Annotated in this window: 42 protein-coding genes (1 of these 42 only partly in view); 23 read left to right on the forward strand and 19 right to left on the reverse strand. The window is 66.9% G+C overall.

Annotated features, from left to right (window positions below):
- Positions 1-234, forward strand: partial view of a glycine-rich protein gene (locus tag GS4_RS25090; protein ID WP_245555567.1) — the end only. 654 nt of this gene lie to the left of the window's left edge; 234 of the gene's 888 nt are visible here — the last part of the coding sequence; its start codon lies beyond the left edge, outside the window; the stop codon is at positions 232-234.
- Between the two features lie 451 nt (positions 235-685).
- Here GS4_RS25090 and GS4_RS04540 read toward each other — a convergent pair whose 3' ends face one another.
- Together GS4_RS04540 and GS4_RS04545 are read right to left on the reverse strand one after the other, a co-directional pair.
- The gene (locus tag GS4_RS04540; RefSeq protein WP_007617954.1) at positions 686-1837 is read right to left on the reverse strand and encodes a zinc-dependent alcohol dehydrogenase; all 1152 of its coding nucleotides are present in this window, start codon (positions 1835-1837) and stop codon (positions 686-688) included.
- Complete coding sequence (locus GS4_RS04545) at positions 1837-2262, reverse strand: tautomerase family protein (RefSeq protein WP_245555560.1); 426 nt, start codon at positions 2260-2262, stop codon at positions 1837-1839. Before GS4_RS04545 ends, GS4_RS04540 begins: the two co-directional genes overlap by 1 nt.
- A 102-nt stretch (positions 2263-2364) precedes the next feature.
- Between GS4_RS04545 and GS4_RS04550 the strand changes: the two genes are divergently transcribed.
- Entirely contained in the window at positions 2365-2937 is a 573-nt protein-coding gene (locus GS4_RS04550) for a TetR/AcrR family transcriptional regulator (RefSeq protein WP_007617962.1), read from the forward strand.
- Between the two features lie 1048 nt (positions 2938-3985).
- Here GS4_RS04550 and GS4_RS04555 read toward each other — a convergent pair.
- Positions 3986-4396 (reverse strand): ester cyclase, encoded by a 411-nt coding sequence (locus GS4_RS04555; protein ID WP_007617966.1) that lies wholly within the window; start codon positions 4394-4396, stop codon positions 3986-3988.
- 236 nt (positions 4397-4632) lie between these two features.
- Here GS4_RS04555 and GS4_RS04560 point away from each other — a divergent pair, with 236 nt between their 5' ends.
- The 3 genes from GS4_RS04560 (at position 4633) to GS4_RS04570 (ending at position 7513) form a co-directional block, all read left to right on the forward strand.
- A complete protein-coding gene (locus GS4_RS04560; RefSeq protein WP_007617967.1) occupies positions 4633-5280 on the forward strand; it encodes a response regulator transcription factor in 648 nt (215 codons plus the stop codon).
- A 92-nt stretch (positions 5281-5372) separates the two neighbouring features.
- On the forward strand, positions 5373-6452 hold the full coding sequence (locus tag GS4_RS04565) for an ATP-binding protein (RefSeq protein ID WP_157226487.1): 1080 nt from the start codon (positions 5373-5375) through the stop codon (positions 6450-6452).
- Positions 6449-7513 (forward strand): DUF8320 family protein, encoded by a 1065-nt coding sequence (locus tag GS4_RS04570; protein ID WP_157226488.1) that lies wholly within the window; start codon positions 6449-6451, stop codon positions 7511-7513. Before GS4_RS04565 ends, GS4_RS04570 begins: the two co-directional genes overlap by 4 nt.
- A gap of 784 nt (positions 7514-8297) precedes the next feature.
- Here GS4_RS04570 and GS4_RS04575 read toward each other — a convergent pair.
- The 4 genes from GS4_RS04575 to GS4_RS04590 form a co-directional block, all read right to left on the reverse strand.
- Positions 8298-8819 (reverse strand): Rv2253 family sensor-like surface protein, encoded by a 522-nt coding sequence (locus GS4_RS04575; RefSeq protein WP_007617973.1) that lies wholly within the window; start codon positions 8817-8819, stop codon positions 8298-8300.
- A gap of 526 nt (positions 8820-9345) precedes the next feature.
- Positions 9346-11196 carry a 2-isopropylmalate synthase gene (gene leuA, locus GS4_RS04580; protein ID WP_007617974.1) on the reverse strand — a complete coding sequence of 617 codons (1851 nt, stop codon included), beginning with the start codon at positions 11194-11196 and terminating at the stop codon, positions 9346-9348.
- A gap of 247 nt (positions 11197-11443) precedes the next feature.
- A complete protein-coding gene (locus GS4_RS04585; protein WP_007617979.1) occupies positions 11444-12004 on the reverse strand; it encodes a nitroreductase family protein in 561 nt (186 codons plus the stop codon).
- A 57-nt stretch (positions 12005-12061) separates the two neighbouring features.
- Positions 12062-13621, reverse strand: coding sequence for an MFS transporter (locus GS4_RS04590; RefSeq protein WP_007617980.1), 1560 nt, complete (start codon positions 13619-13621; stop codon positions 12062-12064).
- A gap of 146 nt (positions 13622-13767) precedes the next feature.
- Between GS4_RS04590 and GS4_RS04595 the strand changes: the two genes are divergently transcribed.
- Positions 13768-14463 (forward strand): TetR/AcrR family transcriptional regulator, encoded by a 696-nt coding sequence (locus GS4_RS04595; protein WP_007617981.1) that lies wholly within the window; start codon positions 13768-13770, stop codon positions 14461-14463.
- A 27-nt stretch (positions 14464-14490) separates the two neighbouring features.
- Here the strand turns inward: GS4_RS04595 and GS4_RS04600 are convergent, their stop codons facing one another.
- Together GS4_RS04600 and GS4_RS04605 are read right to left on the reverse strand one after the other, a co-directional pair.
- Positions 14491-15183 (reverse strand): O-methyltransferase, encoded by a 693-nt coding sequence (locus GS4_RS04600; protein ID WP_007617982.1) that lies wholly within the window; start codon positions 15181-15183, stop codon positions 14491-14493.
- A 110-nt stretch (positions 15184-15293) separates the two neighbouring features.
- Positions 15294-16586: a mannosyltransferase family protein gene (locus GS4_RS04605; RefSeq protein WP_040509574.1), complete on the reverse strand. Its 1293-nt coding sequence runs from the start codon at positions 16584-16586 to the stop codon at positions 15294-15296.
- Between the two features lie 115 nt (positions 16587-16701).
- On the opposite strand from GS4_RS04605, the gene GS4_RS04610 reads away from it, so the two are divergent.
- The 3 genes from GS4_RS04610 (at position 16702) to GS4_RS04620 (ending at position 20410) form a co-directional block, all read left to right on the forward strand.
- On the forward strand, positions 16702-17967 hold the full coding sequence (locus GS4_RS04610; RefSeq protein WP_007617985.1) for an aspartate kinase: 1266 nt from the start codon (positions 16702-16704) through the stop codon (positions 17965-17967).
- A 35-nt stretch (positions 17968-18002) separates the two neighbouring features.
- On the forward strand, positions 18003-19028 hold the full coding sequence (locus tag GS4_RS04615) for an aspartate-semialdehyde dehydrogenase (RefSeq protein ID WP_007617987.1): 1026 nt from the start codon (positions 18003-18005) through the stop codon (positions 19026-19028).
- A gap of 101 nt (positions 19029-19129) precedes the next feature.
- Positions 19130-20410 carry a lipase family protein gene (locus tag GS4_RS04620; protein WP_040509464.1) on the forward strand — a complete coding sequence of 427 codons (1281 nt, stop codon included), beginning with the start codon at positions 19130-19132 and terminating at the stop codon, positions 20408-20410.
- Between the two features lie 141 nt (positions 20411-20551).
- Here GS4_RS04620 and GS4_RS04625 read toward each other — a convergent pair whose 3' ends face one another.
- A complete protein-coding gene (locus tag GS4_RS04625; RefSeq protein ID WP_157226490.1) occupies positions 20552-22084 on the reverse strand; it encodes an ArnT family glycosyltransferase in 1533 nt (510 codons plus the stop codon).
- A gap of 75 nt (positions 22085-22159) precedes the next feature.
- On the reverse strand, positions 22160-22870 hold the full coding sequence (locus GS4_RS04630) for a TetR/AcrR family transcriptional regulator (RefSeq protein WP_157226491.1): 711 nt from the start codon (positions 22868-22870) through the stop codon (positions 22160-22162).
- A 542-nt stretch (positions 22871-23412) separates the two neighbouring features.
- On the opposite strand from GS4_RS04630, the gene GS4_RS04640 reads away from it, so the two are divergent.
- Genes GS4_RS04640 through GS4_RS04650 form a run of 3 tightly spaced genes read left to right on the forward strand, consistent with a single transcriptional unit; the run spans position 23413 to position 25782 of the window.
- Positions 23413-24831, forward strand: a complete 1419-nt coding sequence (locus GS4_RS04640; protein ID WP_245555569.1) for a hypothetical protein — start codon at positions 23413-23415, stop codon at positions 24829-24831.
- Positions 24828-25511, forward strand: a complete 684-nt coding sequence (locus tag GS4_RS04645) for a hypothetical protein (RefSeq protein ID WP_007617995.1) — start codon at positions 24828-24830, stop codon at positions 25509-25511. Before GS4_RS04640 ends, GS4_RS04645 begins: the two co-directional genes overlap by 4 nt.
- The gene (locus GS4_RS04650; RefSeq protein WP_007617997.1) at positions 25504-25782 is read left to right on the forward strand and encodes a hypothetical protein; all 279 of its coding nucleotides are present in this window, start codon (positions 25504-25506) and stop codon (positions 25780-25782) included. The genes GS4_RS04645 and GS4_RS04650 overlap by 8 nt, the downstream gene beginning before the upstream one ends.
- Before the next feature lie 15 nt (positions 25783-25797).
- Here the strand turns inward: GS4_RS04650 and GS4_RS04655 are convergent, their stop codons facing one another.
- Genes GS4_RS04655 through GS4_RS04670 form a run of 4 tightly spaced genes read right to left on the reverse strand, consistent with a single transcriptional unit; the run spans position 25798 to position 31023 of the window.
- Positions 25798-27480 (reverse strand): dipeptide ABC transporter ATP-binding protein, encoded by a 1683-nt coding sequence (locus tag GS4_RS04655; RefSeq protein WP_007618000.1) that lies wholly within the window; start codon positions 27478-27480, stop codon positions 25798-25800.
- Positions 27477-28343 carry an ABC transporter permease gene (locus tag GS4_RS25940; RefSeq protein WP_007618002.1) on the reverse strand — a complete coding sequence of 289 codons (867 nt, stop codon included), beginning with the start codon at positions 28341-28343 and terminating at the stop codon, positions 27477-27479. The genes GS4_RS04655 and GS4_RS25940 overlap by 4 nt, the downstream gene beginning before the upstream one ends.
- A complete protein-coding gene (locus tag GS4_RS04665; protein ID WP_007618011.1) occupies positions 28340-29356 on the reverse strand; it encodes an ABC transporter permease in 1017 nt (338 codons plus the stop codon). Before GS4_RS04665 ends, GS4_RS25940 begins: the two co-directional genes overlap by 4 nt.
- A complete protein-coding gene (locus tag GS4_RS04670; protein ID WP_007618013.1) occupies positions 29353-31023 on the reverse strand; it encodes an ABC transporter substrate-binding protein in 1671 nt (556 codons plus the stop codon). Before GS4_RS04670 ends, GS4_RS04665 begins: the two co-directional genes overlap by 4 nt.
- 232 nt (positions 31024-31255) lie before the next feature.
- Between GS4_RS04670 and GS4_RS04675 the strand changes: the two genes are divergently transcribed.
- The 10 genes from GS4_RS04675 (at position 31256) to GS4_RS04720 (ending at position 38868) form a co-directional block, all read left to right on the forward strand.
- Complete coding sequence (locus tag GS4_RS04675; protein WP_007618015.1) at positions 31256-32623, forward strand: LLM class flavin-dependent oxidoreductase; 1368 nt, start codon at positions 31256-31258, stop codon at positions 32621-32623.
- Positions 32620-33816, forward strand: a complete 1197-nt coding sequence (locus tag GS4_RS04680) for an acyl-CoA dehydrogenase family protein (protein ID WP_007618017.1) — start codon at positions 32620-32622, stop codon at positions 33814-33816. Before GS4_RS04675 ends, GS4_RS04680 begins: the two co-directional genes overlap by 4 nt.
- A 233-nt stretch (positions 33817-34049) precedes the next feature.
- A complete protein-coding gene (locus GS4_RS04685) occupies positions 34050-34487 on the forward strand; it encodes a Fur family transcriptional regulator (protein ID WP_007618019.1) in 438 nt (145 codons plus the stop codon).
- Between the two features lie 55 nt (positions 34488-34542).
- Complete coding sequence (locus tag GS4_RS04690) at positions 34543-36003, forward strand: catalase (protein WP_007618020.1); 1461 nt, start codon at positions 34543-34545, stop codon at positions 36001-36003.
- A gap of 174 nt (positions 36004-36177) precedes the next feature.
- Complete coding sequence (locus GS4_RS04695) at positions 36178-36609, forward strand: organic hydroperoxide resistance protein (RefSeq protein WP_007618022.1); 432 nt, start codon at positions 36178-36180, stop codon at positions 36607-36609.
- A gap of 82 nt (positions 36610-36691) precedes the next feature.
- Positions 36692-37171 (forward strand): Dps family protein, encoded by a 480-nt coding sequence (locus GS4_RS04700; RefSeq protein WP_007618024.1) that lies wholly within the window; start codon positions 36692-36694, stop codon positions 37169-37171.
- A gap of 84 nt (positions 37172-37255) precedes the next feature.
- The gene (locus GS4_RS04705) at positions 37256-37714 is read left to right on the forward strand and encodes a fluoride efflux transporter FluC (protein WP_007618026.1); all 459 of its coding nucleotides are present in this window, start codon (positions 37256-37258) and stop codon (positions 37712-37714) included.
- Positions 37711-38076 carry a fluoride efflux transporter FluC gene (locus GS4_RS04710; protein WP_040509577.1) on the forward strand — a complete coding sequence of 122 codons (366 nt, stop codon included), beginning with the start codon at positions 37711-37713 and terminating at the stop codon, positions 38074-38076. The genes GS4_RS04705 and GS4_RS04710 overlap by 4 nt, the downstream gene beginning before the upstream one ends.
- A gap of 53 nt (positions 38077-38129) precedes the next feature.
- Positions 38130-38594, forward strand: coding sequence for a hypothetical protein (locus GS4_RS04715; protein ID WP_007618029.1), 465 nt, complete (start codon positions 38130-38132; stop codon positions 38592-38594).
- Positions 38584-38868 (forward strand): hypothetical protein, encoded by a 285-nt coding sequence (locus GS4_RS04720; protein ID WP_007618031.1) that lies wholly within the window; start codon positions 38584-38586, stop codon positions 38866-38868. The genes GS4_RS04715 and GS4_RS04720 overlap by 11 nt, the downstream gene beginning before the upstream one ends.
- A 54-nt stretch (positions 38869-38922) precedes the next feature.
- Here GS4_RS04720 and GS4_RS04725 read toward each other — a convergent pair whose 3' ends face one another.
- The 3 genes from GS4_RS04725 to GS4_RS04735 all read right to left on the reverse strand — a co-directional run bounded on the left by GS4_RS04725 (position 38923) and on the right by GS4_RS04735 (position 42674).
- Entirely contained in the window at positions 38923-40650 is a 1728-nt protein-coding gene (locus tag GS4_RS04725) for a DUF3556 domain-containing protein (protein WP_007618034.1), read from the reverse strand.
- A gap of 93 nt (positions 40651-40743) precedes the next feature.
- Positions 40744-42120, reverse strand: coding sequence for an NAD-dependent succinate-semialdehyde dehydrogenase (locus GS4_RS04730; protein ID WP_040509476.1), 1377 nt, complete (start codon positions 42118-42120; stop codon positions 40744-40746).
- A gap of 164 nt (positions 42121-42284) precedes the next feature.
- Positions 42285-42674, reverse strand: a complete 390-nt coding sequence (locus tag GS4_RS04735; protein WP_007618037.1) for a DUF1304 domain-containing protein — start codon at positions 42672-42674, stop codon at positions 42285-42287.
- A 323-nt stretch (positions 42675-42997) separates the two neighbouring features.
- On the opposite strand from GS4_RS04735, the gene GS4_RS04740 reads away from it, so the two are divergent.
- Positions 42998-43450, forward strand: a complete 453-nt coding sequence (locus GS4_RS04740; RefSeq protein ID WP_007618040.1) for a lipoprotein LpqH — start codon at positions 42998-43000, stop codon at positions 43448-43450.
- Positions 43451-43604: 154 nt separating this feature from the next.
- Here the strand turns inward: GS4_RS04740 and GS4_RS04745 are convergent, their stop codons facing one another.
- Positions 43605-44828 carry an oxygenase MpaB family protein gene (locus GS4_RS04745; RefSeq protein WP_040509478.1) on the reverse strand — a complete coding sequence of 408 codons (1224 nt, stop codon included), beginning with the start codon at positions 44826-44828 and terminating at the stop codon, positions 43605-43607.
- Positions 44829-45077: the final 249 nt, after the last annotated feature.

The raw sequence follows: 45077 nt of genomic DNA on the forward strand, positions 1-45077 counted from the left end.
AGTGTCCGATTCGTTGTCGGAGGTGGCGGAGGCGGTGCAGGCGTGTACGGCGGGGGCGGCGGCGCACCTCAGGGTGGGGGCGCTGGTGGCTCGTCTATGGTCCCGGCGGGCGGAACCCTCGCCCTCAGTGACAAGAACCCATCGATCACCATCACCTACCGACCACCCACGCCATCGAACCCGCCGTGCCCCTGGCAGTTGTGCATCGACCCGGGAAAGTTCGGCAGCAGCTGACGCAGGATCGTGGTGGGCCCGGAAGGGGCCGTGGCAGAGGAGAAGCGTCGTTCGACGACGGTCAGCTGTAGGTTGCCGACACGGCGTGGAAGGTGGCTGCGGTGTCGACTCTGGCCGCCACATCTGTGGCAGCGCCGCCGCGCGTCGGTTCGCCACCCGAACACGGGCCTCGGTCAGCCCATCACCGGCAAGTCCTCGGCCTCCGAGAGAAGTACTTCACTGACTGTCTGCTGGCGTTCTGCATCACCACGAGTCCGCCACGATCGTTTCCGGCAGCGGCGGCGAATACGGCAGCGTCAGAAGGATCTCGTCGTATGCGGAGTGCGCTGTCGGGACGTGAATCTGGGACTGTGAGCTCGTAGGGCCTATGAGATTCTGTTCGTAGATCTCCGCGTCGCTTGTCACTCGAATCGAATTCACGACCGACCATGCGGTGAAACGTCGCATCTGGTCATGGGTGTTCGTTGGGTCCGTTTCGCGTCAGCGGTGCTCGGTGTAGGACGAGTTTGGTGGTGTGTGCTTGGTAGGCGACGGGAGCGTCGTCCCAGTCGGCGAGGGTGGTCGTGACCAGTTCGGCGGGGAAGTCGGTGGTGGCCACGAAGTCGAGGAGTGCAGGCAGGATCGGCCGGACGTGAGAGATGCCGATGTGCAGGGTGGCGTCGTTGGCGTACATGTGCATCAGCGGCACCTTGGTTCCCGGGGGCAGGTAATACCCGACTGGAGTACACATTCCGCCGGGGGTCAGGGAGCGAAGCGCTGCGTCCACTCCCGCTGCGGTGGAGGTGCATTCGACCACGAGGTCGTATCGACGATCCGGGAGATCGGCACGGCGTAGCTTGCGCTTGCGGACCGGATGCACGGTGGCGCCGAACCGTTCGGCGATGGCCAGTCGTTCGGGGCGGTGATCGACATAGTCCACGTGCTCGGCCCTGTGGGCGACGGCGAGGCCGGCTGCATAGAGGCCGATGCTCTGTCCCGCACCGCCGAGGACCAGCACCGAGCCGCCGGGTCGTTGTTCGAGCGCTGGGACCACGCACCGCCAGGCGTCGGAGAGGTTGTCGCTGGCCGCGGCCACCCGCAGCGGATTCAGTCCGTCGGGGACCTTGACGAGCATGTGGTCGGCGTAGGGGATTCGCAGCAGGTCGGCGACCATCCCACCCCAGGGCCCACTGGCCGGTCCGAACCCGAACGCCGACAACGTGGATCCTGAGGCGGTCGTCCAGCACTTCGCCGTCAGACCGCGCCGACACTCGACGCAGTCACCGCACGACACCGCCCATGGCACCACCACGATGTCGCCGACGTTGAGGTCGGTGACGGCCGCGCCCAGTTCTACGATCTCGGCGACGCATTCGTGCCCGATACCGATCGGGCCTCGAAAGGGCACCGTGCCGCAGATGCTGCCCACGATGGGATCGACGAGGCCGACCCGCATTCCGACCTGCATGGCACGCGAAACATGCCGGTGTATGGGCAGGGTGTCGCCGTCGCAGCGTGAGGCGATGAACGGACGCACGATCGCATCACGAATGTCCTGCAGGTGCGGGGAGGGGCGCTCACGCCATTGCAGATCGTGCGCGCCGATCAGTTGCAGTTCCCGCATCAGCTCGACGCCGTGGCGCCGGCGGCGAGGGCCTTGAGGTCGGCGAATCGGACGATCGCGCCTCCCGCACCCCAGGTGCCCTCGGGCTGCTCGTGGACGAGCACCCACACCCGCAACCCGTCGCTGTCCGTCAGGCCGGCCGCCGTCGACACGTCGCGGGTGACCTGCTCGACGAGTCCGGCTTTGCGGCGATCGGACAGAGCGCCCTGCGGGACGGTCACATCGATACGGAACCGCGGCAGTTCGTCGCCCAGGCTGCCGAACGACTCCCGGGGGATCTCGTCGATGCGCGACCACGTCAACGATCGGAAGAACGCGGTATCGGGTGCGCCCTCCCACTGCAGCAGCGTCGCGGCCAGAGTCGATTGCAGCTGTGTGCGGCTCTCGGCGCTCAGGACGTCGACGGGCAGGGTCAGTTGGATCATCGGCACGGCGGATGCACCCCTCTAGGATTATGACGCTCGTAATATTTGTCGTGGACGGTACGCTAAGACGGTCGTCATAGGCAAGAGGAGCGGGAGGACGTGATGGCTCGATCTCGAGCGCGTGAGCAGATGGTCGCCGGGACGGCCGACCTGCTAGGGCGGCGTGGACTCCGCGCGACGAGCGTGCGGGAGCTGGCGAAACACTCGGGAGCTCCGTTGGGGTCGACTTATCACCATTTCCCGGGCGGGAAGACGCAGATGGCAGTCGAAGCCGTGCAGTTCGCGGACGCGATGATCACCCGCACACTGACCGCAGAGTTGGCGGCCTCGGATCCGGTCGCGGGACTGCGATCATTCATCGATCTGTGGCGAAAGATCGTCGTGGACAGTGAGTTCCGGGCCGGCTGCCCGGTGCTGGCGGTCTCGGTTGAGGAGCCCGACGACGACGACTCACCCCTGCGGGCCGCGGCGAGTGCGTTTACGCAGTGGATCGAGCTGCTCGCCGACGCGATGCGAGCTCACGGAGCCAACGCCATCGAGGCCGAACGCCTCGCCACGTTGATCGTGGCCTCGGTCGAAGGCACTGTGGCGATCTGTCGCGCACAGCGCAGCACTATCGCTCTGGACCTGACCGCCGACGCCCTGGAAGGTGCCGTCCGTAGTGCGATCAGATGACACCTCCATCCCAGTCGTACAGGTTCTGGTCAGGCGGCACTGAGCAATACGCCAACTGAGCGAGTATTCAGGAGGGCGCCATGGTCGACGAGCCGAAAGATCCTGAGATCGTGCGATGGCTGCACCACGACGTACCAGGCCGATGGCGCCACCTGCTGGTCTGAGGGCAGGATCGTCCAACAGGCCGATCGCCTCGTACGAGTATCTGATGACGCGACGGATGAACCACGATGGCGCTGCTGCGTGACGGCGCATGGGTGACTGGGGAGCTCGTGTGGTCGTCTGTTCAAAACCGCGACCTGGGCCGCGCGCGGCCAGTCCGTCGGCGAACGATTCGCCAGTGTGAAGTGGATTCAGTCTATACTGGATGTGGTGGGAGATGGAGGATCACGACCAGTTCGGCGGCCTGGACCGTTGGTGGCGGATCAACTTGCCGCGGCGCGGCGCGGCGCTCGAATCGCTCGGGTCGCGGCGGTTGTGGCCACCGTCGGTCTGACCGTCACGATCATCTTTGTTGTCACCGAACCTGCCGCCGCAGCAACCGCTTTCAGTGCTCTCGTCACGGTGTGCGCGCTGGTCGTCGAGATTGTCTACATACACCGAGGTGCGATTGGCGCTGATCTGCGATAGACGTGGCTCGCGGTGGAGAGTTGGCGGAACTACGTTCATGGCGACCGGCATATCGCCGCAGTGCATGAAAGTCTGTCATCCGCGGATCGTCTGCACCGACCCGCAACTTCGCGTATTCCGAGTACCTCGTATCGCGCTGCCGTGGATGCGGATTCGATCCCGGCCCGCTTGTCTACCACGTCCAGGAATTGTTCCGCCGGCTGCGCCGCTGATCTGCCTCGTCGTCACCGACGACCCCGGTACCACCCACCACGCCCCATGCGCATCGCCTACATCGCCACCCGCACCGACGGGCACTCACCGGACCTCAGCGCGTGCTCAAGCGCCCGCAGACAGTCTCTGAGTTCACCTTCCGAGACGAAGCGTGATCTGGGCTGAAAGGGCCTTTTGCTCAACTCTTTGGGTCGGTTCGCAGTACCTATTCGCCGGCCAGCCCGAGTTGTGTCAGGAAGTCGAGCTGGTCGAAATAGAGGTGCTCGGAGAGCAGAGTGTTGCCGTCGATGTGGTAAGTCGCGCTCCATCGGAACGACACCGACTTGCCGGTTGCCTCGACGGTCCCGGATGGGCTCCGCAGAGGGCCATCGTGAACTCCGTCGAACAATCCCTCGACTGATGCGTCGTCGCCGCTTTCCACCGACGAGATGATGCTCAGAGTTCCGGCCGAGAAGGCGGTCTGGAACACCGACAGAAATTCCAGTACTTGCTCGCGTCCGGTGAACACGCCACCTGGTGAGACCAGTTGAGCATCTTCAGACCATGGTTCATCCGAGGGGGTGCGGCTGTTGAATGCCGTGATGTGATTGTCGATGACATCTCGCGCGTTACTCAAGGCTGGACCTCCGATGGCAGAGTCTGTGGGCGTTCCGTGCTGGACCCCGGTGAGGCGAACTCAGGGGGAGTGTCAGGGTCAGCCCACTCGGGTGCTCACATTAATGAGCTCGGCAATCGCAGGGATAGTCCCATAAATCGGACGTTGCGAATCGAGCTCGTCAAGCCGGTGTCGCGGAATCGCTGGCCGCTTTATCGTCGGCGTGTGACGGAATGCATCACGGGTGAGAGGTCGGCATGGAGTTGAGCGTGGGAATCGTCGACGATCATCAATCGGCGGTGTGGGGTATAGAACGCGTTCTTCAGGACGAGCCGAGTATGCGTCTGGCCGCGGCGGCGAAAACCGTCGATGAGTTGATTTCTCTCGCAGCCCGTCTGGACGTGGTCATACTCGACCTGCGACTGGCCGACGGGACTGTTCCCCAGTCGAACGTGGAACGCCTCAGGGCTGCGGGGTTCGGTGTCCTGGTCTATACCTCAGGAGAGTATCCGGACCTGCTTCGTTCGGCGGCGCGAGCAGGGGTGCTGGGTATGGTCAGCAAGAGTGCGGACCGGGCCGACGTGGTAGCGGCCATTGCAGCAGCCGCTCGAGGCAATCCGGTGCTGGGGATGGAATGGGCCGCGGCGATCGACTCGGATCCCGAGCTGGACGCGGTGCGTTTGAGTCCACAACTACAACGGGTGCTGACGCTGTACGCCAACGGCCACACCGCACGCAGGATCAGCGAGATCATGTATGTGCAGGTCGACACGGTGAACATGTATCTCAAACGAATCCGGCAGAAGTATGCGGAGGCGGGACGCCCGGCACCGACCAAGCTGGACCTGTTCAAGCGTGCAGTCGAGGACGGACTTCTTCCCCCGCATCGACGAGACCAGCAGTGAAGCACGGTCTCGACGGAGAGCGGATTCAACGATTGTTGTCGCGATTCGTCGGCGCCGGCTTCGTGGCCTTTCTCTTCGTGTCGATTCCGGAGATGAGGCGAGCTGACGCGCTCGTGTCCGGTTGGTGGACGCCCGCGGCGATCGGTTTGGCCGTGGTTCCCGGATGCGCGCTGTTGACGGCGACGTTCGCCGAGGATCTCCGTTGGGTGCGGGTGTTTGCGCGTCTCGCGGCTGTCGGATTCATAGTGGCGATAAGTCTGTGGCTGGTCGCCTGGAACGGCGGCGAACTCGAGGAACTGCGCGGTAACTGGCTGGTGATCTTCTCCGGACTCGTCGGGCTGAGTGCCGCGCTGGCCATGCGAGCGATCTGGGCTCTGGTGGTGCAGGTGAGTGCCACCACTTTGTCGGCGTTGACGAACCAACTCGGACTTGTGAGCGACCAGTCGCTGATTCCGCGCGTCGCCTACGAAGCACTGTGGGCCTCGACGTACAGCTGTGTGTTCGTGTTGGCGGTGGTGACTGCGTTGAGAACCGCCCGGTTGCTTGATGTCACCGGTGCGGTGGTCCGCCGTGACGCGCGTGTATCGGCAGCGCGTGCTGCCCGTGATGCTGAACGAGCGCGTTTCGACGCGCTGATTCACGACCATGTGCTCGCAACGCTCCTGGAAGCCCACCGGGAGCCTCATGATGACGGAACGCGCCGACACGCGCGCGCAGCTCTCGCAGAACTGGACGACCTGACGGGCCGCCCGGACGCAATCGGTCAGGTCGGGGCAGCCGCGATCGTCACTCGTCTGGAGGGGGTTCTGGGCAGTATCGACGACACCACGAACTTCGAGGTCATCATCGACGACGACGACCGGACGGATCATCTCTACCCAGTTGACGTGGTCGCCGAGATCATCGCAGCCGCAGCCGAAGCGCTCCGTAACAGTGTCAGACACGCAGGTGGCGATGTCCATCGACGGGGTGAGGTGACATTCGAACGCGATCACATTCGGGTGGTGGTCGCTGATTCCGGTTCCGGATTCGACGTCGACGCACTCGGAACGGGTCGGCTCGGGATCAACCTGAGTATCACCAGCCGGATGAGCCGAATTGCCGGGGGGCGCTCTTCTGTTCGGAGTCAGCCTGGTGCAGGGACTGTGGTGGAACTCGAGTGGCGGCGTTGACACAGACCCGGTATTCGAAGGACCGTAACGACGTCGCCGGGGTCATCGGCCTCTATACGCGTGGGGCCGCGATGGTGGCTGCGGCGGTGGTGCTTGCCGGTACCACCGTGACGGTCGGAACGATCGGTGTGCAGGCGCGCCTGCCTGTCGCCATAGTTGCGTTGATGAGCTTGATCGCCGGCGCGATCGTCTTGCTGCGGGTGCCTGGCGATCCGTTGCCCTGGCGCGCAGCTGTATTCGTCTCCGCTATCCCAGCAACCCAGGTCGGCGTGCTGTGCCCGTCGCTGCCGGTTCCTCTCGACCCACTGCAGTTGGCTCCGGCCGTCGGAGGGGGAGCAGTGTTGTGCGCCTTTCTCTGCACGCGAGGCCGGGTGCTGTGCGCCTGGGGAGGACAGATCGCCGCTCTCGTCGTGCTTGTGTCGTGGTCTTTGGTCGTGTCGCAACCTGTCTCCATCACCCTGGGACTGTTCGTGTCCAACGCAGGGGTGATGTTGATGGCGACCTACTTTGCCTGGCTGTTGCGGCCGGCGATCACCACACTGTTCCGCCTGCGCGCAGATCAGACCCGGCTGGAGTCACAGCGCGCGGCCGCGGAGGCCGCGCAGATCGAACGCGCAGCGCAGCAGACCCGACTGGATCGACTCGCGAGACCCATGCTGGGCCTCATCGCCCACGATTCGATGTCCGATGGGGACGTCGAACGTGCTCGCCTACTCGAAGCGTTGCTGCGTGACAGCATCAGAGCGCGAGCACTCGATGTGCCCGAGATCAATCGCGCCGCCTGGCAAGCCCGGGCGCGGGGGGTGTCGGTGCAACTCCTGGACGACGGCGCGCTGGACACTGTTGAGGTGGCCGCTTCGGCACGATCTCAGTTGTACCGCCTGATCGCCTCGTGCCTCGCCGAGGCCGGCTCCGGAACTGTCACGGTCCGGGTCCAGCCCCCCGGCAGGCATGCTGTGGTCACTGTTGTCACCACGATCGATGGGAGCGTGAGCAGTCGAGAGTTGACAGCGAGCGCCTTGGAGCAACTCGACGAGAGCAGCGGGTGGCAGGTGACATGACGATGTGAGCACCGACCTCACCGTGTGACCGGTCTTTCTCGGCCCGCAGTGGTGCTTCTCATTGTTCCTGCGAGTGTCGAGACGTCGTCGCCGTGCGGTCCGCGCGTGGACTTCAGCCGTCTTCGCGACAACAGTTCGCGCCAGCATCGATCTGAACATGTCTGTCGCTTGTACCCGGCCGGCGGGAGCGGACACCACGAGCTGCCGCAGATTGCGCAGCTACAGACGCGCACCCTTCGGGCTCGCTTGCCGTTTGCGGCAGCGGTTCGGCTCTGCGCCACAGCGGATGCCCCGGCTCGCTGGAACGAGCGCGAAGTGCGTGCGCGGCGAGAGGCCTCAGGGTCACGGGATTGGAGCAGCTTCTCCCATCCCCGCGACCCGATCTGGTCCCGGGCTTTGGCGGATTTGACCTCACGGGTCGCGGCCGGCAGAAGGCCTCGTCCGGTATTGAGGCCATGGCTGAGTTTGTACTCACGGGCGGTTATCCCGTGGCGCTGATAGACGTGGACGCCCAGCCCCCGGATCCGGAGGCCACATTCGTGGCACAGAAGGCCGTCTGCGGTTTCGTCGACGAGGCCGTAGCGGCCGAAGCCGTCGGGTTCTCCTACCCGCGGCCGGGGAGATCTGTCGGGGTCCGTTCCTCGGCGCAGCTGTTTGTAGTGCATTTGGCAGTAATTGCGTGCATAGACCCGCCGATCGCAGCTTCGTGCCATACACAGCGTGCCCGTCATCGAGCCCCACGCGGCCACGTCCGATCACCGTCCGGACATGGAGAACTCCGGCGTCATGAGAGAGTCCACCTGTTGCGATCGACAGGATATGCAGCAACCGCCATGATCACGGTTCCTGCGCACGGACCGTGGTCTATCTCGGTGCGCCAGACGCCGTCCAAGGTGCCGTCAGCGCGAGGTGTGTAGACCGCCAACGAATGAGCCGGCGCCCAGATCTTCGGTTTGCCCGGCCCCTGGTAGCAGTCCCACTCCCAGTCGTAACGGTGTACCCACGACCCGTCCTCCCAGGTGTAACGCGGAGGGCGCGGCAGCGTGTGGTTCTCGGGCGTGGGACCTGCCACGACCGTGGCCACGCAGCGTCCGTCTGTGCATGTGGTGACGAAGGTGTACGTATCGGCGAAGTCTGGTTCGGGTTGGCGAGCAGCCAGACTGGTCCCGGTCTTGGTGGCTGCGAATCGTTTGAGCGAGTACTGCCCGTCCCAGGCGGATGGGGCTGCAGCCGAGGCGATACCGCTCGTCGCCGATGCCAAGGCCGCCGCAGCAACGATTACCAATGCCCACACGCGAAACCGCACTGTCAGCCCGGGAATCTGATGGGCGGGACGTCGGATCTCGTTGCCGGGCAACTGGACTCTTAATCGTGAGAGTGACATCGATTCGACTGCACCCGCTCTCGTCCGGTAGCGCCCGTTCCGAAGCTGCTGCGACGAACGGTGAACTACAGCCTGGGGGCACTGCGTTGATGGCATCGACTCGACACTATTCACGCCCACGGTGCCGGCCTAGTCCCAGAAATCGGACGTCGCCCATGATGTACCTGCCTGGGCAGGCTCGAACCGTGAGTTTGCCCGATCTCGGCGCACCGTCGTTGCCGAGGGGGTCAGGGGCCGTCAGCCGACTCGACCAGACCAGGATGGACCGGGGTCCGCAGCGAGGATCGCCCGCTGGTGATCGGACCCCGGCCCATGCCCGTTGACGGTGCAACCGGGGATCACCCGGTGACCGTGGTTCTTCGGGGCGCGCCGAGGCGCGGTTCGGTGCGGCAGGAGAGTACCGGGACCGGACTTGTCGAGATGAGCTGTCGGGACTGGTGGTTCGAGCTCAGGGAGCCCAGGTGCGCGGCGCGGCGTCCGTCTCGACCTCGACGGGCGCAGTCACGCGGTGGGCGCGGTTGACCGCCGACACCACCGCACGCAGGGACGCGGTGGTGATCGACGAAGCGATGCCGACGCCCCACACGGTCTCGCCGTTGACCTCGGTCTCCACATACGACGCGGCGCTGGCGTCGCCGCCCGCGGTGAGTGCGTGCTCGGTGTAGTCGAGGATGCGGACCTCGTATCCGACCGTCGACAGGGCGTCGACGAATGCGGCGAGCGGACCGTTGCCGCTGCCGACGATCTCGCGCTCGGTGCCCTCCACCTTCACCACCGCGGTGATGTGGTCGTCTCCGCCGTCGACCTCGGCGGCGTCGACGCGCTGACGGATGCGCTCCAGCGGCCAGATCGGGTGCAGGTACTCCTCGGCGAAGACATCCCACATCGCCTTCGGGTTGACCTCGCCGCCCTCACCGTCGGTGATCTTCTGGATCTCGCGGCTGAACTCGATCTGCAGACGCCGCGGCATGTTCATGCCGTGGTCGGCCTTCATGATGTAGGCCACGCCACCCTTGCCGGACTGGCTGTTGACCCGGATGACGGCCTCGTAGTTGCGGCCGACGTCCTTCGGGTCGATCGGCAGGTAGGGGACCTGCCAGAGGATGTCGTCGACGTCGGAGTCGGCGGCGTCGGCATCCACCTTCATCTGGTCCAGGCCCTTGTTGATGGCGTCCTGGTGGCTGCCCGAGAAGGCCGTGTAGACCAGGTCGCCGCCGTAGGGGTGCCGCTCGGCGACGTTGAGCTGGTTGCAGTACTCGACGGTCCGGCGGATCTCGTCGATGTCGGAGAAGCTGATCTGCGGGTCGACGCCGCGGCTGAAGAGGTTCATGCCCAGCGTCACCAGGCACACGTTTCCGGTGCGCTCACCGTTGCCGAACAGGCAGCCCTCGATGCGATCCGCACCGGCCTGGTAGCCGAGTTCGGCTGCGGCCACGGCGGTTCCGCGGTCGTTGTGCGGATGCAGGCTCAGGATGATCGAGTCGCGACGAGCCAGGTTGCGGTGCATCCACTCGATCGAGTCGGCGTACACGTTCGGTGTCGCCATCTCGACGGTTGCCGGCAGGTTGATGATCATCGGCTTCTCGGGTGTCGGCGCGATGATCTCGGTGACGGCGTCGCACACCTCCTTGGCGTAGCTCAGCTCGGTGCCCGTGTAGGACTCCGGTGAGTACTGATAGCGCCAGTTGGTGTCCGGGTACTTCTGCTGCTCCTCGAGAACCTTGTGCGCGGCATCGGTGGCGATCTTGGTGATGGCCGGCTTGTCGGCGCGGAACACCACGCGTCGCTGCAGCACCGACGTCGAGTTGTAGAAGTGCACGATGACGTTCGCGGCACCGCGGCAGGCGTCGAAGGTGCGGGTGATCAGCTCGTCCCGGCACTGCGTCAGCACCTGGATGGTGACGTCGTCGGGGATCGCGCCGTCCTCGATGATCTCGCGGACGAAGTCGTAGTCGGTCTGGCTCGCCGACGGGAAACCGACCTCGATCTCCTTGTAGCCCATCCGGACCAGGAGATCGAACATCCGCCGCTTGCGGGCCGGACTCATCGGGTCGATCAGTGCCTGGTTGCCGTCACGCAGGTCGACTGCACACCAGAGCGGTGACCGCTCGATGGTCCGATCGGGCCAGGTGCGATCGGGCACTGCGACCCGCTCGACCTCGTCGGCGAACTGCCGGTACCGGTGTACCGGCATCGCGGAACTGCGCTGGGTGTTCCAGGACGGCTGACCGTCGGGGATGGGGCCGGACGGTTCGACGATGCGACTCGCGCCGGAGGTGAAAGTGTCTGCTGCTGCCATGATGGTCGATCTCTCCGAATCGGATGGGGAAGATGACCGGCACGTCGAAAGGCCCCGCGACGGAGGGCCGGTCGTGTCAGACCCCGCCGCGGCAACCGAGGAGGAGTGCGCGCTGCATGCTCGTGACTGTACTCCTCACCGTCGGTGAGGCCAAAGGCTCCCGATTTCCCGGCAGGCGCGCACACGCTCGATCGGCTCGCCCACCCGGGCCCGGACCGGGTTGGCGGGTGGGCGCCGAGTGCGGCGATCAGTGCAACGGATGCCCCCAGGAGCCGGCAAAGGCGATCTCCGACAACGGCAGTCGCTCCCGGGGTGCCTCGTCGCGTTCGCGGATCTCGGCGGCGACGGTGGCCGGGTCGGCGAGTTTGCCGATGCCCAGCAGGACCAGCGGTCGGCGGTCGGCGGGGATGGCGAAGCGTTCGATGGTGGCCGCGGCGTCGAAGCCCGCCATCGGATGTCCGTTGTAGCCGAGGGACTCGGCCTGCAGGATCATCTGCCCCACGGCCAGCCCGGCGTCGACCGCCGCGTAGGTGTGAGCCTTCTCGTCGTCGGGGTCGTCGGCGGTGCAGACCAGGACGAGCGCCGACGACGCGGGCGCCCAGCCGGCATTTCCGCGGGTGAGGGCTTCCACGAGGCCGTCGAACGTCTCGTCGCCCCGCACCCCGACGACGAACCGGACCGGCTGCACTCGGCCCCACGTCGGGGCCCAGCGCCCTGCTTCGAGGATGCTGTCCAGGTCTTCGGTGGTGATGTCCGCGGTGGCGTCGTAGCCACGCGCGCTCCAGCGTTCGGCGATCAGTCGGTGCACTCGGCCCAGACTAGAGATCCGCGCAGGGGATGGCCGTCTCGCGGGTGGGGCCGCCGGTCAGCGCGCCGGGCAGTCGGCGGTCTCGTGGGCTGGCTCCTCCGCCACCGCGGGGGCGGGTCGTCCGCGCATCACGACGGCGAGCACCACGCCGAGCACGGCCAGCGCGATCACGACGGCCAGTGAGGCCGCTTGCATTCCGTCGACGAAACCCTGTCGGGCGGCGTCGGCGAGTTGATCGCCCGCGGGACCCATACCCAGGGCCCGATGCAGGGTGTCGCCGAGTGTGTCGCCGAACATCGCGCCGTCCGAGTGTGCCCGGAACACCAGCGTCGCCAACGATCCGAGCAGGGCCAGCCCCAGGGCGGTACCGAGTTCGAAGCTCGTCTCCGAGATGCCCGACGCCGCGCCCGACCGTTCGACGGGCACCGACCCCACCACGACGTCGGAGACCAGGCTGAACTGGATGCCGTAGCCGACGCCGGCGATCGAGGTGAAGACGAGGTAGATCCAGATCGGGCTGGACGTGGTCAGCAACAGCAGGCCGAGGTTGCCGGTGGCGGCCATGACGACCGAACCGACGAAGGCGGTGCGGGTCCCCACCAAGGTGGCGATCCGGGTCGCGCCGATGGAGAAGGTCGCGACGGCCACCGCCATCGGCAGGCCGGCCAACGCGGCGGCCAGGACGTCGTGGCCCATCACCGACTGCAGGTAGACGCCCGTGAGGTACGACATCCCACCCAGCGCCATCATGCCGACCAGAGCGGTCACCACGGCGGCACTGAACTGGACGTTGCGGAACAGGGCCAGATCGAGCAGCGGGGTCGCCGCCCGACGCTGATGAGCGATGAACAGTGCGAACATCGCGACGCCGAACACGCCGATCAGCACGACTCCGACTCCCGCACCGTCAGCGGCGAGCGTCTTGATCGCGTAGACGATCGGCAGGATGCCGGCCAGTGACAGCACCACGCCGGTGATGTCGAAGGGGCCGGTCGACTCGGCACGGTACTCGGGCACGAGCTTGGGTGCGAGCACGAAGAGCACGGCCAACACCGGTACGTTGATCAGGAACACGACGCCCCACCAGAAGTGGTGCAGCAGAACACCGCCGACGACCGGACCGATCGCGCTACCGCCGGCGAAGGCCGCGGTCCAGACGCCGATGGCCTTGCCGCGGTCGCGGGCGTTCGGGAACATGTTGGCGATCAGCGACAGGCTCGACGGCATCAGGGTCGCGCCACCGATGCCCATCACCGCGCGGGCGATGATCAGCACCGCGGCGGTCGGGGCGAACGCGGCAACCACCGATGCGACACCGAATAGCGCGGCGCCGAGGAGGAGTACGCGCCGCCGACCGACCCGATCGCCGACATTGCCCATCGTGATCAGCAGGCCGGCGATGAGGAAGCCGTAGATGTCGAGGATCCACAGCTGCTGGGTCGCCGACGGCTCGATGGCGTCGGTGATCGCGGGGATCGCCAGATAAAGGACCGAGAAGTCCATCGACACCAGCAACACCGGAAGCGTCAGGACGGCCAGTCCCCACCAGGCGCGTCGATCGGTCGCCGGGGTGGTACCGGTGGTCTGATCTGCAGCTCCGGGCTGGATGGTCGACATACTGGGTGCTCCTGAGATGTGCACCCTGGCGGGTGCGGTGCGGTCGGCGCGTACGCCGTACGCGTTGACGGTATGACCATGAGTACGCTGTACGCAACTCGAATATTCCCGGGTCGACCCGGCAGGTCCCCCGATCGGACGAGAGAATGGACGACGTGCCGACCGCCGACAACCCGAAGCTCACGCTCGAGGCCATCGTCGACGTGGCCATCTCGCTGGCCGATCGCGACGGGCTGTCTGCGTTGTCGATGCGCCGGATCGCCGACGAACTCGGCGTCGGCGCGATGTCGCTCTACCGGCACGTCGCCGACAAGGACGCCCTGATCCAGGCCATGTCCGAGGAGACCGGTCGGCAGTTCTCGTACCCCTGGGATCAGGACGGCGAGTGGACCTGGCGTGAACGCGTGCAGATCGCGGTCGACATCGACTGGGACCTGTACCGCGCGCACCCCTGGGTGGTGCTGGCCTATGCCTCGCCGAGGCACAGCTTCGGCGACGAGGCGTTGCGCTGTCTCGATTGGTTCGCCGCCGGATTCCTCGATCTCGGTGTCTCGATCGAGCAGGCCACCGACATGGCGCTCACCGTCTGGGGTTTCGTCCAGGGGGTGGCGCTGGCGGCGGTCGGTGACGAGTTGCTCCGAGCGGAGTCGTCGCCCGATGACCACCCCGGCGGTCTGGTCGACCTGATCGAGGGCCGTTCGAGTGCGCCGCCGCCGCACCTCGGTCGTCTCGCCGGCAGCGAGGAGGCGCGCACGCTGGTCGACCTCCGGGCGCGACTCGACCAGGGCATCGCCTACCTCTGCGCGGGATTCGAGGCGGCTGCGGGTCGGGTCGCCGACTGACCGTCGGCGCCCCGCATCATCGGCCGGTCATGCCCGACCGCTGAGTTCGACGGTGTCGCCGACCTTTCCGGGCAGGTTGACGCTGGTGTAGCCGTTCGCCGGGTCGCGGACGTGCTCGAGATAGTCGGCGAGGTCGGGGCTCTCGGCGTTGTCGGCGAGGATCAAGGTGCCCGATGCGAGCCGGGGCTCGAGCAGCCGGATGACGGGTAGGTACAGGTCCTTCCACCCGTCGAGGACGACGAAGTCGATCGGCGCCGGGATGTCGGCGAGTGTCTCGAGGGCGTCACCTGCGTGCACGGTGATGAGGTCGGCGAGGCCGACGTCGGTGAAGGTGGCGGATGCCGCGGCGACCTTCGACGCGCTGAGCTCTGTGGTGTGGATGTGCCCACCGCCGTTGTCGCGCAGGGCTGCCGCCAGATGGATCGTCGACAAGCCGAAGGACGTGCCGAACTCGACGACCGTCGTCGGGCGGGTGGCCCGGACGAGCGAGTAGAGGAGCCGGCCGGTGTCGCGGCCGATGGCCATGAACGACTCGCTCGCGTCGTCGGCTCGGCGTTGCGCCGACGACAGTGGCGGCGATTGGGTGGTGTCGCTCAGCGGCAGCGCGTTGCCGCTCGGGCGCGGGCCGTCGGATCGTGGCCTGCGTACCTGGCCTTCGGCCTGCGCATAGAGACGTTCGAGGGTGCCGGCGACGGGCTCGCTGTCGAGGGTGGTGGCCATGCATCCAGGTTAGTGCGTGCCCGCCCCGTCGATCGTGCGCTCGAAATCGTCGATCGTGCGCTCGAAACCGTCGATCGTGCGCTCGAACTCGCCGACTGTGCGCCGACCACCTACATCGCGTGCGGGTAGACGGTGATCATGTGGGCGCCGAACCACGAGCTGCCGATCACGATCGGGATCAGCAGCGCGAGCATCGGACCGGTGCGGAGGCGTGCCAGCAGCATCGCGATCGGGATGAGCAGGACGAAGGCAGGGAGCAGAAGGCGAGCCCGACTCATCATCAGTCCGCTGGACAGCACGATCGATGCGACGACCAGAGCGCCGTAGAGCAGGATCGGCCACGGCAGTCGGGACCACACCGCGACCCCCAGGAGCAACAGCGTCGCGAGGATGATCCACGCGGTGGCGACCGGCGCGACCTCGCCGCTGTTCACCAGCACGTCGTTGACGAAGTTGACGGTGGCCACACCCCAGTCGAACTCGGTGCCCCACCCTTCGGTCTGGATCCGGAACCACCCGGTCGGCGACCCGGTGTGGGCCCACACCACGGCGAGGTAGCCGAGGTAGCCCAGCGGACTGATGACGACGGCGGCCCAGGCGCGCGGACCGTCCTTGCGGGCGATCAGCGCGGCCAGGATCACCACTCCGATGACTACGGCCGCGGTCGGGCGCGTGAGTCCGGCCAGCGAGGCGCAGATGCCGGCGAGGATCCATCGGTGCTCGACGACGCCGATCAACGCCCATACCGCGAGCGCGCAGAACAGCGCTTCGGTGTAGGCCATGTTCAGCACCACTGACATCGGTGTGGCGGCGAAGAGTGCCGCGGCCAGCAGGCCGACCCGTCGGGGTGATGACGAGCCGATGGGCGACCGATCGCCCATCGTCTTCGCGCAGAACCCGGCGAGACGTGCGGCGCCGACCGCCGCGAGGCATCCGAGGACCAGATTCACCAGGATCGCGGAACCGAACGGGGTCAGCAGGGGTAGGCGCGCGAGGGTCCCGACCAGATACGGATAGCCGGGGAAGAACGCGTACGCGGTGTCGATGGTGTGCAGCCCGCGGGCATCGGTCTGGGTGTAAGGCACGTCACGGTAGCCGTACTCCGCGATGGCCAGCATCCACTTGCCGTCCCACAGCCCCAGCGCATTGCCGAGGGTGGTGTCGCGCAGCTGGGTGAAGCGCGCGAGCACGAGGATCCCGACTGCCCGGATCGCGAGGAAGACGACGATCGGCTCGACCCACGATCGGTGCCGGTAGAACCACCCGGTCACCGACGTACCGATGCTCGGACGCGGGGGCGGATCGTCGACTCCGGACGATGCCGTGGACGGCGTCGCCGCGGTCGACGACCTGCGTCCCGCACCGTCCTCGTCGGTGCCGTCGATCTCGGTTGAGGTGGCCACCGCACGATCGTAGGTCGGGTGTGGCCTGCTCCACTTCATCGACACCTGCACGGGCAGCCGGGACGTGCGCCGGTAAGGTGATTGCCGCAGACGGACAACCTTGGAGGGACCGAACGTGGCACTCGTGGTGCAGAAATACGGCGGATCATCGGTGGGTTCCGCCGAACGCATCCGCCGCGTGGCCGAGCGCATCGTCGAGACCAAGAAGCAGGGCAACGACGTCGTCGTGGTGGTGTCCGCGATGGGCGACACGACCGACGAACTCCTCGATCTCGCCAACCAGGTGTGCCCTGCGCCGCCGCCGCGCGAGATGGACATGCTGCTCACCTCGGGCGAGCGCATCTCCAACGCGCTGGTGGCGATGGCCATCCATTCGCTGGGGGCGGAGGCGCAGTCGTTCACCGGCTCACAGGCCGGCGTCATCACGACGAGCGTGCACGGCAAGGCCAAGATCATCGACGTGACCCCGGGGCGGGTGCGCAGCGCACTCGACGAGGGCAAGATCGTGCTCGTCGCCGGCTTCCAGGGCGTCTCGCAGGACACCAAGGACGTGACCACTCTCGGTCGTGGCGGGTCGGACACGACTGCCGTCGCACTCGCAGCTGCGCTCGAGGCCGATGTCTGTGAGATCTACACCGACGTCGACGGCATCTATACGGCCGATCCGCGGATCGTCTCCGACGCCCGCCACCTCGACACCGTCTCCTTCGAGGAGATGCTCGAGATGGCGGCGTGCGGCGCCAAGGTCCTCATGCTGCGCTGCGTCGAATACGCGCGCGCATACAACGTTCCTGTTCATGTGCGCTCGTCGTACTCGACCAAGCCCGGCACGATGGTGACCGGGTCGATGGAGGACATTCCCGTGGAAGAAGCGATTCTCACCGGCGTTGCGCACGACCGCAGCGAGGCCAAGGTCACGGTCGTCGGACTCGACGACAAGCCGGGTTACGCCGCGCGCGTATTCCGGGCCGTCGCCGATGCCGAGATCAACATCGACATGGTCCTGCAGAACGTCTCCAAGGTGGACACCGGCAAGACCGACATCACCTTCACGTTGCCGCGCGAGCTCGGACCGCTGGCCGTCGAGAAGCTGACCAAGCTTCGCGACGAGATCGGCTTCACGGAGCTGCTCTACGACGACCACATCGGCAAGGTGTCGCTGGTCGGTGCCGGGATGAAGTCGCATCCGGGCGTCACCGCCACCTTCTGTGAAGCGCTCAGCAACGCGGGCATCAACATCGAGCTCATCTCCACCTCGGAGATCCGCATCTCGGTCCTGACCCGCGACAGCGAACTCGACGATGCCGTGCGCGCGCTGCACAAGGCCTTCGATCTGGGCGGCGACGAGGAAGCGGTCGTGTACGCCGGGACGGGCCGCTAGATCATGCCGCAGCGAGTGCAGCGAAGGGGAATCTGATGGGTGTTCGTATCGGAGTGGTCGGGGCCACCGGCCAGGTGGGCGGCGTGATGCGCGCCCTGCTCGAGCAGCGTTCGTTCCCGGCCGACGATGTGCGGTTCTTCGCATCGGCGCGGTCGGCGGGCAAGAAGCTGGTGTGGGCAGGCGGTGAGATCGAGGTCGAGGACGCGTCGACCGCAGATCCCAGCGGACTCGACATCGCCCTGTTCTCGGCCGGCGGGACCATGTCCAAGGAACAGGCCCCGCGTTTCGCGGCCGCCGGTGTCACCGTCATCGACAACTCGTCGGCATGGCGCAAGGACCCCGACGTCCCGCTGATCGTCTCCGAGGTCAACGGTCACCTCGCGAAGAACCCGCCCAAGGGCATCATCGCGAACCCCAACTGCACCACGATGGCCGCGATGCCGGTGCTCAAGCCGCTGCACGACGCAGCAGGCCTGCAGCGTCTGATCGTGTCGTCGTACCAGGCGGTGTCGGGCAGCGGTCTCGCCGGTGTCGAGGAGCTGGCCGGCCAGATCCGCGCCGGCGCCGACGACGCCGAGAAGCTCGTCCTCGACGGCGGTGCGGTGACGTTCCCGGAGCCGAACAAGTACGTCGCCCCGATCGCATACAACGTGATCGCGCTGGCCGGATCGCTGGTCGACGACGGCTCGGGCGAGACCGACGAGGACCAGAAGCTGCGCAACGAGTCGCGCAAGATCCTCGACATCCCGGAGCTGCTCGTCAGCGGGACCTGTGTGCGCGTGCCCGTCTTCACCGGTCACTCGCTGTCGATCAATGCCGAGTTCGCGCGCTCGCTGTCGCCCGACGAGGCCCGGACCATCCTGGGCAGCGCCGCCGGCGTCGAGGTCGTCGACGTCCCGACGCCGCTTGCCGCAGCAGGCAAGGACAACTCGCTGGTGGGTCGTATCCGCCAGGATCCGGGCGCACCCGACGGTCGTGGTCTGGCCCTGTTCATCTCCGGTGACAACCTCCGGAAGGGTGCAGCGCTCAACACTATCCAGATCGCCGAGCTGCTGGTCTGAACTGCGGTCCGATTCGGATCGACGCATCCGGATCGGACAATTCGGCCCGGTTTATGACCCCGGTCACCGGGCTAAGTTACTGTGCGGTAGCTTACTGCTCCATGGGACGAACACGGGGTGGTTTCTCAGCTCGCTCAGCTCTGCGGCGAGTGGCGACGATGGTCGTGACGGGGGTGGTCGTCGGAGCGGGTCTCACGGTGGCCACTCCGGCGGCGCAGGCGGCAGACTTCTACACGCCGCCGGCAAGTTTCTCGAAGGAACCCGGATCGATCATCCGGTCGCAGCCGTCACCGCTGCTGCTGCAGATCCCGGGCATCAAGAACCAGTGGCCCGGGACCGCGACGCGGATCATGTACACGTCCAGCTACCAGGACGGTAAGCCGGCCGCCGTCACCGGAACCGTCGTCGAGCCCACCGCACCGTGGCGCGGCAAGGGCGCCCGGCCCACCGTCGTCCTCGGACCGGGGACCGTCGGCCAGGGCGACCAGTGCGCGGGGTCGAAGCTCATGTCCTTCCCGCTGGCCATCGACCCGTTGAAGCCGAGTATCGCGGTCAACTACACCGCGCTCGAGATGAACCTGATGCTGCTCAACGGCGTCCGCGTCGTCATCACCGACTACATCGGCCTGGGTACCCCGGGCATCCACACCTACGTCAACCGGCGTGAGTCCGGTGCGGCGATGCTCGACGCCGCGCGAGCAGCCCTGCATGTGGCCAAGGCGAAGAAGGATGCACCCGTTGCGTTCTCGGGCTATTCGCAGGGCGGCGGCGCCGCTGCCTCCGCAGCCGAGATGGCCTCGACGTACGCACCCGACCTGAACGTGAAGGCCACCTACGCGGGTGCTCCGCCGGCTGACCTCGGCAAGGTCATCGACCGCATCGACGGCTCGTTCATCGTCGGCGGCATCGGCTACGCGATCAACGGACTCACTGCCCGCTACCCGGCACTCAAGCCGATCCTCGACTCGGAGACCACCGCCAACGGACGCCAGGTGCTGCAGCGGGTCGCCACCCAGTGCATCGGCGACACCGCACTGTCCTTCGGTTTCCAGCGCACCACGCAGTGGACGCGTACCGGCGAGTCGCTGTCGAAGGTCATCGCGCGGCATCCGGAGGCGCAGAAAGTCGTCGACGAGCAACGCATCGGCAAGCTGAAGCCGAACGCGCCGGTGCTGCTCGAGGGCAGCTTCAACGATGACGTGATCCCCTACGGCCAGGTGCGGACCCTGCGCGACGACTGGCGTGCCCAGGGCGCCAACGTCCGGATGATCCACGACGGGACCCCGCCGATCTTCCCGGGTCTCGTCGTCAACCACGCACTGCCGCTGCTCGGTACGCTGCTGCCGTCGGCGAACTTCCTGTTGTCCGAGCTGAACAGCTGACCGAACGCTCGACACGACTCCGCCCCGGCGTCGTCTCCCGTCTCGATTCGATGGTGGGAGAACGACTCCGGGGCGGACTTGTTCACTCGGTCGGACAGGGGTGATCACCCCGCGCAGACCGGGCGAGTGGTCGCGTGGCGATCAGATGTGCTGCAGGTCGGTCCATTGCTGCGACCACGGTGTGGCCACCGAGCAGCGCCAGATGGTGACATCGGTTGCGGCGCCGGGGAACGCGAGTCGCCCCGTGATGGTGCGGATCGGTTCGGCGGCGGCACACGCTTTCGGTCGGCCGTTGTCGCTGGCGTCCACCCACAGCACCGAGGTCGCGGAGTCGGGTGGGGTGCCGAGGTATCCGAATCCCCGAGACGGGCTGTAGACCGGCGGTAGATCGGAACCGTAGTACTCCAATGCGCCTGCCTGCCAGTATGAATCGGAGACGATCGCCGTCGGCGTCGGATGGGTGGGATCTGCGCTCTCCGAGCCGACTACGCCCCGGACGTCGCGGGTGAGTTCCGGCCAGCCGAATTGTCCGTAGACCGAGATCATCGCGGCGGCGTCCTCGACGCTCGCGGCCTGGGTGATCTGATCGGCCGGCTTCCATGGCATCGCGACAACGACGACCACGAGCGAGGTCGCCGCCACCACACCGGCGCCCATGCCGATGGAGCGTCGGCGCGCGGCGATGTCGGCGACTCCGACGGCGCCGGCCGCCATCACCACGGCAAGCATCCCGGCCGGATAGTACGGTCGGCCATTGACCGCCAAGAAGATCACGACGACGACCAGGAAAGCGATACCGAGGAAGCGGTACGGGCGGGCGTCGGAGTTGCGGAACAGCCGCCAGAGACCGGCGACCAGCAGCGGGACACCGAGCGCCCCGGCGAACACGATCAGCAACGGCAAGAACAGGAGTCGGCCACCGATGTAGGCTTGCTCGACGGCGACCTGTTGGCTGAGCTGGAGTTGCGGCCAATCGTGTGTCGCCTGCCAGACGATGCTGGGGATCGCGCTGATCACGACGATGAGTCCGCCCACCCAGAGCAGTGGTCGGCGCAGCAGATCGCGCGGGCCGACGGCGGCCACTCCGACGACGACGCCGATCCACAGGACCGGCACCAGCCACTTGGCCTGGAGATCGAGCGCGGTGACCAGCGCCGCCACGAGCAACAGCCGATCCTGCCGGGTGCGCACCCAGCGCACGATCCCCCAGGTGATGATCACCCAGAGCGGTGCGTCGATGGCGTTGGTGGCCAACAGATTCGCCTGCAGTAGGAGCAGAGTGCTGGTTCCGTACGCCAGCGCTGCGAGTGCCTGCGCGGTGCGTCCGCCGCCCATCTCGCGGGCGATCAGGCCGGTCACGCCCACGGCGATAACGGTCAGGATGATGGAGGGCAGTCGGAACACGATGAGCGAGTCACCGGGCAGGGCGTCGGTGAATGCGGCGAGGAGCGGCAGGATCGGCCCCTGGTCGGCGTAGCTCACCGAGGGGTGCGCGCCGGCGGCGATGAAGTACAGCTCGTCGCCGAAGAGGTGATACCTGCTGGCGGCGAACACTGTTCCGGCCGTGGCGAAGAGCAGGATCGGGGCGAGTACCGACCAGGCGATCGGCGGTACGCCCTTCGGTTCAGGTGGGTCCGGTCGCACAATGTGGTCCTGTACGTCGGTGGTGGACATGACGCCTCTCGGTGGCTGTGGTGTGCGTGTTGTGATCGTGAGGTGGTCGGTGTGCCGGAAGGTGGCGTGGTCGGCTCAGACGGCGCCGGTCGCCCGTTCGAAGTTCGTGATGAGTTGTGCCGCATAAGGGGCGATGTCGAAGTCGCCGTTACGTGCGACCCGGCCGGCCACGCCGTCGATGGCGTCCCGGATCTGCAGTGCCATCACGCGAGCATCGAACTCGCCGAGTTCGCCTGCCTGCTGGCCCCGCTCGAGGATGTCGACGAGCGGGCCGATGATGGCTTCTTCGTCCTCTCCGCCCTCGAACCGCAACCTGCCGTCGGCGTCGCGGAGGTTCACCACGATGTCGGTCATCGTCGCGATGTAGCGCCGGTTGGCGTCGATGTACTCGAGGTTCGACTCGAGGTAGGCGTGCAGTTGAGCGCGCGGCGTGGTCTCTGCCGCGATGCGGGGACCCATGAACTCCCCGCCGGAGACGAAGAGTTGGATGACGACCTGCGTCATCAACTCCTCCTTGCCGTCGAAGTGGTATGAGATGACGCCTTTGGAGATGCCCGCGTGCCGTGCGATGCGCGCGAGACTGGCCTTGCTGTATCCGTCGTCGGCGATCACCTCGACCGCCGACGCGATGATCTGGCGCCGGCGGGCGTCCTCGATGAAGGACCGGCGTCGGACGTCGGGATGCTCGGCGGGTGACCCCGAGGCTGCTGTCGGGTGTGTCTCGACAGGCGCTCCATCTGCGGGGCTTTCGTCGGACTGTCCGTCTGGATTATTTTCTGACCGCACGGCCAAAAAGTTACTCGGTCGGTCTGATCGCGTCCATGGGGGATGACCCTGATCTGTGTTTGAGGGTTTCGGGGGGGGCTGGGGTCGGGCGGGGTGGTCAGAATCTGCTGTCGAGCGGGTTGTCGTGTGGATATTGCGCGCGGCTGCCTGCAGGGCGGCAGATTGTGACCGGGCCAGGCGGTGGGCCCACCCCGGCGCGGCCCCCGCGCGCTCTCGCCCCCACCCCCGCGCACCAGCCCCCGGCCCTGACCAAAATCTGCCACCCAACGTCGCGTCGCGTGGATATTGCACACAACTCCCCGCTGGACGGCAGTTTTCGACCAGATCCCGGCCCAGCCCGCACCGACCCAGAGGCCCCCGACCCTGTTGTCCCGACCCCCGGTCTGTGCTTGGCTGTCCGAGCCGACGACGAGACTGTTGGTCGGCGGGTTGGGTAGGTCGGGCGGTGCGGGGAGAGTAGGTCGATGCGAGTGCGCAGGGGTACGGCGATCGCCAGGGCGATGGCGGTGACGATCGTGACGGCGACGGCCTGCACGGCGCTGATGGCGAGTCCAGCTAGGGCGCAACCTGATTCGCCGACAATCGGTCTGGGACCCGCCGACACCTCGCTGATGCACGGTGACCTCGCATCGACGGACTCCACCGGAAACCGCGGCCCGGGCGTCGGTGCCCGACTCGCGGCCTCCTCCGTGCCGGGCGGTGCCTGTGCGGCGACGTTCGTCGGTCGCGACGGCATGCCGGTCTCACTGTGCACCCAGTTCCTGGCGACCTCGCCGCCGTCGTTCGCCGCACCGACGGTCACCCTCTTCGAACCGCGCACCGCTCAGCCCCTGGCATCGACCCAGCTGACCAAGGGTGGATTGCTCGGCGGGGTCTACGGCTACCTCGACGACCAGGATCGGGTCGTGGTCGCCGACGGTTCGGGGTCGGTGCTGCGCGTCGCGCACCGCCGGACCGCGCGCGGGTGGCAGGTCTACGTCGACGACCGGGTCGACGTGCGGTCGCACATCCCGGCCGGCGATGCGATCACCGGTCTCGCGCCCGACTTCGACGGGCGGGTGTGGTTCGCGACAACGCATGGGGTCGTCGGAACCATCGGACCGGATCGCCGGGTCACCTCGACGCGGTTGCCGGCGGGTGAGGACCTCGGCAACGGGCTGTCCGTCCGACGCTCTGGGGCGTCGATCATCACCACCCATGCGCTCTACGAGATGCGCGCCGACGCCGGGCAGGCCCCGCGGGTGGTGTGGCGCCGCCCCTACGACCGGGGGCCCGCGCGCAAACCGGGACAGCTGACCTGGGGTTCGGGCACCACGCCGACCTACTTCGGTCCGGGAGGCGATGGCTGGGTGGCCATCGTCGACAACGCCGAGCCGCCCAATCTGATTGTGTTACAGAGCGACACCGGATCGACGGTGTGTCGGATGCGAGCATTCGATCGGTCGGGTCCGGGCACGGAGAACTCGCCGATGGCGTGGGGGAACTCGCTGGTCATCCCGAGCACGTACGGCTATCAGTACCCGCCGATGGCCGTCGACGGCCGATCCGTTCCCGCCGACGCCCCGTTCGTCGGCGGCGCCACCCGCATCGACGTCCGAGACGGTGGATGCCACCGCGTGTGGGAGAACGGCGACCGGATCGCCACCCTCCCCAAGCTCTCGCGTGCCGACGGTCTCATCCACGCGATCGGCTACGGGCCGCTGGTGCCCGGACGCCCGCAACAACTCGGACCGATCGACTACGTCGCCACCGACTTCGCGACAGGACGCCGGGTCGAGACGCTGAAGGTCGGCGATGCGCCGGTCGACGAGCCGCTCGAACTGACGGGCACCATCTCCGCCGACGGCACGATGTGGCAGGCCACGGTGGGTCGGATGCTCAAGATCGTGCCCGGTCCGAGGACCCTCGCGAACCGACCGGATCCCGTCCGACTGGCCGGGGTGGGACAATCGGGCACATGACCGAGTCGTGGCGCGAGGACGAGTTCGACGCGGAGGACGTCGACCGGAACGATCGCGTCCCCACGCAGGCCGAACTCGACGCCGAAGACCTGGCCGAACTCGCCAACACGACGTCCGCCGATCGCGACCGCGCGCAGCTCTACCCGCGTCGGGAGGACGACCCAGGTATCCCGCCGGCGCCGCTGGTCGTCCATGCTCGCGTCGCCTGGTGGGGCGCGGCCGTCGCCGGACTCGTGTCGGTCATCTACGGATTCCTGCAACTCGGCATGATCACCGACGATCTGCGGACCCGCCTCGCCGAAGGCGTCGTCGAGGACCCCGCCAACGCGAGTCAGGCCGGCCAGGTCGACTCACTCGCCGGGTTCTTCCCGCCGTTCATGCTGGTGATGATCGTGGTGCTGCTGGCGATCCAGTATCCGCTGCTCACAGCGACCGCGACGCATCACAGTCGTAACTGTCGCAACCTGTTCCTGACCGTCGTCCTGATCAATCTTCTGTGCATCCCGGTCGGGGTCGACCTGCTGTTCCGCTACCCCGACGTCTGGTCGGCGATGGTGGTGATCGCTTGGATTCAGTTCGGCCTTCTGGTCCTGTCCGCACTGTGCACGCTGCGTCGCCCGGTCAACCAGTGGCTTCCGTCGTCGACGCGGATGCGGCCCACCCGGATGTTCCGTGGCTGACGACGCCCGAGGGGCCGACGCCGATCGGGAGTATCGCGACGCCCGACGCCGGGTCGCGCGCACTCTGCACCCCGATCGCGGCGGCGACCCGGCGGCGTTCCATGCCGCGCTCGAGGAGATCGAACGCACCCATCGAGGTGCCGGTCGTCCGACACCCGTGACGTCCCACGACGTCGTGTTCGTCCGTCGCCGACCGGTTCGCCGGCGTGTGCTGGCCCTCATGCGGTCGGCTCAGCAGCGGATCGGCCGACGCCGCTACATCGACCTCTGACCTCTTCGGGAGCGATCAGGCGCCGACCAGGTTCGCCTCGATGGTGGGCACGGCGGCGAGGAGTTCGGCCGTATAGGGGTGGGTCGGGTTGCCGAACACCGAGTCGGCCGGTCCGTGCTCCACGGTCTCCCCGTCCTTCATCACCAGGATGTCGTCGCTGACGTGGTGGATTACGCCGAGGTCGTGCGAGATGAACAGCAGCGCGACGCCGGTCTCCGCCTGCAGCGTGGCGAGCAGATCGAGCACGCGGGCTTGGATGGACACATCGAGAGCCGACACCGGCTCGTCGCACACGATGACCGACGGCTCCGGCGCGAGTGCGCGGGCGATCGCGACCCGCTGGCGCTGTCCGCCCGACAGTTGCAGCGGATGACGCAGCCGATATGCGTCGGACAGCCCGACCTGATCGAGCAGCTCCGACACCCGACGATCGGCCTCGACGCCGCGGACACCGCTGGGCCGCAGGCTGTCCCGCAAGATCCGCTGCACGTTCCAGCGCGGGTCGAACGAGCTGAGCGGGTCCTGGTAGATCACCGAGATCTGGTCCCGTGAGCGTCGCCGCTGCGCGTCGGAGAGGGTGCTCCAGGCGTGGCCGTTGAGCTCGATGGAACCGCTGTCCGGTGTCGTCAGACCGAGCACCATGCGCGCCGTCGTGGTCTTACCCGACCCCGACTCGCCGACGATCCCGAGTGTCTTGCCCGCCTCGAGATCGAACCCGACACCGCGGACCGCCGGTCGTTCCGAACCGTCGGGGCCGGTATACGACTTGACCAGGTCGCGGGCGCGGATCGCGAGCGGGCGGTCGGAACGGTCGTCCGGTGTTCCGCTGACCTGCGCACCACTGGTCAGCAAGGTGCCCTTGGATGCGCGCGACGGCACGGAGTCGAGCAGCCTGCGTGTGTAGTCGTGTTCGGGCCGCGACAGGACCTGTGCCGTGGTGCCGGACTCGACGATCTCACCGTCGCGCATCACTGCGACGCGGTCGGCGAGACGCGCGACCACCGCGAGGTCGTGCGAGATCAGGATGACCGCGTTGCCACGCTCCTTCGCCTCCCGGAGGACGTCGAGGATCTGTGCCTGCACGGTGGCGTCCAGCGCGGTGGTCGGTTCGTCGGCGATGACCAGCTTCGGATCGTTCGCGATGGCCGACGCGATCAGCGCGCGTTGTCGCAAACCGCCCGACAGTTCGTGCGGTCGCTGCCGGGCGCGCACCCGGGACTCGGGAACGCCCACCAGGTCGAGCAGTTCGACGACGCGCTCCTCGCGAACGGCCCGCTGCACCAGTCCCGCCCGTGACCAGAACCCGTTCCCGCTTCTCGTCGCGGAGTGTGTGGAGATGGCCTCGCCGATCTCGCCGCCGACTGTGCGCAGCTGGTCGAGCGACACCAGCGCGTCCTGCAGAACGAATCCGATGTCTCGCCCGCGGATCCGACGCCATTGTCGATCGTCGAGCCCCAGGAGTGACCGACCGTCGAAGGTGACGGTATCAGCCTCGATGTGGGCCCGGTCGCCGGTCAGCCCGATCAGAGTGCGGGCCGTCACCGACTTTCCGGAGCCGGACTCGCCCACGATGGCAAGGCATTCGCCGGCGTCGATGCCGAAGGACACCCCCTTCACCACCTCGTGGTCATCGAAGGAGATCCGGAGATCGCGGACCTCGGCCAGTCGGGTTCGGGTGCGCTCCACCGTGTCGGTCACGATTGCTGTCCTTCCAGTCGGGCGCCGACATGGCGACCCAGGGTGGTGAACGCCAAGGCGGCCAGCACGATGACGAGTCCGGGGAAGATGACCAGCCACCACGCGACGGTGATGTACGTGCGGCCGGCATCGAGCAGCGCGCCCCACTCGGGAGCGGGGGGTGCCACACCCAGTCCGAGGAACGCCAGCCCCGATGCCCAGATGATGGCCTGACCGATTCCCAGCGTCGCGGTCACGATCATCGGCCGTAGCGCGTTGGGTGCGATGTGCTGCAGCAGGATTCGACCGCGCGAGTGTCCCAGCGCGGTCGCGGCCTCGATGTATGCGGAGTTGCGGACGGCCAGGACCTGGCCGCGGACGATGCGGGCGTATCCCGGGGCGATGCCGATGCCGATAGCGACGATGAGCGTGTACTGGCCGGGGCCGAACACCGAGGTGAGCAGGAGGCCGAGCAGGACCATCGGGAAAGCGAACATCACCTCGATCCACCGATTCGCGAGTGCGCTGCTGATACGTCCGGAGAGCCCTGCGCCGATGCCGAGGAGTACCGCGAGGACGAGCGCGAGCGCAACAGCACCGAGTCCGATGGTCAGCGACTGTCGGGTCCCGGCGATGACCCGGCTCAGCAGGTCCCGGCCCGAGAGATCGGTGCCGAACGGATGCGCCCAGCTCGGTGGCGCCAGCGTGTTGTCGAGGTCGATGGTGAAGGGGTCGTACGGCGCCAGCCAGTTCGGGACCACCACCGCACTGAGCAGCAGTGCCACGAACACGAGCGCGGCGATCAGCGTGGGTGGGAACAGCCACGATCGGAAGCGCCGGATGTGTTCGGCGGCCCGGAGAGTGCTGGTGTCGACGATGGTCATGGGACCTCGATCCGCGGGTCGATGACGGTGTACAGGAAGTCGACGAGCAGGTTGGCGACGGTGTAGATGAGGGCGACGACGATGACGATCCCGCTCACCAGCGGGACGTCCCGTGAACTCGCGGCCGACACCAGGGTCTGGCCGATCCCGGCCCGGGCGAACAACGTCTCTGCGATCACTGCTCCGGACAGCAAGGCGCCCATCGCCCAGCCGGACACCGTCACCGCGGGGATGATGGAGTGACGCAGCACATGCCGGGCGCGGACAGACAGATCGCCGAGGCCGCGGCTGCGCGCCGTCAGCACGAACGGCTGGTCCAACGCTCGGGCGAACTCGTCGCGTGCGATCTGACCGAGGAAGCCGGCGAGAGGGATGGCCAGCGTGAGTACCGGGAGTACCAGTCCCAGTGCACTGCTCCCACTCTCGACCGGGAACCAGGCCAGATTGATGGCGAAGACCACCAGCAGGATGGAGCCGATCCAGTACTGGGGGAGGCCGGCGCTGACCGTCTCCAGCAGTGAGCCGATCGCGCCGGCGGGACCGGAACGCCCGGCGGTCAGGGTCGTGGTGACCAGCACCAGCAGCCAGGCGACGACGAGCGCGGTCACCGTGAGGACGAGCGTCGGGCCGATCTGGGTGGCGATCACCTCGGTCACCGGCTGTTGCAACTGATAGGACGTGCCGAGATCGCCACGGAGCAGGCCCTGCAGATAGTGCAGGTACTGCGTCCAGATCGAGTCGGTGAAGCCGTATTGGTCATTGACCGGGGCGATCTCGTCAGGAGTCCGCTCGCGGCTCTCGCCGGACGAGAGGTTCAGCAGCAGGGTGGCCCGGTCACCGGGCGCGAACACCTGCAGCAGGAAGGTGACGGTTGCGGCCGCCCAGAGGACGAACACGGCAGAGCCCAGTTTGCCGAGCCACCGCAGTGCCGACCGCCGACGGCGTGCCGCGCGACGGTCGGCGACCGGATCCGGCCGGCGCGCCGACGTTCTCGAGTTGTCGGTGATGGTCATCGCACGAACCTCGCATCCGAGAAGACCGGCTCGCCCTGCGACTTCTCGATCCACACGTCGTGGAGATCGGGCCGACTGGCGATCGACGTGGTCTGGGTGTACAGACCGACCGACAACGCCTTGTCGCCGATCAGCCGCTGAGCCCGGCCGTAGAGCGCGCGCTGTTCGTCGGGGTTCTCCGACGCGTTGGCCTGCTCGATGGTCGACTGCAGCGTCGGGTCGTTGTAGTACGCGGTGTTGTGGGGATTGGGGTTGTCGTCCAGGCGTTGCCGCCAATTGATGTACAGCAGGCCGGGGATCGGACTCGTCCAGTACCCGACGTAGGCGTCGTAGGTGTCGGCCTTCGCGTAGTTGCCGCCGAAGTATTCGCTCTGCGTCGCCGGGGTCAGCCGAATGTCGAAACCGACCTGGCGCGCCTGGTACGCGACGTTCTGCAGGATCGCCGCCCCCTCGGGGCCGATGATGGCGTCGGCGGCATAGACCACGCGGGCAGTCAGCCGGCGGCCATCCCTGGTGCGGATGCCATCGGTATCACGACCGGTCCATCCCGCCGCGTCCAGCAGAGCGGCCGCACGCTTCGGGTCGTACGGGTAATCGCCTGCGCCGGAGTCGTAGTCGGGTGTGCTCTGGCTCAGCGCACCGTTCCCGTTGTAAGGCACCACGCCCAGGTATGCCGTCTCGACAGCGCGTTTGCGGTCTGCCGCCGTCGCGAAGGCCTGTCGTACCCGCACGTCGTCGAACGGCGCATGCGCCGCATTGAGGGTGATCGCATTGGGTCGACCCGGTGTCACGTACTGGCGGGTCTGATACTCGCGCGTCGCCGATGCCCAGTTGATGGCCGGCACGTTGTAGATCACATCGGACGATCCGCTGGTGAGGGAGCCGTATCGGAGTACCGGATCCTTGAGGAACTTCCACACGACCTTGTCGACATACGCGGGCCCCCGGTTCTTCGCATTGGCCGGTGGCGACGAATAGTTCGGATTGCGGACGAAGGTGATGCTGCGGTTGCGATCCCAGCGCTGCAGGATGAACGGGCCCGAGCCGACCGGCGCCGAGCAGTTCGCCTTCGGCCCGCGCGCCAATGCGGTCGGCGACTGGATTCCGAAGTAGCCCTGGGTCAACACCGTGAGCAGCGGCGTGTACGGCGACTTCAGGTGAAGCGCATAGGTGTTGGCGTCGATCACCTCACCGTGCGAGTAGTACTGCCCGATGTAGGCGACAGCCGTGCCGTTCGGGGATGCCGACGTCAGGTAGGCGTCGAAGTTCTTCTTCACGGCCTCGGCGTCGAGGTCGGTGCCGTCGGTGAACTTCACGCCGGGTTTGAGGTGGAAGGTGTAGGTCCGGCGATCGGGAGAGATCTCCCACGACCGTGCGAGCCACGGGACCGCCTTGCCCTCATCGTCGAGGGACACCAGGTTGTCGAGGTATTGCCGTGCGAGATAGGCATTCTGGACCCATCCGCCGTGGGCGCAGGGCGGTTCCTGTTCGTGGCCGTACTCGATGGTCCCGCCGGCAACGTAGGTGCCGGGTGTCGGTGCGACACCGGTCGACCGGCCGTCGCCGGTCTCGGGGCGTGCCCCGCACCCCGCGACGAGCGCGCCGATGACGACCGGTACAGCGATCAGCGCGAACCGGTGACGCGCACGTCGGACTCTGATGGTCACGAATACTCCTCGATGGCCGTCGTCCACGCCGAGGGCAGGCGAAGACCACGGACAGGGTGGTCGGGATCGGCGTGAACGCTAGGGCGCTCGCCTCGAGAGGGCATCGCTTCGACTCATCTTGATTCCAAGGACGCAACCGATCGGCGTCCGTCGTAGCGTCGCGAGGGTTCGCGGTCGGCGGCCTCGGCGCGGGGACCGGCGCGCTCATCCGTCGATCTGAGAGGACTTCTCCATGCCAACCCCATTGCGATTCTCGGCCTTCGTGATGAACACGACGTCCCACATCCTGCACGGCGCCTGGCGGATCCCCGACGCCCGGCAGACCGACTTCAACTCGCTGCAACACTGGATCGACCTCGTGAAGACACTGGAGGCAGCCAAGTTCGACTTCGTGTTCTTCGCCGATGTCGTGGGTCTCTACGACGACTACCAGGGCGACTGGAAGAAGTTCGTCGACAGCGGGTTGCAGATCCCCAGCAACGATCCGCTGGTCCTCGCATCGGCACTCGCCTCGCACACCGAGAACCTAGGGCTCGCGATCACCAGTTCGATCCTGCAGGAGCATCCGTTCGACTTCGCCCGCAAGATCTCGACCCTCGACCATGCGAGCGGCGGCCGGATCGCCTGGAACATCGTGACCAGTCTGTCCAAGAACGCCTGGCGCAACTTCGGATACGACGACATCACCCGGCACGACGATCGGTACGAGTGGGCGCAGGAGTACGCAGACGTCGTCTACAAGCTCTGGGAGGGCTCCTGGGATGAGGGAGCGCTGCTGCAGGACAAGGAGTCCGGGCTGCATGCCGACTTCGATCGCATCCACAAGATCAACCATCACGGCGAGCGCTACCGCGTCGAGGGACCGCACCTCGTCGCGCCGTCCCCCCAACGCACTCCGGTGCTGTTCCAGGCCGGCTCGTCGCCTGCAGGCCGTCGCTTCGCCGCGCGCAATGCCGAGGCGCAATTCATCGTCTCTCCCACTCCGGCGGCCGCCCAGACCCTCATCGACGACACCCGCCGTCTGGTGGTCGAGTCCGGGCGTGATGCCCGCGACCTCAAGTTCTTCCAGGGGTTGTCCTTCGTCATCGGATCGACGGAGGAAGAGGCACAGCGCAAGTCGGTGGAACTGGACGAGTTCATCGATCCGAGCACGATCATCGCCCACGCAGCCGGCGGGCTCGGCTTCGATCTCGGCCATCACGACCTCGACACCCCGATCGGGGACATCGACACGCAGGGAACCCAGAGCACGCTGCTGTGGCTGCGCGAGGCGGTACCCGATCGCGAGCCGACGGTCCGCGACCTCGCGCTGCTGCGCAGTCGACATGGACGTGTGGTCGGGACACCGGAACAGATCGCTGATCGACTGACCGAGTGGCGTGCCGCCGGGGTCGACGGGATCAACGTCATCAACGCGACCATCCCGGGCAGCTACGTCGAGTTCGCCGAGTATGTGTTGCCGGTCCTCCGGGAACGTGGACTGGCACAGGAGGATTACGTTGACGGTACGGTGCGCGGCAAGCTGACCGGACGAGACCGGCTCCCCGATTCGCACCCCGCGGCCCGCTATCGGGGCGCTTTCGCGGACGTGCCCGCATGACCGCGGTGATCTCCGGTCGCGACGATGTCCTGGCAGCGATCGCCGCCGGGGCGGCGGAGCGGGAGCGCAACAGCGTCGATCCGCACGCGGAGATCCGGCGGCTCGCCGATGCCGGACTCACCGCGTTCACCATCGGCGACGGGACACGTGGATCGGGTGCGTCGGTCGTCGAACTCATCGACTTCGTCATCGATCTGGCGCGCGCGGACCCGATCGTCGCTCACATCCTGCGGGCGCACTTCTGGTTCGCCGAACAGGTCCGTCGCCTTCCCGTCGGCGCCGAGCGGGACCGATGGGTCGCCGAGATACAGGCCGGTCGGATCGTCGGGAACGCGAACAGTGAACGGGCGGGCGCCGCGGGTGCGCGGCGGTTCGCCACGCAACTGCGGCCGATCGACGGTGGGTGGCTGCTCTCGGGCGACAAGTTCTACAGCACCGGAACAGCTTTCGCCGATTGGGTCTCGGTGTCGGCCTCGATCGGAGGCGCGCGCCAGGACCGGTTGGCCCGGCTGGTGGTCCCTGTCGATCGTCCGGGTGTCACGGTCGTCGACGACTGGGACGGGATCGGTCAGCATCGGACCGGTACCGGCTCCACCACGTTCACCGACGTGCTGGTCACCGCCGACGACGTCTTCGAGTACGTCGACCTCGGTACCGACCGTGCGACGGCGTCACCGAGCGACGGCCCACTCTTGCAACTGTTCCTGCAGGCGGTCATCACCGGCATCCTGCTGTCGGTGGTCGACGACGCCGCTGAACTGCTGCGCGGCCGCGGTCGGTCGTTCGACCATGCGCCGTCGGACGAGCCTCGCCACGATCCGGTGCTGCTGCGGACCGTCGGCGAGTTGGACTCCACTGCTCATGTGGCGCGTGCAGCCGTTCTCGATGCCGCCGGTCGGATCGAGATCGCCTTCGCGGGGGCGCGAGTCGGCGCGACCGATCCTGAGCTCTTCCGCCGGGCGTCGCTCGCTGCGGCCCGGGTCAAGGTCCACGTCGACGAGGTGGGTCTGCGCGCTGCGAGTTCGCTGTTCGACCTTGGCGGCGCATCCGCGGCCAGCAGGTCGCGCAACCTGGACCGGCACTGGCGCAACATCCGCACCCTCACCCTGCACAATCCGACGTCGTACAAGGCCATCGCCATCGGCGACCATGTGGTCAACGGTGCACCCCTCCCGCAGAACGCGTACTTCTGACCCGACTCTGCCTGCCCGCCGTTCGGCGGCCCTGTCGGAGCGCCTCGGTCGGACAACTGACGCCTGAGCGGGGTCGGCCCTGGAATGTGCACGGCGCGGTCCGCTCACGTGTCAGTTCTCCGACAACCCGACCCGACCCCGACCCGACATCGTCCCCAACCAAGCCTCACCTCATCTTTCTGGATCTCATCCAAAACCTGGAATAGTTCCAGAAAACGCGCTACGGTGGTGTCATGACCGAGCCACTCACCCCCGTCCAGCAGCTGCGCGCTGCCGGCCTGCGTGTGACGGCTCCCCGGCTCGCGGTGCTGGAGATCCTCACCGCGCACCCACACTCGACGGCCGAATTCGTGGCCACCGGGGTCCGGGAACAGCTGGGCGGGGTGTCGACGCAGACCGTCTACGACGTACTGCGCGCGTGCACCGAGCGCGGACTCCTGCGGCGGATCGAACCGGCCGGCTCGCCCGTCCGATACGAGACGCGCACCGGTGACAACCATCATCACCTGGTGTGCCGGGGATGTGGCGTGATCGCCGACGTCGACTGCGTCGTCGGGGCCGCGCCGTGCCTCGCGCCTGATGACGAGCACGAGTTCACCGTCGAGGAGGCCGAGGTCACCTTCTGGGGACTGTGCGCGACATGTCGTGCACAGCAGTCAGTTTCAGAATAGTTCACGCCGACCGTCCGCAGCCCGGGCGGTCGGCATCAATGGGAGGACATCGCAGATGACGCCGCGCACGACCACCAATGTCGGGATCCCCGTAGCCAGCGACGACGAATCGCTGACCGCGGGCACGCAGGGCCCCATCCTGCTGCACGACCACTATCTGATCGAGAAGCTCGCGCAGTTCAATCGGGAGCGCGTCCCCGAGCGAATCGTGCATGCCAAGGGCGGCGGCGCATTCGGCGAACTCGTCGTCACCGGCGACGTCTCGCGGTACACCAAGGCCAAGCTCTTCCAGCCCGGCGCGCGGACCGAGTCGTTGGTGCGGTTCTCGACGGTGGCAGGCGAGCAGGGCAGTCCCGACACCTGGCGCGACCCTAGGGGTTTCGCGGTGAAGTTCTACACCGAGGACGGCAACTACGACCTCGTGGGGAACAACACCCCGATCTTCTTCATCAAGGATCCGATCAAGTTCCCCGACTTCATCCGCTCGCAGAAGCGTCTGCCCGGCTCGGGTCTGCGCGACCACAACATGCAGTGGGACTTCTGGACCCTGCGCCCCGAGTCGGCGCATCAGGTGACCTGGCTGCTGGGTGATCGCGGCATCCCGAAGACGTGGCGTCACATGGACGGATTCGGTTCGCACACCTACCAGTGGGTCAACGCCGACGGAGAGCGGTTCTGGGTCAAGTATCACTTCAAGACCGATCAGGGCATCGAGTTCCTCACCCAGGATCAGGCCGACGAACTCGCCGGCAGCGATCCCGACCACCATCGCAAGGACCTCTACGAGTCGATCGAGCGCGGCGAGTTCCCGAGCTGGACCCTCAAGGTGCAGATCATGCCGGTGGCCGATGCGGAGAACTACCGCTTCAACCCGTTCGACCTCACCAAGGTCTGGTCACAGCAGGACTATCCGCTCATCGAGGTGGGCACCTGGACACTGAACCGCAACCCGGAGAACTTCTTCTCCGAGATCGAGTTGTCGTCCTTCGAGCCGTCCAACGTCGTGCCCGGTATCGGGTTCTCGCCGGACAAGATGCTGCTCGGCCGGGTCTTCAGCTATGCGGACGCCCATCGCTACCGGATCGGCGCCAACTACGCTCAGCTGCCGGTGAACTCGGCCAAGGCCGCGACGGTGCACAGTTACTCGAAGGAAGGGGCGATGGCCTACCGGTTCAACGCCCCTGATGTCCCGGTCTACGCGCCGAACTCCTACGACGGACCGCACGCCGACCCGGCCGCCGCGGGCGACGAGGGTCTCTGGTCTTTCGACGGATCCGCGGTGCGGGCGGGATACATCCAGCACGCCGAGGACGGGGACTTCACGCAGGCGGGCACGCTCGTCCGCGAGGTCCTCGACGACGGTGAGCGGGAGCGCCTGGTGGACAACATCGTCGGCCATGTCCTCGACGGGGTCCGCGAGCCCGTGTTGTCCCGCGTCTTCGAGTACTGGCGCAACGTCGACGAGGATCTCGGCAAGAAGGTCGAGGAGGGCGTCCGACAGGGCTCCGACAGCTGAGAAGTGTTCTCCGACAGCACTAGTGACTGTAGGTGAGCCTTGCCGTCGTGGTCGACGCCACGGCGGACGCGGGAATCCTCGCCGTCGGACACCCGTTGGACAGGTTGTCGGGGTAGACAGGACAGGCGTACCACCGAAGACGTACCGATCGAACATCCGACGAAGGAGAAGCGCATGACCGTAGATGCCTCGTACCACGTGAAGTCCACCGCAGCCGGCGGCGGACGTGACGGAGAAGTCGTCTCCGAGAGCGGCCGCATCGACCTCGAGCTGCAGCCGCCGAAGGAGCTCGGCGGCAGCGGCGAGGGCAGCAACCCCGAGGAGTTGTTCTCCGCGGGGTACGCCGCCTGCTTCCTGGGCGCCCTCCGGGCCACGTCCAAGCAGTCGGGTTCGCCGGTCCCCGAGAAGTCGACCGTCACGGTCACCGTGGGAATCGGAAAAGACAGTGAGGACGGCGGATTCGGTCTGACCGCCGACATCGAGGTCTACATCCCCGGCGTCGACGAGGCCGAAGCGCAGAAACTGGCGGAGGGCGCACACGCCTTCTGTCCGTACTCCAAGGCCACCCGCGGCAACATCGCGCAGACCGTCATCGCACGGGTCTGACGTCACCGCCGGACCGGGCGCCCACCCATGGCGCCCGGGTCGGTGGACACAGAGAAACCACAACTGAAAGGAGGTGGCGGGTATGACGATCTCAACCCCCATCACCAGCACTCTCGACGACGAGCAGAAGGCGATCACCGGAACTGCTCTCCAGGAAACCGTCGTCGACCTCATCGACCTGTCGCTGATCGCGAAGCAGGCGCACTGGAACGTGGTCGGACGACAGTTCCGATCCGTCCATCTCGAACTCGACGAGCTGGTCACCGCCGCCCGTGAGTTCACCGATGCGGCCGCCGAGCGGGCCACGGCCATCGGCGTCAGCCCGGACGGCCGGGCCGAGACCGTGGCCAAGACCGCCGGTACCACCGGCTTCGGCGACGGCTGGACCAGCGACGCCGATGTCGTCACCGCCGTGGTCGCCAACCTGAAGGCCGTCATCGCCGGCCTGCGAACCCGCATCGAGGCGACCGAGAAGGCAGATCCGGTCACTCAGGATCTGCTCATCGGGATCGCGTCGAAGCTCGAACAACTGCACTGGATGTGGCAGGCGCAGGTCGCCTGACCCTTCCGCGGGTGCGCCGACACGTTCGCCCTGCCGGACGACGAACGCCGATGATCTCGGTTCGTCCGTCGTAGCATCGGCGGCGTGGCAGCATCCGACATGCGTGACCCGGACGCCCCGCCGGTACATCTGCAGCCGCTCTCGCTGCTGCTCGTGTTCGCCGGCGGGGCGTTCGGCACGCTGGCCCGCTTCGGTGCAGAGGAGTGGGCGGCCACGCGGGTGCCCGGTTGGCCGTGGGCGACCTGGGCGGTCAACATCGTCGGATCATTGATCCTCGGTGCGCTGATGGCCGGACTCGCCGCCGCCGGCCCCGACACCGGCGTGCGACAGCGAATCCGACTACTCGCCGGCGTCGGCTTCTGCGGCGGCCTCACCACGTACAGCGCCTTTGCCGGCGAGGTCGTCGCCCGGATCGACTCCGGCGACCTCGCGATCGCGATCGTCTACGCGGCGCTGACCATCGTGGCCTGTGTGGCCGCGGCCGCAGCCGGTCACCGACTCGGAGTCGTATGGGGTGCTCGTCGCCGCGGGAGTCCGTCGTGACTGCGCTACTCGTGGCCGTGGCGGGAGGGCTCGGCGCCGTCGCGCGACTCCTTGTCGACGGTCTGATCAAGGTTCGCCGACCCGGCATCGTCCCGTGGCAGACGGCGGTCATCAACGTGACCGGTTCACTACTCGTCGGGTTCGCGGCATCGGCGATCGGCACGGGACCGCACCTGGACTGGCACGCCGTTCTCGCCGTGGGCTTCTGTGGCGGATACACCACGATGAGCACGGCGAGTGTCGAGACGGTGACCTTGCTCCGCACCGGCCGATCGTTGACCGCCTTCGGCTACGTCGGAGTGTCCCTGGTGCTTTCGCTGACCGCCTGCGCGATCGGCATCTGGCTCGGCCACCGCGTGTGAGCCGCCGGGGACCGGAGAGGCGCGAAAACTAGAACACGTTGTAGCGTGAAGTCGTGCAGAACTGGAACCTGGTGTTCGGACTCGGCCTGGCAGCGGCAACCGTCGCGGTCATCGCCTACGTGCGGTATCGATCGCGGGAGACCGCGGTCCTGCATCGGGACACCGACCTCGCACGCTCGCTCCGCGAGTTGGCGGGCGACGACGCCGTCCGACTCGCCGCGATCGACGAGTTCGAGCTGTCGGTCTTCCAGCGGCTGTTCTATGCATCGGTGATCGGCCCGCGGCTGCGCAGCGCCGCATGGGCTCTCCTGGGCGCGGTGCTCGCGACCGCGGGAGCACTCGTGACCGGCGGCGACGGACTCGTGCAGTCCACCGCACACATCGCCGCGATAATCCTCGCCATCGCATTCGCCGTCGGCGCACTCGCCTTCGGGGCGCTCGCGATCTACCACGCGGCGACGACGCCCCGGGTCTCATTTGCGGACTCGTATGCCGAGGCGGAGTCCGATGACGACTGACGTGACCGGTCCGTGCCGGCCGACGCGCGCGCAGCGGATGGCTCGGACGACGACGGTCATCGCGGCAGGCATCGGGCTGTGGGCTGTCGGTTCCGCCACGGCCACCGCCGACGCCGCACCGGCGAGCCCGGCCGCGTCGGACACTCCCATGTGGTGGTGCCGGTCGCTGCCGATGATCCTGATCTACCCGCCACCCCCGACGACCGTGGAGTGCGTGACTCCGCTGGGTCCCTTCCGTTTCCAGCTGCCACCCGGCGCCGCCTGGCCGTCCTGACGCAGACGAGACGCTGCCGTCGTGCGTGCGTCGACAGCGGTTGTCCGAGTCCGGTCAGGGGATTCGTGACTCGGCGACATCGACAGGGACCTGGTCGTCCCACGGCTGCCGTGTGACCATGTCCGCGACGCGCAATTCGCCGCGCTCGAACTCGCCGGTGGCCGCGTCGACCAGCCGATAGCGTTGACTGCCACGGTGGATGGGTTGCGCCTCGAGCAACACCACACGGACCTCGCCCGGCTCGAGGTCGCAGCGCGATCGGAGTGCATCGATCAGTTGCTCGCCGTGGAGGTGACCGTCGCCGAAGTTCCAGCCGAGTGTCATGGCGCAGATCCGCTCCCCGTCGGTGAGCACGTAATCGGCTTCGTCCCGACCGGCCATCGCACGATGGGCCAGGGTGAACAGCGCGCGTCCGTGGGTGTTCATCGCGCGGAAGGCGTAGCCGAGGTAGAGCGGGATGTGGAGCCGGTCCTTGCCGTACACCCGTTCCAGCTGTGCGGCAGGCATACTCGAGATCGAGACGATGCCTGCGTCGATCTTCGCCGATCCGCTGGGCGTGATGCACCACAGGGTGGTGTCCCAGTTGCCCGCGTAGTAGCGCATACCCGGCAGGAACGAGACCTTCCCCGGCAACAGGTTGCCCAGCACGACGATCACCGTACTGATGAGGGGGATCGCCACGACCAGCGCGGGGTTCGCGGTGTCGGAGAACCCGACGTCGGCGTGCGCGACGAACAGGAACAGCACGCCGAAGATCATGAAGACGTTCCACTCCAGCGGTACGCCCATCGGGATGGCGGTGAGGATGCCGAGATGGAATATCACCATCACGGTTGCGGCGACGGCGGTCGGCCAGCCCCCGTGGCTGACGAAGAGGGCCACCGGGACGAGCATCTCGATCGCGGTGGAGATGTGGGCGACCACCCGGGCGGGCCGACCCGGCCGGAGGTCATCGGGGAAGTGCTCGAAGAACTTTCGTTTGAGCGCTCGAGGGCGGATGAGCGGGCTGTTGGACATCATCGTCGAGACGACGAACGGGAAGTGCTTGTTCAGTTTCGATGTCGCGGCACCCATCCAGATGACCACGAAGACGAGTTTGGCGGCGACGAGCATGTCCGCGCCGGTCAGCAGCGTGGTCAGCAGTAACGCGCCGTAGACCTCGCCGCGGGCAGCCAGGAAGATCGTCTTGTCGCGGAGGCCGGTCACGGCGAGGAGCACCGCGAGCGTCACCGGCAGCCAGAGCGGCAGGAGCCCGACCGCAGTACTCGATGTGTCGCCGTCACGACCGTCGGTGAACAGGGCGACGACGCCGATCAGGATCAGTGCGGCGTACAGCGCGACATCGACGAGTCCGCGACGGTCACCGCGAGTCAGCGGGACGAGCCGTGGCCACGGAGGGAGTCGGATGGTGCCGGGGCGCAGCCAGTACAACGCTGATCCCATGGGCGGGACGTATCGATTGTTGAGCGGGCCGAAGCCACAACCGAGTCCGATCACCTCGAACAGCAGCGTGAAGATCACCGCCTTCTGGAAGACGATGGGCTCGTCCCACCATGAGCCGATCGCGGTGATACCGCCCAGGCCAGAGGTGGTGGAGATGATCAGCGCGCCGACGGCGACGTACAGCGCGATCTTGACTACGTAGAAGAGATGCAGGATCACCGGTGTGCCGAACCCGACCTCCGCCCAATGCCTGGCCATCGGCCGAATCCGCTCGGCGCGGGTGCCGGTGCTCCATTCGGCCATGTCCAGGCTGGGCAGGGTCGGGGTGGTGAATCCCATGGGTTGCTCCGTCCGACGACGTCGTTGGCGACCGGTCGGAGTCGGAGCGTACCCACGTCGCGTGCGGCGGGCGGCCGGTTCGGCCAGACCCGATCAGCGGGAGGAGGTGCGGCGCAGTTTCACGTTCACGAACTCGCCCATGCCCCAGCGGCCTAGCTCACGACCGTAACCTGATCGCTTCACCCCGCCGAAGGGGAGTCCCGGCAGCGTGGTGCCGTGCTCGTTGACGTAGGCCATCCCGACCTCCAGCCGATCGGCCACCTCCGCAGCCTTGGCGGTGTCGGTGCTCCACACCGAGCCACTCAGGCCGAAGTCGACGTCGTTGGCGATGCGGACGGCCTCGTCGACCGACGACGCCCGGTACACCATTGCCACCGGACCGAAGATCTCCTCGCGGTAGGCGTCCATGTCGGGCGTGATGCCGGTCAGCACGGCCGGTTGCAGGAAAGCGCCGTCGCCGTCGAGTGCCTGACCACCGGTGTGCAACGTGGCGCCCTGGTCCACTGCGGTCCGGACCTGTTCGGCGACGGTGTCGCGCGCATCGACCGACGACAGCGGACCGACCTGGATGTCGGGGTCCGTCGGGTCGCCGACACTGGCATTCTCGAACTGTTCCACCAGTCCTGTGACGAAGTCGTCGTAGAGACCGTCGAGGACGATGAATCGCTTCGGCGAGTTGCACGCCTGCCCGACGTTCGACAGCCGAGCGCGAGCAGCGATACGGACGGTCCGTGCGAGGTCGGCGCTGTCGAGCAGCACGAAGGGGTCGGACCCGCCCAACTCGAGGACCGACTTCTTGAGGTTCTTCGCCGCGGTCTCGGCCACCGCGGCGCCGGCCGCCTCGCTACCGGTGAGCGACACCCCGCGGATGGATGGGTGAGCGATGAGGTCGGCCACCTGATCGCTGCTCGCGTAGGCGTTGATGTAGGCGTCCTGCGGGACGGAGGCCTCGTGCAGGATCTCGGCCATGAGGGCCGACGATGCGGCACAGATGGAGGCGTGCTTGAGGATGATCGTGTTCCCGGCGAGCAGATTGGGCGCAACGAACCTGGCCACCTGGTAGTACGGGTAGTTCCACGGCATGACGCCGACCAGCGGGCCGACCGGGCGTGTCTGGACGATCGACTCGGACGCGCCCTGCGGGTCGAGGGTCTCGGTCTCGAGGAGATCCGGTCCGTGCTCGGCGTACCAGCGGTAGATGTCGGCGGCCAACTGCACCTCGCCGGCCGACTGCTTGATCGGCTTCCCCATCTCGGTCGTGATGGTCTGGGCGAGTTCGTCGGAGCGCTTCTCGTACAGCTCGGCCGTACGAGCCAGGGCTGCCGCCCGCTCGCCGGCCGGGAGTTCGCGCCATGTCTCGAACGCCGCTGCCGAGCGGTCGGCGATCTGTTGGATCTCGTCGTCGCCCAGCGAGGTGAACTCCCGCTCCGTCGTTCCGGTGGTCGGATTGGTCGTCACATAAGTGCTCATCTTCCGAGGCTACGGAGCCCGCGGCTCGATGGGTCCGAAATGTCCGATTCGCGACGAGGTCACGATATCGTTGTAAATGGTTTGAGAATCAAAGATGCTGCAGCGTATAACTATTCGACACAACGCCCGTTGGGTCCCTGTGACAGAGAGCGATCGGACGGTGGTCAGGAGGCGGTGGTGGCGATGACGAGCGCGACGACCGCGATCAGCGGTGGCACCAACTGGACGAGCGCAGGACGCGCCTTGCTGCGATCCGAACCTAGTAGGACCACGCCCGCGGCGACCATCGAGCCGCACCCCGCGAAGATCAGCGCGGTGCCGGCGGAGTCGAGATCGGTCGCGGTCAGGGCGATGCCGACGAGGGTGACCGCGCTGAGGAAGAGGTTGTAGAAGCCCTGATTGAACGCGAGTTGTGCAGAATCGGCGGCCTGCTGCTCGGTGGTGCCGAATGTCGCCCGACCACGCGGTGTGGTCCACAGGAATGCCTCCAGGACGAAGATGTACACGTGGATGGCTGCCGCGATGCCGGCGAAGATCAATGCGGTGATGGTCATCGGTGGGTCCTGTCGATCGTCGAGTGGCTGGGGTCCCGCTCGCGGTGTCGAGAAGTCTATCGGGGGTTCCGTGAATCCAGCTCCGCGCATGCGAACGGGATCTGTGTCCCGCGAGGCAGCTTCTCGTCCCTGGAGTCGTCATCGAAAAGTTCACCGCGTCAGGCGATCTCGATGTGATCCAGCTTCGATGCCGTGGGTACTGAGCCGTGCGAACGAGTTTGGCCGTCCAAACCCTCGAAAAGTGCCCGTGCGCAGCGAAGTTGATCTTTACTTGTCCCCGTGACGAGGTCCGTCCGGGTCTTGCGCGGAAGAAAGGCACGACGATGAAGCGACTGTTGGCCGGAGTGGTGGGGGTGTTGGCCTGTGCCACCGTCCTGACGGCGTGTTCGAGTGACAGCGGCGACAGCGGTTCGACCAATGCCTCGGCCGAGGTCAAGGTCGACGGCCAGGATCTGGCCGGTCTCGACACCGACACGGTGACCTGCGCGAGGACCGGGGGCAAGATCACCGTGGGCAGTGGTCAGGTCGACGGCAAGCAGGGTGTCGGCGTGATCATGACCGACGAGGCCGCCCCGAAGGTCGAGAGTCTGGGCATCGTCGTCGACGGCAACGCACTCGCGGTGAACAACGCGATGGGCATGAAGGCAGGTTCCGCCGAGGTGGCGGTCGACGGCAAGACCTACACCATCACCGGCGAGGCGCAGGGCGCCAACCTCAGCAACCCGACCGCCGGGATGGTCACCAAGAAGTTCGAGATCAAGGTCACCTGCGACTGATCTCGTGATCCGCTGAGCGTGCGATCGATCGGGTCGCAACGCGCTTCCGCCCCGAGTCGTCCCACGCCCTCCCCTGTCGGGGGGATGGCGCGACGGCTCGGGGCGGAAGAGCGCGAGGGGAGCGCGTGTGCGGGCGGTCCGTCGCGGGCCGCGGTCAGCGGTAGTGCGGGTTGTTGATCACCGGGATGTCGATGGTGATCGGCATCCGGAGCTCGGACATGTACAGCAGGACGAACTGACGCAGGAACTCGTCGAACATCCAGTACGCCTCCTTGGGCATCCCGACGTTCAGCAATCCTTCCCGGACGGCGACATACGGTGTCCAGGCCGTCTCGAACAGCGGGGTCCACACCGGCTCACGGGGGATGTCGAGCCAGCCGGCGATCTTGTCGCCGAGGGTGAACCGGGTCAGCGCGCCGAGGACGCCGCGACTGAGCAGGCTCAGGTCGAGGTTGTATCCCAGGCCCAGGAGGATGTTGGCGAGCTTCTTGCCCTCGGGTGTGGGTGCGAGGATCGGGTCGAGGGTCTGCTTGGCCTGTGCGTCCGCAGCGTCCCACGACTTGGGGATGTACTCGTCCTTGACGCCGAGCATGGCCGCGCTGACCTGCCATGAGTGCAGGAAGCCGACCGACTCGTCTGCGGCGATCGGCACGTTCCACTGGCGGAAGTGGCGCATCACGGTGGTGGGCAGGCTGTGCCAGGTGTTCATGATGTCGGCCTGGCTGATCGGGATCTCTTCGGATGCAGCGTGTTTCCACCATGGGGACTGTGGCAGCAGGTGGCGTACGGCAGCGTGCGCCATGCGGGTCTTCACGCAGGTCACGATCATCTCGCCGCCAGGCTGGTAGGCGTTGAGCGATCCGATGTCGTATCCGAGTTTCGCGGTCTTGGTGATGCGGTCCTTCATGTCGGCGCCGCCCTTGGAGTAGTAGACCGCGCGCGCCTCCTTGGGGATGACGGTGCTCATCATGCCGCTGGCGAAGCCGTACAGCAGGCCCAGGTAGGTGCCGCGTTTCTGGTTGAAGCGCACCGCGTCCGCGAGCTTTCCGCGATCGGTCCACGCGGGCAGTTGCCGCGCGTGCTCCATGAACTCGCGGAGTTCGGCGGGCAGGCCGGCCGGGAGCGGCTGGCCGTTCTGGCGCCAGCCGCGGAGGATCTTGTTGACACGAGGCACCTCGCCGCGGTCGAGCAATGCCGAGATGACCCGATCGGCGTCGGGGTCCCAGACCTTGTGGGGGTCGGCGCCGGTGCCGTAGCCGGGCACCGAATTGGCCGGCGACCATGTCCACGCGCTCGCCTGACCGGCCATCGTGAGTGCCCCGACCGCACCCAGAGTCCCGGTCGCCTGCAACACCTTCCGCCTGCTGAGGTCTTCCATGTTCTCCGCTCCCATCCGACAGCGCCCCGACTGAGCGACCCACGAGCTGCATGGGTCAATGAAACAATGGCTGTATCTCTGTAACATTTAGCACGCTGTGGCGCCGATCACAAGAGTTCGGCGGACCTTGGGAGGGGTACGCGCGGTGTACCCTCGCGATATCTGAGGAGGGACATCGTGGAATCTGTGCCGTCCGTCCCCGCGGTGGACCCGTCGACCGGCTCGCTGCTCGAACGTGCCTACCGCGGT

The organism is Gordonia soli NBRC 108243 (genome assembly GCF_000334455.1).
Lineage (GTDB): Bacteria > Actinomycetota > Actinomycetes > Mycobacteriales > Mycobacteriaceae > Gordonia > Gordonia soli.

Excerpts from the sequence above, each read along its gene's own strand:
- GS4_RS04645 (WP_007617995.1), top strand. The coding sequence starts at position 24,828 with ATGACCGAGTCGTGGCGCGAGGACGAGTTCGACGCGGAGGACGTCGAC.
- GS4_RS04615 (WP_007617987.1), top strand. The coding sequence starts at position 18,003 with ATGGGTGTTCGTATCGGAGTGGTCGGGGCCACCGGCCAGGTGGGCGGC.
- GS4_RS04675 (WP_007618015.1), top strand. The coding sequence starts at position 31,256 with ATGCCAACCCCATTGCGATTCTCGGCCTTCGTGATGAACACGACGTCC.
- GS4_RS04680 (WP_007618017.1), top strand. The coding sequence starts at position 32,620 with ATGACCGCGGTGATCTCCGGTCGCGACGATGTCCTGGCAGCGATCGCC.
- leuA (WP_007617974.1), bottom strand. The coding sequence starts at position 11,196 with ATGGCAGCAGCAGACACTTTCACCTCCGGCGCGAGTCGCATCGTCGAA.
- GS4_RS04665 (WP_007618011.1), bottom strand. The coding sequence starts at position 29,356 with ATGACCATCACCGACAACTCGAGAACGTCGGCGCGCCGGCCGGATCCG.
- GS4_RS04550 (WP_007617962.1), top strand. The coding sequence starts at position 2,365 with ATGGCTCGATCTCGAGCGCGTGAGCAGATGGTCGCCGGGACGGCCGAC.
- GS4_RS04700 (WP_007618024.1), top strand. The coding sequence starts at position 36,692 with ATGACGATCTCAACCCCCATCACCAGCACTCTCGACGACGAGCAGAAG.
- GS4_RS04695 (WP_007618022.1), top strand. The coding sequence starts at position 36,178 with ATGACCGTAGATGCCTCGTACCACGTGAAGTCCACCGCAGCCGGCGGC.
- GS4_RS25940 (WP_007618002.1), bottom strand. The coding sequence starts at position 28,343 with ATGACCATCGTCGACACCAGCACTCTCCGGGCCGCCGAACACATCCGG.
- GS4_RS04740 (WP_007618040.1), top strand. The coding sequence starts at position 42,998 with ATGAAGCGACTGTTGGCCGGAGTGGTGGGGGTGTTGGCCTGTGCCACC.
- GS4_RS04600 (WP_007617982.1), bottom strand. The coding sequence starts at position 15,183 with ATGGCCACCACCCTCGACAGCGAGCCCGTCGCCGGCACCCTCGAACGT.
- GS4_RS04565 (WP_157226487.1), top strand. The coding sequence starts at position 5,373 with ATGAGGCGAGCTGACGCGCTCGTGTCCGGTTGGTGGACGCCCGCGGCG.
- GS4_RS04590 (WP_007617980.1), bottom strand. The coding sequence starts at position 13,621 with ATGTCGACCATCCAGCCCGGAGCTGCAGATCAGACCACCGGTACCACC.
- GS4_RS04540 (WP_007617954.1), bottom strand. The coding sequence starts at position 1,837 with ATGCGGGAACTGCAACTGATCGGCGCGCACGATCTGCAATGGCGTGAG.
- GS4_RS04620 (WP_040509464.1), top strand. The coding sequence starts at position 19,130 with ATGGGACGAACACGGGGTGGTTTCTCAGCTCGCTCAGCTCTGCGGCGA.
- GS4_RS04595 (WP_007617981.1), top strand. The coding sequence starts at position 13,768 with ATGGACGACGTGCCGACCGCCGACAACCCGAAGCTCACGCTCGAGGCC.
- GS4_RS04725 (WP_007618034.1), bottom strand. The coding sequence starts at position 40,650 with ATGGGATTCACCACCCCGACCCTGCCCAGCCTGGACATGGCCGAATGG.
- GS4_RS04685 (WP_007618019.1), top strand. The coding sequence starts at position 34,050 with ATGACCGAGCCACTCACCCCCGTCCAGCAGCTGCGCGCTGCCGGCCTG.
- GS4_RS04730 (WP_040509476.1), bottom strand. The coding sequence starts at position 42,120 with ATGAGCACTTATGTGACGACCAATCCGACCACCGGAACGACGGAGCGG.
- GS4_RS04745 (WP_040509478.1), bottom strand. The coding sequence starts at position 44,828 with ATGGAAGACCTCAGCAGGCGGAAGGTGTTGCAGGCGACCGGGACTCTG.
- GS4_RS04690 (WP_007618020.1), top strand. The coding sequence starts at position 34,543 with ATGACGCCGCGCACGACCACCAATGTCGGGATCCCCGTAGCCAGCGAC.
- GS4_RS04720 (WP_007618031.1), top strand. The coding sequence starts at position 38,584 with ATGACGACTGACGTGACCGGTCCGTGCCGGCCGACGCGCGCGCAGCGG.
- GS4_RS04545 (WP_245555560.1), bottom strand. The coding sequence starts at position 2,262 with ATGATCCAACTGACCCTGCCCGTCGACGTCCTGAGCGCCGAGAGCCGC.
- GS4_RS04735 (WP_007618037.1), bottom strand. The coding sequence starts at position 42,674 with ATGACCATCACCGCATTGATCTTCGCCGGCATCGCGGCAGCCATCCAC.
- GS4_RS04625 (WP_157226490.1), bottom strand. The coding sequence starts at position 22,084 with ATGTCCACCACCGACGTACAGGACCACATTGTGCGACCGGACCCACCT.
- GS4_RS04640 (WP_245555569.1), top strand. The coding sequence starts at position 23,413 with ATGGCGAGTCCAGCTAGGGCGCAACCTGATTCGCCGACAATCGGTCTG.
- GS4_RS04560 (WP_007617967.1), top strand. The coding sequence starts at position 4,633 with ATGGAGTTGAGCGTGGGAATCGTCGACGATCATCAATCGGCGGTGTGG.